Origin of the sequence: uncultured Thermosynechococcus sp., assembly GCF_938074695.1 — a bacterium.
In the GTDB taxonomy this organism is placed as follows: domain Bacteria; phylum Cyanobacteriota; class Cyanobacteriia; order Thermosynechococcales; family Thermosynechococcaceae; genus Thermosynechococcus.
Map to the genome: position 1 here is coordinate 1 of NZ_CALJEM010000021.1, position 52,836 is coordinate 52,836.

The 52,836-nt window shown below is 53.3% G+C and carries 53 protein-coding genes, 1 tRNA gene and 3 pseudogenes; 36 read left to right on the forward strand and 21 right to left on the reverse strand.

Annotated elements, in window-relative coordinates:
• The 9 genes and pseudogenes from Q0683_RS03410 to Q0683_RS03450 all read left to right on the forward strand — a co-directional run.
• Positions 1 to 1,570: bifunctional diguanylate cyclase/phosphodiesterase (locus Q0683_RS03410; protein ID WP_298976300.1), on the forward strand; the 1,570-nt coding region annotated here is incomplete at its 5' end.
• Between the two features lie 323 nt (positions 1,571 to 1,893).
• A pseudogene (locus tag Q0683_RS03415) lies at positions 1,894 to 3,233 on the forward strand (CmpA/NrtA family ABC transporter substrate-binding protein).
• 31 nt (positions 3,234 to 3,264) lie between these two features.
• On the forward strand, positions 3,265 to 4,101 hold the full coding sequence (ntrB, locus tag Q0683_RS03420) for a nitrate ABC transporter permease (protein WP_298614659.1): 837 nt from the start codon (positions 3,265 to 3,267) through the stop codon (positions 4,099 to 4,101).
• A 9-nt stretch (positions 4,102 to 4,110) separates the two neighbouring features.
• Positions 4,111 to 6,087: a nitrate ABC transporter ATP-binding protein gene (locus Q0683_RS03425; RefSeq protein ID WP_298976302.1), complete on the forward strand. Its 1,977-nt coding sequence runs from the start codon at positions 4,111 to 4,113 to the stop codon at positions 6,085 to 6,087.
• A 29-nt stretch (positions 6,088 to 6,116) separates the two neighbouring features.
• Positions 6,117 to 6,962: a nitrate ABC transporter ATP-binding protein gene (locus tag Q0683_RS03430; RefSeq protein WP_298614651.1), complete on the forward strand. Its 846-nt coding sequence runs from the start codon at positions 6,117 to 6,119 to the stop codon at positions 6,960 to 6,962.
• A gap of 227 nt (positions 6,963 to 7,189) precedes the next feature.
• Complete coding sequence (locus Q0683_RS03435) at positions 7,190 to 7,906, forward strand: ABC transporter ATP-binding protein (protein ID WP_298614649.1); 717 nt, start codon at positions 7,190 to 7,192, stop codon at positions 7,904 to 7,906.
• An 18-nt stretch (positions 7,907 to 7,924) separates the two neighbouring features.
• Positions 7,925 to 7,997, forward strand: a tRNA-Arg gene (locus tag Q0683_RS03440).
• A 25-nt stretch (positions 7,998 to 8,022) separates the two neighbouring features.
• Complete coding sequence (locus Q0683_RS03445; RefSeq protein ID WP_298614647.1) at positions 8,023 to 8,601, forward strand: hypothetical protein; 579 nt, start codon at positions 8,023 to 8,025, stop codon at positions 8,599 to 8,601.
• A gap of 62 nt (positions 8,602 to 8,663) precedes the next feature.
• Positions 8,664 to 9,380, forward strand: a complete 717-nt coding sequence (locus tag Q0683_RS03450) for a DUF4079 domain-containing protein (protein ID WP_298976306.1) — start codon at positions 8,664 to 8,666, stop codon at positions 9,378 to 9,380.
• Here Q0683_RS03450 and Q0683_RS03455 read toward each other — a convergent pair.
• The 3 genes from Q0683_RS03455 to Q0683_RS03465 are packed head-to-tail and all read right to left on the reverse strand — an operon-like array spanning position 9,377 to position 12,676.
• Positions 9,377 to 9,982 carry a heme-copper oxidase subunit III gene (locus tag Q0683_RS03455; protein ID WP_298614641.1) on the reverse strand — a complete coding sequence of 202 codons (606 nt, stop codon included), beginning with the start codon at positions 9,980 to 9,982 and terminating at the stop codon, positions 9,377 to 9,379. The two genes, Q0683_RS03450 and Q0683_RS03455, sit on opposite strands and share 4 nt — an antisense overlap.
• Positions 9,983 to 10,003: 21 nt before the next feature.
• A complete protein-coding gene (ctaD, locus tag Q0683_RS03460) occupies positions 10,004 to 11,656 on the reverse strand; it encodes a cytochrome c oxidase subunit I (RefSeq protein WP_298614639.1) in 1,653 nt (550 codons plus the stop codon).
• A 33-nt stretch (positions 11,657 to 11,689) separates the two neighbouring features.
• A complete protein-coding gene (locus tag Q0683_RS03465; RefSeq protein ID WP_366142723.1) occupies positions 11,690 to 12,676 on the reverse strand; it encodes a cytochrome c oxidase subunit II in 987 nt (328 codons plus the stop codon).
• A gap of 190 nt (positions 12,677 to 12,866) precedes the next feature.
• Between Q0683_RS03465 and Q0683_RS03470 the strand changes: the two genes are divergently transcribed.
• The 9 genes from Q0683_RS03470 (at position 12,867) to Q0683_RS03510 (ending at position 20,295) form a co-directional block, all read left to right on the forward strand.
• A complete protein-coding gene (locus Q0683_RS03470; RefSeq protein WP_298614634.1) occupies positions 12,867 to 13,880 on the forward strand; it encodes a phosphodiester glycosidase family protein in 1,014 nt (337 codons plus the stop codon).
• Between the two features lie 74 nt (positions 13,881 to 13,954).
• Positions 13,955 to 14,107 carry a photosystem II reaction center X protein gene (locus Q0683_RS03475; RefSeq protein WP_298614632.1) on the forward strand — a complete coding sequence of 51 codons (153 nt, stop codon included), beginning with the start codon at positions 13,955 to 13,957 and terminating at the stop codon, positions 14,105 to 14,107.
• 103 nt (positions 14,108 to 14,210) lie between these two features.
• Positions 14,211 to 15,068: a Ycf66 family protein gene (locus tag Q0683_RS03480; protein WP_298976311.1), complete on the forward strand. Its 858-nt coding sequence runs from the start codon at positions 14,211 to 14,213 to the stop codon at positions 15,066 to 15,068.
• 25 nt (positions 15,069 to 15,093) lie between these two features.
• Positions 15,094 to 15,879, forward strand: coding sequence for a nuclear transport factor 2 family protein (locus Q0683_RS03485; protein ID WP_298614628.1), 786 nt, complete (start codon positions 15,094 to 15,096; stop codon positions 15,877 to 15,879).
• A complete protein-coding gene (gene minC, locus Q0683_RS03490; RefSeq protein WP_298976313.1) occupies positions 15,876 to 16,667 on the forward strand; it encodes a septum site-determining protein MinC in 792 nt (263 codons plus the stop codon). The genes Q0683_RS03485 and minC overlap by 4 nt, the downstream gene beginning before the upstream one ends.
• Positions 16,668 to 16,705: 38 nt before the next feature.
• On the forward strand, positions 16,706 to 17,509 hold the full coding sequence (gene minD, locus Q0683_RS03495; RefSeq protein ID WP_298614623.1) for a septum site-determining protein MinD: 804 nt from the start codon (positions 16,706 to 16,708) through the stop codon (positions 17,507 to 17,509).
• Positions 17,506 to 17,826 (forward strand): cell division topological specificity factor MinE, encoded by a 321-nt coding sequence (gene minE / locus Q0683_RS03500; protein ID WP_298614621.1) that lies wholly within the window; start codon positions 17,506 to 17,508, stop codon positions 17,824 to 17,826. Before minD ends, minE begins: the two co-directional genes overlap by 4 nt.
• Positions 17,823 to 19,031 (forward strand): 2'-O-glycosyltransferase CruG, encoded by a 1,209-nt coding sequence (cruG, locus tag Q0683_RS03505; RefSeq protein ID WP_298976315.1) that lies wholly within the window; start codon positions 17,823 to 17,825, stop codon positions 19,029 to 19,031. Before minE ends, cruG begins: the two co-directional genes overlap by 4 nt.
• A 40-nt stretch (positions 19,032 to 19,071) precedes the next feature.
• Entirely contained in the window at positions 19,072 to 20,295 is a 1,224-nt protein-coding gene (locus tag Q0683_RS03510; protein ID WP_298976317.1) for a methionine gamma-lyase family protein, read from the forward strand.
• 245 nt (positions 20,296 to 20,540) lie between these two features.
• On the opposite strand, the gene Q0683_RS03515 is transcribed toward Q0683_RS03510, so the two are convergent.
• Positions 20,541 to 21,017 (reverse strand): hypothetical protein, encoded by a 477-nt coding sequence (locus tag Q0683_RS03515; protein WP_298976319.1) that lies wholly within the window; start codon positions 21,015 to 21,017, stop codon positions 20,541 to 20,543.
• 125 nt (positions 21,018 to 21,142) lie between these two features.
• Entirely contained in the window at positions 21,143 to 21,433 is a 291-nt protein-coding gene (locus tag Q0683_RS03520) for a hypothetical protein (RefSeq protein ID WP_298614611.1), read from the reverse strand.
• A 502-nt stretch (positions 21,434 to 21,935) separates the two neighbouring features.
• Here Q0683_RS03520 and Q0683_RS03525 point away from each other — a divergent pair.
• Entirely contained in the window at positions 21,936 to 22,235 is a 300-nt protein-coding gene (locus Q0683_RS03525) for a hypothetical protein (RefSeq protein ID WP_298614699.1), read from the forward strand.
• On the opposite strand, the gene Q0683_RS03530 is transcribed toward Q0683_RS03525, so the two are convergent.
• Both Q0683_RS03530 and Q0683_RS03535 read right to left on the reverse strand, forming a co-directional pair.
• On the reverse strand, positions 22,232 to 22,660 hold the full coding sequence (locus Q0683_RS03530; RefSeq protein ID WP_298614697.1) for a hypothetical protein: 429 nt from the start codon (positions 22,658 to 22,660) through the stop codon (positions 22,232 to 22,234). The genes Q0683_RS03525 and Q0683_RS03530 overlap by 4 nt on opposite strands.
• Before the next feature lie 39 nt (positions 22,661 to 22,699).
• The gene (locus tag Q0683_RS03535; RefSeq protein ID WP_298614695.1) at positions 22,700 to 23,032 is read right to left on the reverse strand and encodes a DUF760 domain-containing protein; all 333 of its coding nucleotides are present in this window, start codon (positions 23,030 to 23,032) and stop codon (positions 22,700 to 22,702) included.
• Between the two features lie 138 nt (positions 23,033 to 23,170).
• On the opposite strand from Q0683_RS03535, the gene ebsA reads away from it, so the two are divergent.
• Positions 23,171 to 23,545 (forward strand): type IV pilus biogenesis protein EbsA, encoded by a 375-nt coding sequence (gene ebsA, locus Q0683_RS03540; protein ID WP_298614693.1) that lies wholly within the window; start codon positions 23,171 to 23,173, stop codon positions 23,543 to 23,545.
• A gap of 45 nt (positions 23,546 to 23,590) precedes the next feature.
• Positions 23,591 to 24,658, forward strand: a complete 1,068-nt coding sequence (locus Q0683_RS03545) for a phosphotransacetylase family protein (protein ID WP_298614691.1) — start codon at positions 23,591 to 23,593, stop codon at positions 24,656 to 24,658.
• Here the strand turns inward: Q0683_RS03545 and Q0683_RS03550 are convergent.
• The 4 genes and pseudogenes from Q0683_RS03550 to Q0683_RS03565 form a co-directional block, all read right to left on the reverse strand.
• Positions 24,655 to 25,722: an esterase-like activity of phytase family protein gene (locus Q0683_RS03550; protein WP_298614689.1), complete on the reverse strand. Its 1,068-nt coding sequence runs from the start codon at positions 25,720 to 25,722 to the stop codon at positions 24,655 to 24,657. The genes Q0683_RS03545 and Q0683_RS03550 overlap by 4 nt on opposite strands.
• A gap of 9 nt (positions 25,723 to 25,731) precedes the next feature.
• Positions 25,732 to 26,646 carry a Tic22 family protein gene (locus Q0683_RS03555; RefSeq protein WP_298614687.1) on the reverse strand — a complete coding sequence of 305 codons (915 nt, stop codon included), beginning with the start codon at positions 26,644 to 26,646 and terminating at the stop codon, positions 25,732 to 25,734.
• Positions 26,647 to 26,969: 323 nt separating this feature from the next.
• Positions 26,970 to 27,248 (reverse strand): annotated as a pseudogene (locus tag Q0683_RS03560) (CorA family divalent cation transporter); the annotation flags it as partial.
• Complete coding sequence (locus Q0683_RS03565; RefSeq protein ID WP_298976323.1) at positions 27,221 to 27,409, reverse strand: hypothetical protein; 189 nt, start codon at positions 27,407 to 27,409, stop codon at positions 27,221 to 27,223. The pseudogene Q0683_RS03560 and the gene Q0683_RS03565, both read right to left, overlap by 28 nt.
• Positions 27,410 to 27,483: 74 nt before the next feature.
• Here Q0683_RS03565 and Q0683_RS03570 point away from each other — a divergent pair, with 74 nt between their 5' ends.
• Complete coding sequence (locus Q0683_RS03570) at positions 27,484 to 28,389, forward strand: 4-hydroxybenzoate solanesyltransferase (RefSeq protein ID WP_298614681.1); 906 nt, start codon at positions 27,484 to 27,486, stop codon at positions 28,387 to 28,389.
• Here Q0683_RS03570 and Q0683_RS03575 read toward each other — a convergent pair.
• The 3 genes from Q0683_RS03575 to ribBA all read right to left on the reverse strand — a co-directional run bounded on the left by Q0683_RS03575 (position 28,379) and on the right by ribBA (position 31,539).
• Positions 28,379 to 29,113 carry a 2-phosphosulfolactate phosphatase family protein gene (locus Q0683_RS03575; RefSeq protein WP_298614679.1) on the reverse strand — a complete coding sequence of 245 codons (735 nt, stop codon included), beginning with the start codon at positions 29,111 to 29,113 and terminating at the stop codon, positions 28,379 to 28,381. The two genes, Q0683_RS03570 and Q0683_RS03575, sit on opposite strands and share 11 nt — an antisense overlap.
• Before the next feature lie 19 nt (positions 29,114 to 29,132).
• A complete protein-coding gene (locus Q0683_RS03580) occupies positions 29,133 to 29,819 on the reverse strand; it encodes a photosystem II repair protein Psb32 (RefSeq protein ID WP_298976326.1) in 687 nt (228 codons plus the stop codon).
• Between the two features lie 76 nt (positions 29,820 to 29,895).
• Positions 29,896 to 31,539 (reverse strand): bifunctional 3,4-dihydroxy-2-butanone-4-phosphate synthase/GTP cyclohydrolase II, encoded by a 1,644-nt coding sequence (ribBA, locus tag Q0683_RS03585; RefSeq protein ID WP_298617559.1) that lies wholly within the window; start codon positions 31,537 to 31,539, stop codon positions 29,896 to 29,898.
• A gap of 232 nt (positions 31,540 to 31,771) precedes the next feature.
• Between ribBA and Q0683_RS03590 the strand changes: the two genes are divergently transcribed.
• On the forward strand, positions 31,772 to 32,746 hold the full coding sequence (locus Q0683_RS03590; protein ID WP_298976328.1) for a methyltransferase domain-containing protein: 975 nt from the start codon (positions 31,772 to 31,774) through the stop codon (positions 32,744 to 32,746).
• On the opposite strand, the gene Q0683_RS03595 is transcribed toward Q0683_RS03590, so the two are convergent.
• Positions 32,743 to 33,378 carry a YqiA/YcfP family alpha/beta fold hydrolase gene (locus tag Q0683_RS03595; protein WP_298976330.1) on the reverse strand — a complete coding sequence of 212 codons (636 nt, stop codon included), beginning with the start codon at positions 33,376 to 33,378 and terminating at the stop codon, positions 32,743 to 32,745. The genes Q0683_RS03590 and Q0683_RS03595 overlap by 4 nt on opposite strands.
• A 347-nt stretch (positions 33,379 to 33,725) precedes the next feature.
• Here Q0683_RS03595 and Q0683_RS03600 point away from each other — a divergent pair, with 347 nt between their 5' ends.
• Together Q0683_RS03600 and Q0683_RS03605 are read left to right on the forward strand one after the other, a co-directional pair.
• Complete coding sequence (locus Q0683_RS03600) at positions 33,726 to 34,145, forward strand: photosystem I reaction center subunit II PsaD (RefSeq protein WP_298976338.1); 420 nt, start codon at positions 33,726 to 33,728, stop codon at positions 34,143 to 34,145.
• A gap of 143 nt (positions 34,146 to 34,288) precedes the next feature.
• Positions 34,289 to 34,597 carry a DUF3181 family protein gene (locus Q0683_RS03605; protein ID WP_298613239.1) on the forward strand — a complete coding sequence of 103 codons (309 nt, stop codon included), beginning with the start codon at positions 34,289 to 34,291 and terminating at the stop codon, positions 34,595 to 34,597.
• Here the strand turns inward: Q0683_RS03605 and acsF are convergent.
• Complete coding sequence (gene acsF / locus Q0683_RS03610; protein ID WP_298613236.1) at positions 34,594 to 35,658, reverse strand: magnesium-protoporphyrin IX monomethyl ester (oxidative) cyclase; 1,065 nt, start codon at positions 35,656 to 35,658, stop codon at positions 34,594 to 34,596. The genes Q0683_RS03605 and acsF overlap by 4 nt on opposite strands.
• A gap of 283 nt (positions 35,659 to 35,941) precedes the next feature.
• On the opposite strand from acsF, the gene Q0683_RS03615 reads away from it, so the two are divergent.
• From Q0683_RS03615 to Q0683_RS03625, 3 genes are all read left to right on the forward strand, one after another.
• Positions 35,942 to 36,673 (forward strand): heme oxygenase (biliverdin-producing), encoded by a 732-nt coding sequence (locus Q0683_RS03615; RefSeq protein ID WP_298613234.1) that lies wholly within the window; start codon positions 35,942 to 35,944, stop codon positions 36,671 to 36,673.
• A 37-nt stretch (positions 36,674 to 36,710) separates the two neighbouring features.
• Positions 36,711 to 38,093, forward strand: a complete 1,383-nt coding sequence (gene hemN / locus Q0683_RS03620) for an oxygen-independent coproporphyrinogen III oxidase (RefSeq protein ID WP_298613231.1) — start codon at positions 36,711 to 36,713, stop codon at positions 38,091 to 38,093.
• An 89-nt stretch (positions 38,094 to 38,182) separates the two neighbouring features.
• Positions 38,183 to 39,022, forward strand: a complete 840-nt coding sequence (locus Q0683_RS03625; RefSeq protein ID WP_298613228.1) for a fatty acid desaturase — start codon at positions 38,183 to 38,185, stop codon at positions 39,020 to 39,022.
• On the opposite strand, the gene Q0683_RS03630 is transcribed toward Q0683_RS03625, so the two are convergent.
• On the reverse strand, positions 39,019 to 39,762 hold the full coding sequence (locus tag Q0683_RS03630) for a DUF928 domain-containing protein (RefSeq protein ID WP_298976341.1): 744 nt from the start codon (positions 39,760 to 39,762) through the stop codon (positions 39,019 to 39,021). The genes Q0683_RS03625 and Q0683_RS03630 overlap by 4 nt on opposite strands.
• Positions 39,763 to 40,547: 785 nt before the next feature.
• Positions 40,548 to 41,043: pseudogene (locus Q0683_RS03635) on the reverse strand (IS5 family transposase); the annotation flags it as partial.
• 232 nt (positions 41,044 to 41,275) lie between these two features.
• On the opposite strand from Q0683_RS03635, the gene Q0683_RS03640 reads away from it, so the two are divergent.
• The 7 genes from Q0683_RS03640 to Q0683_RS03670 all read left to right on the forward strand — a co-directional run bounded on the left by Q0683_RS03640 (position 41,276) and on the right by Q0683_RS03670 (position 49,348).
• Positions 41,276 to 42,955, forward strand: coding sequence for an alpha/beta hydrolase (locus tag Q0683_RS03640; RefSeq protein WP_298976343.1), 1,680 nt, complete (start codon positions 41,276 to 41,278; stop codon positions 42,953 to 42,955).
• Between the two features lie 226 nt (positions 42,956 to 43,181).
• Positions 43,182 to 44,663: a cobyric acid synthase gene (locus Q0683_RS03645; RefSeq protein WP_298615709.1), complete on the forward strand. Its 1,482-nt coding sequence runs from the start codon at positions 43,182 to 43,184 to the stop codon at positions 44,661 to 44,663.
• Positions 44,664 to 44,759: 96 nt separating this feature from the next.
• On the forward strand, positions 44,760 to 45,113 hold the full coding sequence (locus Q0683_RS03650; protein WP_298615712.1) for a hypothetical protein: 354 nt from the start codon (positions 44,760 to 44,762) through the stop codon (positions 45,111 to 45,113).
• A gap of 27 nt (positions 45,114 to 45,140) precedes the next feature.
• Entirely contained in the window at positions 45,141 to 46,160 is a 1,020-nt protein-coding gene (trpD, locus tag Q0683_RS03655) for an anthranilate phosphoribosyltransferase (RefSeq protein WP_298615714.1), read from the forward strand.
• Positions 46,150 to 47,016, forward strand: coding sequence for a carboxylating nicotinate-nucleotide diphosphorylase (gene nadC / locus Q0683_RS03660; RefSeq protein WP_298615716.1), 867 nt, complete (start codon positions 46,150 to 46,152; stop codon positions 47,014 to 47,016). The genes trpD and nadC overlap by 11 nt, the downstream gene beginning before the upstream one ends.
• 35 nt (positions 47,017 to 47,051) lie before the next feature.
• Positions 47,052 to 48,695, forward strand: a complete 1,644-nt coding sequence (locus tag Q0683_RS03665) for an iron ABC transporter permease (protein WP_298616937.1) — start codon at positions 47,052 to 47,054, stop codon at positions 48,693 to 48,695.
• 71 nt (positions 48,696 to 48,766) lie between these two features.
• A complete protein-coding gene (locus tag Q0683_RS03670) occupies positions 48,767 to 49,348 on the forward strand; it encodes a DUF1997 domain-containing protein (RefSeq protein WP_298615721.1) in 582 nt (193 codons plus the stop codon).
• Positions 49,349 to 49,362: 14 nt separating this feature from the next.
• On the opposite strand, the gene Q0683_RS03675 is transcribed toward Q0683_RS03670, so the two are convergent.
• The gene (locus tag Q0683_RS03675; protein WP_298615723.1) at positions 49,363 to 50,538 is read right to left on the reverse strand and encodes a hypothetical protein; all 1,176 of its coding nucleotides are present in this window, start codon (positions 50,536 to 50,538) and stop codon (positions 49,363 to 49,365) included.
• 13 nt (positions 50,539 to 50,551) lie between these two features.
• The gene (locus tag Q0683_RS03680) at positions 50,552 to 50,971 is read right to left on the reverse strand and encodes a hypothetical protein (protein ID WP_298615725.1); all 420 of its coding nucleotides are present in this window, start codon (positions 50,969 to 50,971) and stop codon (positions 50,552 to 50,554) included.
• 208 nt (positions 50,972 to 51,179) lie between these two features.
• Between Q0683_RS03680 and Q0683_RS03685 the strand changes: the two genes are divergently transcribed.
• Positions 51,180 to 52,082, forward strand: coding sequence for a polyphosphate kinase 2 family protein (locus tag Q0683_RS03685; RefSeq protein WP_366142454.1), 903 nt, complete (start codon positions 51,180 to 51,182; stop codon positions 52,080 to 52,082).
• On the opposite strand, the gene radC is transcribed toward Q0683_RS03685, so the two are convergent.
• Positions 52,079 to 52,828 carry a DNA repair protein RadC gene (gene radC / locus Q0683_RS03690; RefSeq protein ID WP_298615729.1) on the reverse strand — a complete coding sequence of 250 codons (750 nt, stop codon included), beginning with the start codon at positions 52,826 to 52,828 and terminating at the stop codon, positions 52,079 to 52,081. The two genes, Q0683_RS03685 and radC, sit on opposite strands and share 4 nt — an antisense overlap.
• Positions 52,829 to 52,836 lie beyond the last annotated feature (8 nt).

Below are 52,836 nucleotides of genomic sequence, written 5' to 3' on the forward strand. Positions count from 1 at the left end.
AGCGGCTGTTGACCCCTGCTATCGTGACCTGCTAGCGCACTATCAAATCAAGGCCAATTTAGTCGTCCCCATTGTGGTGGAAGCGCGGCTTTGGGGATTGCTGCTCTGTCACCAATGTGATCATCCCCGCGACTGGCAAGATAGCGAAATTGAATTGATTAAGCAAATTTCAACCCAGTTGGCGATCGCCATTTTGCAAGCAGAACTGTATCAAAAAGCGCAAGCGGAAATTCAAGAGCGCAAAGCAATGGAAGCTCAACTCCTCTACCAAGCCCGCCATGACCACCTGACGCATTTACCCAACCGTTGGCTTTTTGAGGAATACTTGCGCACAACCCTCCGCCATGCCGCAGCACATCCCGACTATTGCTACGCTGTTCTCTGTTTAGACTTGGATCGCTTCAAGACCCTCAACGACTGTCTAGGATACTCGATTGGCGATTTGTTCCTGCAAGCATTTGCCAAGCGGCTCAGCGGTTGCGTCAGTCCTCAAGATGTGGTGGCCCGTTTAGGGGGGGATGAATTTGCCGTATTGCTCAACGACATTCAGGGCGTAGAACAGGCTCAAGTCATTGCCCAAAGCCTGCGGGAGCGCCTCAGTCACCCCTTTGAAATTGATCACTACACCCTCTACAGCACCGTGAGTATTGGCCTGGTGATGGGAGATGCCCATTACACCAGCAGTGAAGAACTCCTACGCGATGCCAACATGGCTATGTACCATGCCAAAACAAAGGGACACAATCGCATCGGTACGTTTAACCCAGCCCTGCTACAACAGGTGCGCGATCGCCTGTATTTAGAAGTGGAACTGCGGCAAGCCCTTGAACGGGGTGACTTTTTCTTGCACTACCAGCCAATTGTCAATCTCCGCAGTCAATCGCTGCGGGGGTTTGAGGCCCTACTCCGCTGGCAAAAGGGGGATACCCTCATTTCCCCTACAGTCTTTATTCCTCTTGCCGAAGAAACGGGACTAATTTTTGAACTCTCCCGCTGGGTTTTGCACAATGCCTGTGAGCAGTTGCAGCAGTGGCAGCAAAAGTACCCCAAACTCCAGTCCATGGGCTTTACAATGAGTGTTAATCTTTCTGCCAATCAATTTTCTTTGCCCACCCTTGTGGCTGAAATTCAACAAACTCTTGAGCATCGTCACTTGAGGGGGCAGTTTCTCAAGATCGAAATCACTGAAAGTGTGCTGATGCAGCACCTAGACTCTGCTTGCGAAATCCTTGCTGAGCTGAAGGAGATGGGCGTGCGCATTAACATTGATGACTTTGGCACCGGGTATTCCTCCCTGAGCTATTTGCGCAATCTCCCTCTGGATGGCATTAAAATTGATCGCTCCTTCATTTCCCAAATGGATCGCAGCCAAGAAGACCTAGAGCTGGTACACACAATTTTGGTTCTGGCGCGCAACCTGCACCTTGATTGCATTGCTGAGGGCATTGAAAACAAGACTCAACTGCAACTGTTGCGATCGCTCCGTTGTCCCTATGGCCAAGGCTATCTTTTTGCCCCGCCGCTGACCCCCGACAAGGCCGAGCTTTACCTCCAAGAGCACATCCTCTAAAGTACTTCAAATCAAGTTCAAGTTTAAGAAAACAAATCAAATTGTCATTCTTCTCATGCTCTGCAATCAAGTGATCAATCAAGGGGGGAAATTGTACTAATAGAGGGGTCTAATAGTATTAGTCTAGATTATAGATTCCATAATAAAATTAACTCCAGTTTATAGTATAGGCCTATATCTTTTTGGCGAGCTGGAGTGATAGGTTATTTTCAATCCAAATTTCGGTCTTTCGCCACCGCTAATTGGAAAACCCATCCCGGCCTATGAGTCTGGGAATCTGATTTTTTTGTCAACTATTTACTGTTCTCGGTATAGGTCACGCTATGTCTCAATTATCGCGTCGTCATTTTTTAATGACTGCCACTGCTACCGCCATGGGGGCGATCGCCCTCAAGGGATGTGCTCCCGCAGAAACTCCCCAAGGACAACAGCAGGGAGGGGGGACTACCACTACGAGTGCAGTGGAAACGGACACGATTAAATTAGGTTTTATGCCCATTGTGGAATCAGCCCCCTGATTATTGCCAAAGAAAAAGGCTTCTTTGCCAAGCATGGTCTCACCAATGCTGAAGTCTCCAAGCAGGCCAACTGGGCCAGTGGTCGGGACAATGTGGTGATTGGCTCCGCTGCCGGCGGGATTGATGGTGGTCAGTGGCAGATGCCCATGCCCTACTTGATCAGTGAAGGCATTATCACCCTCAACAATCAAAAAGTGCCAATGTACGTTTTGGCACAGTTAAATACCCAAGGGAATGGAATTGCCATCTCCGGCGCCAACAAGGGCAAGGGCTTACACCTCAAAATCGCTGATCCCGACTACATCAAAGCCTTTGCTGCCAATAACGGCCGCAAGTTCAAAGCCGCCTATACCTTTCCCCATGCCAACCAAGACCTGTGGATTCGCTACTGGTTTGCGGCCAATGGTATTAACCCTGATTCCGACATTGAACTCTTAGCCGTTCCTCCCGCTGAAACGGTTGCCGGTATGCGCAATGGTACGATGGATGCCTTCAGTACCGGTGATCCTTGGCCCTTTCGTATTGTCAGTGATGATATTGGCTTTATGGCTACCCTAACGGCACAGATGTGGCCCTACCACCCCGAAGAGTATCTAGCCGTGCGGGCTGACTGGGTCGATAAACACCCCAACGCCACCAAAGCCCTCTTGAAAGCGGTGATGGAAGCTCAGCAGTGGTGCGATGACAAGGCCAACCGCTCTGAACTCATTCAAATTTGTAGCCGCCGCGAGTATTTCAACGTTCCCGGCAACATCCTCACTCCTCCCTACGAAGGCACCTACACCATGGGGGATGGTCAACCAAATTTCAACGACTTTAACATAGGACCCCTGTACTGGCGCGATCCCAATGGCAACAGTATTTCCTACCCCTACAAGAGTCACGACCTCTGGTTCTTGACTGAAAACCTGCGCTGGGGCTTCAACGCCGATAAACTCAAGGACTTTGACAATATCAAGCAAATGATTGGTCGGGTCAACCGCAGCGATCTCTGGCAAGAGGCCGCCAAAGAGTTAGGGGTGCCAGCAGCTGAAATTCCCACCACCGACTCACGGGGTGTTGAGACCTTCTTTGATGGCATCAAGTTTGATCCCGATAACCCTCAAGCCTATCTGGACAGCCTCAAAATCAAGGTCAAGTCCTAGTCATTTCGTTGCTACTCAATAGGAGACTTCTATGGCTGTTGCATCTGTTCGCCGTAATGGCAATGCCAATCCCCTCCTGAAGTTTCTGCGCCAGCAGGGGGCGGATTTTTACCTACCGATTATTGGTGTGATTGGGTTTCTGGTGGTTTGGCAGATTCTCTCTTCGATCAAAATTCTCTCCCTCCCCGGTCCGATTCAAGTGTTTGCTGATGAGCGCAGTCGCTATCTGATCTTTCATCCCTTTTACTACAACAGCCCCCTTGATCAGGGGTTGGCACGACAAACCCTAATTAGCTTGACCCGCGTTGCCCAAGGCTATGGGTTGGCAGCCATTGTCGGAATCACTCTGGGGATTTTGGTAGGTACCAGTAAGGCTCTGAATAAGTCCCTCGACCCCATCTTTCAATTTCTGCGCATGGTGGCACCCTTAGCGTGGGTACCCATCTCCCTTGCGGCGTTGCGCCAAAATGAACCCGCCGCGATCTTTGTAATTTTCATTACCTCCATTTGGCCGATTCTCATCAATACTGCCGTGGGTGTACGGGAAATTCCCCAGGATTACAAAAATGTGTCGCGGGTGCTGCGGCTGTCAAAGAAAACGTTCTTTTTGAAAATTCTCTTGCCCTCGGCACTGCCCTACATTTTCACAGGCTTGCGGATTGCCATTGGCTTGGCATGGCTGGCGATTATTGCTGCTGAAATCGTCATGTCGGGGGTGGCGGGCATTGGCTTCTTCATTTGGGATGCCTACCAGCAAAACTACGTCACGGAAATTATTGTGGCGGTGGTCTATATCGGTGCTATTGGCCTGATTTTGGATCGCTTGGTGGGCTTCCTGCAAAGCAAGATTGCACCAGCAAATCGCTAGGAGGAAATCATGGGCGCTTTTGTGGCTTTGGATCAAGTGGAGAAGGTCTTTGACCTGACGAATGGGGGGCAGTATCTCGCCCTCAAAGGAATTGACCTGACAATTCAAAAGGGGGAGTTTATCTCGCTGATTGGTCACTCCGGCTGTGGCAAGTCCACGTTACTAAATATGATTGCCGGCTTAGACCTGCCCACCTCAGGGGTGGTGACGTTGGAGGGACAGCGGGTGCGCCAACCGGGGCCCGATCGCATGGTGGTCTTTCAAAACTACTCGCTGCTGCCGTGGCTTTCGGTACGCGAGAACATTGCCCTAGCGGTGGATGAAGTGCTCGATCACCTGACTCCGGCTGAACGGCGGCAAATTGTCGAGTCTCATATTGACCTCGTGGGGTTGCGCCCCCATGCCCACAAGCCACCCACAATGCTCTCTGGCGGCCAAAAACAACGGGTGGCGATCGCCCGTGCCCTTGCAATTCAGCCGAAGCTGCTGCTGCTAGATGAACCCTTTGGTGCCCTAGATGCCCTAACACGGGGCAATTTGCAGGAACAATTGATGAAGATCTGCGAAGCCCAGCAGGTGACGACGGTGATGGTCACCCATGATGTGGATGAGGCGGTGCTGCTCTCGGATCGGATTGTGATGCTCACCAATGGCCCCGGCTCCAAAATTGGCGGCATTCTTGAGGTAGATATTCCCCGTCCCCGGCAGCGGATGGCCGTTGTCGAACACCCCAGTTACTACAGTCTGCGCAGTGAGATCATCTATTTCCTCAACCAGCAAAAACGGGTGAAACAGTTGCAGGCACGTCGCAAACCGGCCATTGCCCGCCACGGTCTCGAAAAAACGAATCTGGAAATTGGCTTTGTGCCCTTGACCGCCTGCGCTCCCATTGCCGTTGCCTACGAAAAGGGGTTCTTTACCCACCATGGTCTAGAGGAAGTGTCCCTTGTGCGCGAGAGCAGTTGGCGGGGCATTGTGGATGGGATTGCCGCAGGCTATCTCGATGCCGCTCAGATGCCGGCAGGGATGCCCGTGTGGTTTACCTGTGGTGGTCATGAAGACCAGCCGCTTCCTGTGGTCAGTGCTCTGACCCTAAGCCGTAATGGCAATGGCATCACGCTGAAAAAGGAATTTGCTGAGCAGGGGATTCGTACCCTTGGTGACTTTCACCGCTACTTGCTGCAAACGCGCGATCGCCCCCACCGTTTTGGGATAGTGCATCCCTCGTCCATGCATAATCTCCTATTGCGCTACTGGCTGGCGGCAGCGGGCATTCACCCCGATCACGATGTCTATCTACAAACGATTCCACCGGCACAAATGGTTGCGGCTCTGCGCTCTGGCAGTATTGATGGCTACTGCGTAGGTGATCCTTGGAATCTGCGGGCGGCCAAAGAGGGGGTGGGCTTTACTATTGCCAGCGACATTGACATTTGGGCAGGGCATCCGGGGAAAGTGCTGGGTGTGCGCGAAGATTGGGCGACGGCCTATCCCAATACCCACATTGCCCTAGTCAAAGCCCTACTGGATGCCTGTCGTTACTGTGCCGACCCCGCTCACAGCGAGGAAATTAAGCAAATCCTCAGCCGCAAGGCCTACGTGGCCACCACCCCTGAGTACATAGAACTGGGGGTAGATCAAAATGGCGGGCCAGTACATCATCTGTTCTTTGGCGACGGCGTGAATCGTCCCAGCCGCACTGAGCACCTGTGGATGATGACCCAGCTTGCCCGTTGGGGCACTCTCCCCTTCCCTCGCAACTGGGTGGAAATTCTCGAACGGGTGTGTCGAGTGAGTGTCTTTAGTACAGCGGCCCGGGAGTTGGGACTCTTGGATATTAAGTATCGCACTGGACCAATCCAACTCTTTGACGGCACCACGTTTAATGCCGATGACCCCATTAGCTACCTCAATAGCCTAGAAATCAAACACGAGGTCTATATGGCAGAAATTCCTTTGAATTTGCCCTTGCCCCGTGCTGCTTAAGCCCAGATGTCAGACGATTGGAGTTACCCATGATTAGCCAAGGAAACCAAGCCATGACTACCCCTGCTGCTGTAGTTTCCGCTGAATCCTTTTTGCGCCTAGAGCAGGTGAGCAAAGTCTATCCCACCAAGAAAGGCCCCTTTACCGTGCTGACGGATATTACCCTCGATATTCAAGCGGGAGAGTTTATCTGTGTCATTGGTCACTCTGGCTGCGGCAAAACCACCTTACTCAATATGGTCTCAGGCTTTGTGCGTCCCACCACGGGAGAAGTGCGCCTCAAGGGTCAGCCTATCAAGGAGCCGGGACCCGATCGCATGGTGGTGTTTCAGAACTATGCCCTCTTGCCGTGGTTAACTGCTGCTGAGAATGTTTATCTTGCCGTGGATGCCGTCTGGCCAAAGAAATCCCGCCCGCAAAAGATGGCGATTGTCCGCGAACATTTGGCAATGGTGGGTCTAGCGGAGGCCGCAAATAGATATCCGGCACAGTTGTCAGGAGGGATGAAACAACGGGTGGCGATCGCTCGTGCCCTTGCGATTCGGCCAGAAATCCTGATTCTCGATGAACCCTTTGGCGCCCTCGATGCCATCACCAAGGAGGAACTGCAAGAGGAACTGCTCAGCATTTGGCAGAAACATCGCTGCACCGTGCTAATGATTACCCACGACATTGACGAGGCACTCTTTTTAGCTGATCGCCTAGTGATGATGACCAATGGGCCTGCTGCCAAAATTGGTGAAATCATGACAATTCCTTTCCCACGTCCGCGTGATCGCGAGCGTATCCTTGAAGATCCCACCTACTACCAACTGCGCAACGATGCCCTTGACTTTCTCTATCGTCGTTATCATCTTGACGAAGAAGCAGAGTAGCTGGTTAATGCTCTTTTCTGCCTTCATTGCAGAAGGGGAAAAACCAAAGTCCACAGGGTGTGCCCATCGGATTTAGGAGAGTGGCAGTGCTCTTGGATGTTTCAGATGGTCCGCTTATTTAGCCAAAACTGCATTATACTAATCGCACCCGCGCCCTCTTCAAAGAACTGAAACGCAATCTCGATCCTACTCGTAACCCAGAGGAAGCCTAGCCCATGGTTTAGGGAATGAGTTCTCAAGTGTGCATTTTGGAAGTTGAGTCCCTCAGTGTCCACTACGGGGGTATTTGCGCTCTGCGAGACGTGAGTTTGTCCATTGAAGCCGGAGAGTGCATTACCCTTGTGGGTGCCAATGGTGCCGGCAAAACCACCCTCCTGCGTGCCATCTCTAAACTCGTTCCCAGTGACGGTATCATTCGCTTTGCCGGTCAATCCATCGCACGGCGATCGCCCCACGAATTAGTAAGGTTAGGCATTGCCCATTGTCCAGAGGGGCGTCAGGTTCTTGCACGCCAAACCGTTCGCGACAATCTCCTTCTTGGTGCCTACTGCCGTCGAGATAAAGCACAGATTAAACAAGACCTCGAAGAGCAACTCAAGCGTTTTCCCAGACTGCGGGAACGACAACACCAACTGGCAGGAACCCTCAGTGGTGGTGAGCAACAAATGCTGGCGATCGCCCGTGCTCTGATGAGCCGTCCTCGCTTACTGCTCCTTGATGAACCCAGTTTAGGCTTAGCGCCCAATCTAGTACGAGAAATTTTTGCTATTTTGGCGCAACTGCGGGAACAGGGGATGACAATGCTACTGGTGGAGCAAAATGCTCACCTTGCCCTACAATTGGGCGATCGCGGTTATGTCCTTGAAGCGGGTCAAATGACCCTGAGCGGTAGTGCTGTGGATCTCCTAAATGATCCACGGGTTCAGCAAGCCTACCTTGGTTAATGCTATGATGAGAGCACTGGACGTGTAGCTCAGTGGATAGAGCATCAGATTCCGGTTCTGAGGGTCGGGGGTTCAAATCCCTCCACGTCCGTTCCTCAAGCCTCAGAATGATCAGAATGATGACTGAATCCGTTAGCCGTTCCGAGTTGAGCCAAGTCTTGGATGCGATCCAAGGAATGCAAAGCCATTTGCAGACAATGCAAGCTGCCATCCAAGGCATGGAGAAAAAGCTCGATATTCACATCGCCACTAGTAACGAGAAATTCCAAAGGCTTGAAGACAAGATTGATAGCACAGAGGCCAAACTGGAGCAGCGCATCAATGCCGTCGAAGCCAAACTTGAACAACAGATTAGCGCTGTAGAGACCAAACTGGAGCAGCGCGTCAATGCTGTCGAAGCCAAGCTGGAACAGCAGATTAATGCCGTAGAGGCAAAGCTAGAGCAGCGCATCAATGCCGTCGAAGCCAAGCTAGAACAGCAGATTAATGCTGTAGAGACCAACCTTGATCAACGGCTCAATTCCGCAGAGGCACAGTTAGGGCAGCGGATTGATACTGTAGAGTCCACTTTACAGGATATTTCTAAGCGACAGGCAGGCACAGATGCACGGCTGTGGGGATTCCTGGTGACGCTGTTGGTGGCTACCGTTGGATTACTGACTAAACTGCTCTTCTTTGATTTACCGCGTCCCTAGGTGGCGATCGCCCCTCTAGGGGTTACGCTACCTTAAAATTGGCTTTGTCTTTCTTAGCCCCTATGTTTCTCAACCTCAAAGACATCATTTTGCTATTGCATCCCATCTTGGCCTGCACCTTTGTCTTTCCCGTACTGGGGATCACTGCCTTCTTTGCCCTGCAGACGCGGCAGCGGCGCCTCAAAGGAACCACCACGATTCCTGCTACCGTGGGCAGTCTGCACGTGAGATTGGGCAATCTTTTGGCTGCTGGTGTGGTTGGCATCACATTGGTGGCCTTGGCCTACTCAGTGGTGTTTGGGTTTCAGGGCTTCTTGATGCAGGCGGAGAACAACACGCTGCAACCGCTCTCTGTTGTCCTAGTGGCGCTGATGTTTGTGGTGACTATTGCAGCAACGGTGCTTCTGTATCGCGCTCAATCCAAGCGATGGCGTGCTGTCTTTGCTACGCTCTCAGGGATGGGGGTAATCATTCTGGCCTTTCAGCCGGGGGTCTTTCGTCGTGATGATGAGTGGTGGGTTTCCCACTTTTACTTTGGCTTGGCGGCTGTGATGCTGATGATTTTTTCTGTGGCCATTGTGCGGGAGATTTACCAAGATCGATCGCTCACGTGGCGGCGGATTCATATTGGCTTGAATTCCCTTGCCCTTGTTCTTTTCCTTTTGCAGGGAATTACGGGTACCCGTGACCTTTTGGAGATTCCCCTGAGTTGGCAAGCACCCGTGGTCTATCAGTGCAACTTTGACTCGCGATCGCCCCAATTCAAGACCTGTCCCTAAAAGCGAGTCAGGATATACAGCAGTGTGAAGAGAATAATCCAGATGACATCCACAAAGTGCCAGTAGATTTCTGCCATGGTCACTCCCGTATGCTTCTGGGCGCTGTAGTGCCCCGGACGGCGCGATCGCCAAATCACCCCCAAAATCAGCAAAATACCCACAAAAACATGGAGGCCGTGGAAGCCTGTCATTACATAGAAGCAGTTGGCAAAGACATTCGTGCGCAGGCCGTAGCCAAGGGTGAGATACTCATAGACTTGGCCCCCTAGAAACACCGCCCCCATGGCTGCCGTGATCCAGTACCACTTGCGCATACTGCGCACATCATCCCTCTTGATGGCAACATCGCCGTAGTGGATGACAAAGCTACTGGAGAGGAGAAGGAGCGTGTTAATGGTGGGCACAAGAAGTTCCACCTCGGTGCCTTCAGGTGGCCATTGTGCATGCATGCCCCGCAGGAGCAAATAGGCGGCAAAGAGGCCGCCAAACATCAGGGATTCAGAAATGAGAAAAACTAGCAACCCTAAAACCCGAAAATCAGGGTGCTCATGGCCATGATCAGCAGTTATGGCGGTGGTCTGAGAATCAATCGTCCCTTGCATGGCGATCGCTCCTAGAATGTCCTACTCTTCCTCATTTTCATTCGTACTTCCCTTGCGCTGCTCAATGCCGTAGTCATAGGGACCTTTGGTGACCACGGGCAGCACTTCCCAGTTTTCAATGGGCGGCGGTGAACTAGTTGTCCACTCTAGGCTGAGACCACCCCAGGGATTGTCGCCCGCAATTTTACCCTTGTTCCAACTCCAGAGGACGTTAATCAAGAAAGGAATAATTGAGAAAGCCAAGACAAAAGCACCAATTGTGCAAATGAAATTAATTGGCTCAAATTGCGGATCGTACATTGCTACCCGCCGTGGCATCCCTTTCAGTCCCAACTCGTGCATCGGCAAAAAGGTCAGGTTGGTGCCAATGAAGGTGAGGACAAAGTGAAGAATTCCCAATCGCTCATCTAAAAGCCGCCCCGTGATTTTCGGAAACCAGTGGTAAATCCCGGCATAGAGACCAAATACCGATCCCCCAAAAAGCACGTAGTGAAAGTGGGCCACCACATAGTAGGTGTCGTGGACGTGAATATCCACGGGGGCAGTCCCTAAGGTGACACCGCTGAGACCCCCCAAGACAAACATGGATAGGAGGCCAATGGCAAAGAGCATGGCACTGTTGAGGCGAATTTTGCCCCCCCAGAGGGTGGCCACCCAACTAAAGATTTTCACGCCTGTGGGCACAGCCACAATCAGCGTCGAAATGGTAAAGAACATCCGCATCCAAGGGGGAGTGCCGCTGGTGAACATGTGGTGCACCCAAACAAAAAGCCCCACACAGCAGATGGCCAAACTGGAGTAGGCGATCGCCTGATAACCAAAGATCGGCTTACGGGCATGAACTGGAATCACCTCAGACATGATGCCAAAAATTGGCAGAATCATCAGGTACACTGCCGGATGGGAGTAAAACCAAAACAGGTGTTGATAAATGATGACATTTCCTCCCGCATCGGGCCTATAAAACGAGGTGCCAAAGTTAATGTCAAACAGCAGCAAAATCAGACCCACCGCCAGCACAGGTGTTGACACCAGCGCTAGAAGGGAGGTAGCCAGCATTGCCCAGCAAAAGAGGGGCAGTTGATTCCAGCGCATACTGGGCACCTTCATTTTCCAGATGGTAACGATGAAGTTCACCGCCCCCAAAATCGAGGAGGTGCCCACCAGGACAATCGCCAGAATCCACATACTCTGGGCAGTTGTCGCTGTAATCGTACTCAAGGGGGGATAGGCCGTCCAACCCGCTTGGGCACCCCCAAAGAGAAAACTGGCCAAAAGGAGCGCCCCCGCTGGCGGATTGAGCCAAAAGGCCAGGGCATTAAGGCGAGGGAAGGCCATGTCCCGTGCCCCTATCATCAAGGGCACCAAGTAGTTGCCAAAGCCCCCAATGGCTGCTGGCACAACCCAAAAGAAAATCATGATTGTGCCGTGGTTGGTCATGAAGGCATTGTAGAGATTGGGATTCAAAAAATCGGAATCAGCCGTTGCCAGCTCCGTGCGCATAGCCACCGCCATTAGGCCACCAATCAGGTAAAAGATAAAGGCAGTGACCAAGTATTGAATGCCGATGACCTTGTGATCCACATTGAAGGTGAAATAGTCATACCACTTCCACGCCTTGGGATGCCCAGGGAGTGACAGGGGGGTCTCTAGCGGCAGTTGTGCTTGCGCCATAACTCTCTCAAGAATACGACAGTAGGTAGAATGCTAAAGCTTGTCAGGAGAATGGTGGTGGGTCATTGCTTCCACCTGCGCCACCAATTGTGGGGTAACTCCTATTTCCTCGATATGGCGATCGCTCAGAGAGGAGATCACAGGAGCCGTTGCCGTTACTTGGTTTTGAGTGCGCCACGCTTCAAAATCCTCTGGGGTATGCACAATCACCTGCGTGCGCATGGCACCATGGTAGCCACCACACAGCTCCGCACAGATGACCGGATATGTCCCCACTTTGGTTGCCTTAAATCGCAATTCGGTGGGTACACCGGGAATTGCATCCTGCTTTAAGCGAAACTGGGGCACCCAAAAGGAATGGATGACATCGCGGGCAGAAAGGTTTAACTGCACATCCTTGCCCACCGGAATATGCAACTCCCCAGAGACAATGCCACTGTCGGGGTAAGTAAAAATCCATGCATATTGCATACCCGTCACATCCACCACGACGTCCGGAGCTTTGCCTTGAACATCGGGACTAGCCCCAATGCCAATTTCTGGAGTTGGCGCCGCTGCCAAGAGGGCAGTTGCATCACTGGTGGTTTTGGAGGGAGCCTCAGCAACCACTGCAACCGCTTGCTCAGGGGTATGCATTGTGTGCAGGGTGTGATCCCCCGGATTCAGCCCCCCCATCCGTTGAAAAATATCCACACTGTAGATACCAAGGAAAATCACAATGAGGGCGGGAATGGCAGTCCAGAAGACTTCTAGGGGTAAGTTTTCCTCAATGGGCAGGCCATCCCCCTCATCACCGGGGCGGCGGCGATAGCGAATCACAAAAAGAAGAATGGCACCCTGCACAACCAAAAAGAGGGCAGTACCAATTGTGAGCATAATGTTGAAGAAGTTGTCCACCAGGGGAGCTTGCTCAGAAGCTTGTTCCGGCAGAAGACCATGGTGCTGTCCAACCCAGAAACTAATCAGGGTTACAACAATGCCGGCGGTCAGTGTCCAGATTGGGGCGGGTATTTGTTCCATGGTGCCAAAGCGTCCAGAAAATCCCATCCCGATCCTAGGCAGATTCCCTAAGGATGTGGGTTAAAAGAATCTAAAGATTTATGTTGATTTATTGCTTATGCTGGAAGCAGATTGGGGCAGAATCCTCTGGTTTTGCGTTCTAAGCTAGGGATAGTTCACCAAACCTGACGGCTTTGCTGGAGGAAGACAAATGCTGAGTGTGCTGCCGGGGCTAGGCGTTTCGTTGGCCACTCTCCAGTACGCAATCCACAGAATAGATCAAACGCAGGTGTACATGGTGGCAGCTCCAATGGCAGATTATCGGGTGGTGATGACCGAACCCACCCCCAGTGGTGAGGACACTTACTTAGAGACGACAGCGGCTTTTGCGCGGCGCACGGGAGCTGTGGTAGCCATGAATACGAATTTTTTCCGTTGGTTGAATGCTCAATCCCTGCGTTCTTTTCAGGACTATCAAAAATGGATCATGGGGGAATTGGCGCCCGCTGGCATTGGCTACGCGGCACTGCGGCAGACTTGCTTAACGGGCCGAGGGCAGATTCCTGCAGGCGTTCTCGGAGCTTACATTGTGAATGGCCGTGGGGTGCGCCCCTACGAGGGTGGCTATGCAGCAATGGTGCACTTTCCTGCCCAAGGGGGAGTCGAGTTTTATCGCGGCAAGTTGCCAGAGCAGCCGTTTAATTTGGTGAGTGGCTCGCAGCAGTTGTTAGAGGCAGGCAAGAAACTGCCCGTGGATGGGAGCGATCGCACGTCTCCCAAGGCGATTCTCGGCAAGCGCGGTAATGAGTATATTTTTGTGGTTAGCGATGGGCGGGGCAATGGTGGTTCAAAGGGGGTGTCCTTTCCGCAGCTTCAAACCTTTTTGCTAGAGCAGGGGGTGACGGATGCCACTGCTGTGGATGGGGGAGAATCGGCAACCTTGGTAGTGAAAGGGGAAGTGAAAAATCATCCCCGCGATCGCTATTGCGAACTGGCGCGTTGGATCCCTGCTCCCACCCTCACATTTCTAAATCCTGAAGAGGAAGCGCGTGAAGCGGCCATGGCCATGGGGCGATCGCTCAGACCCGTGGGTGCCAACCTTGGCTTAGTGCCCCGGCATTCTCCCCAAGCAGGCCTTCCATTTGCTTTCTGGCAGAATATCCGAGAACGGTTGATCGCGCGGCTACGGGCTTGGCGCGATGCAGTGTGGCGCCATTCAGTCTAGTCGTTGCCTTCCTTAGCAGCAAGGCCGAGTTTTGTTAAAATTCTAGTGTTCACTTTGACCTGCAAAAAACAGCCATGATTCACGCTGCATACCCTCTACTATTAACGATTACCCCTTCCCTCAAGGGCTTCTTTATTGGTTTGGTTTCAGGAGCCGTCGTTTTAGGTCTCACCTTTATTGCTCTCATTGCTATTAGCCAAATTGATAAAGTGCAGCGTTCTTCTTAGGCCCTAGGCCAACGAGTAGATTTGCCAATTGCCGTTAGAATAGGGTCATGGCCCCAGGGCTATGGCTTCTCCTTCTATGTTGCCCCTTCAGTCAATGGGTTAAATGACTTATCTTTTCTTTTCCCCTCTCCTTGGTCAAATTGTTAATGTCGGACTAGGACCTGCTGGCATCTTGGGGATTGCTCTAGCGGTAGCAGGTGCCCTCCTCTATTTTCTGCGCTCGATTCAGCCAGAGCTGGCGCGGGATCACGATATTTTCTTTGCGGCAGTGGCTCTCCTGTGCGGTGGGATTCTCTTTTTTCAAGGGTGGCGTCTGGATCCCATTCTTCTCTTTGGCCAGTTTCTGCTCACGGGCACGGCTGCATTTTTTGCTTACGAAAGTATTCGTTTGCGGCGCGTAGCCACAGAACAGGCGCGGCGGAATACCCCCATTGTGGATGAAGAGCGCCCCGTCAGCCGCAGCTACACCTATCGTGCAGAAATAGAGGAACTTGAACCCTACGAGGACGAGGAAGAAGAGGAGGAGGACTATCCACCGCTGCGGCGCATTCGGGGTAGCCGTGATGTCTCGCGATCGCGCTATGAAGACGAGGATGTGGGGGATACTCCCCCAGTAGGACGTTTACCCTCGCGGCGCAGTACGCCGCCCGGAACTGAACCTCCCAGCCGTCCCAGTGTCCGTCGTCCCCCCTCCCGTCGTCCTCGACCGACCACACCGGCCGCAGAGGAGATTGTGGATGAACCCTATCGCCCGCCGACACCAACGCCCCGCCCCACCCGCCGTCCCCCACCGCCTACGACAGAAACAGCAACAGTGAGCGATCGCCCGCTGCGTCGCCGCCCTCCCCGTCCGCGCCCGGAAAACACCACCGATGGCAGTGAATATGTGCCCTATCAACCGTTGGATCGTCCCCCCACTGACGAGCAGGATAACTCCGCCAACTTTGATGATCATGAATAGACCCTAACAGCAAAGGCAATTCACAATGCGGCGATACGTTCTGGTTTCGATTCTGGGTTTAGCAGTGACCTGTGGCGGCATCCCGCAGTGGACTTGGGCTGCGCCCCTAGGGCAGGCAACTTCTGTTCCGCTGCCGAAATCTGTACAAGCGGTAATCAGTGGTTTGGATGCGGCGGCCAGTCAAAAGGACTTAGAGGGGGTGTTGACCTTCTATGATCCTGACTTCAAAACTGCCGACGGCTTGACCCTTGAGATATTGCGCAAACGGTTGCCCATCTTTTGGCAGCCCTACCGCGATATTCGCTATCGGACGACGGTGAATCGTTGGCAACAGCAGGGCAATGACTGGATTTTAGAGATTAGCACCACGATTGAAGGGACGGGGGGCACCAGCGATCGCCCACAACGGATGCGCGGCAGCCTCCAAGCCACTCAAGTCGTCCGCAACGGCAAAATTGTCCGCCAAGACATTACCCAAGAAAAAACCACGATCACCATTGGTGCCACACCCCCCACCGTGGAATTCTCGCTTCCCCAAACGGTGCGCCCCGGTGAAGAGTTTAGTTTAGATGCGATTGTTCAAGAACCCATTGGCAACGCAATTCTCCTTGGTGCTGCCAGTGATCAACCCATCAATACTCAAACCTACGCCAATCCCAGCCCCGTGAAATTAGAACTTCTCTCTGCGGGTGGCATTTTTAAGGTGGGACGTGCCCCCCAACAGCCCGGTAACCGCTGGGTCTCGGTGGCCTTAATTCGGGATACCGGCATAGTCTTGATTACGCAGCGACTACGGGTGAAAAAAACATGAGTGAGGCACAGACACCCTCCCTAGAGGAATCTGTTACGGAAAGCACTGAAGAGGGGGATGAGGTTGAATCAGCCGAAATACCTATCAATGGTCTTGTTCTAGAACATTGTGAAGGACGCTGCCGATTCATATTGCCTGCTGACCTCGATTGGATTGACCTGTGGCCACAACTACAAGTGTATCTCGCAGGTCAAGAACATCTTTGGTCAGAAACCTTACCCGTGGACTGTGTCTGTGGGCAGCGGCTTTTAGATCAATCCCAGCTGCAACAGTTGGCAGACGCTCTTAGTGAGCATCAGTTGCGACTGGACAAAATTATTACTGAACGCCGCCAGACGGCGATCGCTGCTGCCACCCTTGGTTACAGTGTCCAACAAAGGGAACTGCCTCCGCTACTTGTAAAAGAAGCCGATAGGGAGGCCAACGCAGCAGCTAACCCCCTTTACTTGAAAACAACCCTGCGCTCTGGCATGGAAATTCGCCACGAGGCCAGTGTAGTCATTGTCGGCGATGTCAATGCGGGCGCCAGCGTTATTGCTGCAGGGGATATTATTGTTTGGGGCCGGTTGCGGGGTGTGGCTCACGCCGGCGCTAAGGGCAACTTAGGGGCCCGAATTATGACCCTAGAAATGGCGGCCACACAGTTGCGGATTGCTAATTTTGTCGCGCGTACTCCCGATCCCCCCAAGCCTCCCTATCCAGAGGTGGCCTATGCCACGCCGCAGGGCATTCAGATTGCCCCAGCCGATGCTTGGGCAGGTTCTCTCGCCGTATCCGAAGCACCTTAAGATAATCTATTTTAGTAAGCCAATTCCTAGGGAGTTCAATGGGGCGCACGATTGTCATTACCTCGGGTAAAGGGGGTGTGGGGAAAACAACCGCCAGTGCCAATATTGGTGTCGCTTTGGCAAAGTTGGGGCGATCGGTGGTGCTCATTGATGCGGACTTCGGCTTGCGCAACCTTGACCTATTGCTTGGCTTGGAAAATCGGGTTGTTTACACTGCGATTGATGTGCTGACCGGGCAGTGTCGCTTGGATCAGGCCCTTGTGCGCGATAAGCGTCTAAATAAATTGGTGTTACTACCAGCCGCCCAAAACCGCAATAAAGATGCCATCACGCCGGAGCAAATGCGGCAGTTGGCCTCAGCCCTAAGTAAACACTACGATTATGTGCTCATTGATTGTCCAGCGGGAATTGAGGCAGGGTTTCGCAACGCCATTGCCCCAGCTCAGGAGGCGTTGGTAGTGACAACGCCGGAAATCGCCGCAGTACGGGATGCCGATCGCGTGATTGGCCTTCTGGAGGCCTACCGCATTCGCAACAGCCATCTGATCTTAAATCGCCTACGCCCCGCAATGGTTGCAGCCAACGACATGATGTCTGTCGAGGATGTCCAAGAAATTCTTTCAATTCCGCTCATTGGGATTGTTCCTGAGGATGAGAAGGTGATTGTTTCCACCAACAAGGGGGAGCCGCTGGTTTTGGCCGAGTCTCCATCTTTGGCTGGGCGAGCCTTTATGAACATTGCCCGCCGCCTGGAGGGGGAAAAAGTTGAGTTTCTTGACTTAGAGGCGGCAAGCGGTGGGTTATTTAGTCGCATTCGACGCTTGTTTGGGGCAAAGGGATGATCAGTGAACTTCTGGAGCGGCTGTTTACCCGCACTCCCCCCAGTCGCACCACTGCCAAAGAGCGCTTGAAGCTTGTCTTGGCGCACGATCGCACAGCGCTGACACCTGAAATTTTAGATAATCTACGGCGCGATATTTTAGAGGTGGTCTCCCGCTATGTGGAGCTAGAAACGGAGGGACTAGCGGTTTCCCTAGAATCGGATCAGCGGACAACAGCCTTGATTGCCAATTTGCCGATTAAACGGCTCAAGCTGTCCCCGACGGAGGCGCCGCCACCAGAGAATTCCCCATCCAACAGCGAGGCAGGAGAAAGTTGAGTACCGTTGCCGTGGTATTGGCAGCGATCGCCAGCGCTGCAATTGTTGCCCAAGCCCCTTGGGCAGCTATTTTAGTGGCTCGCCTAGGGGCAGGTTGGCGACGTCCTGCTCCCTTGACCCCCCAGCCCTCTCGCCCGGAGAACTTAGCTAAAGTCTCCATCATTGTCCCCACCCTCAATGAGGCACGGCGGTTGCAACCCTGCCTAGAGGGGCTAATGCGCCAAGGCTACGAGGTGCGGGAAATTCTGGTTGTGGATAGTCACTCCCAAGATGGCACAGCCGAGATCGTGCGGGCAGCCCAGGATCGAGAACCTCGCCTTCGTCTTGAATTTGATCCCCCCTTGCCCCCTAGTTGGGTAGGGCGACCCTGGGCATTGCAGACGGGGTTTTGTCGCGCCCATCCGCAGAGTGAGTGGATTTTGGGGATTGATGCCGATACGCAACCGCAACCTGGCCTTGTGGCGAGTCTCCTGGAGACTGCCCAGCGGGAGGAATTGGATCTCATTTCCCTCTCACCCCGCTTTGTCCTCAAAACAGGGGGGGAATGGTGGCTGCAACCGGCGTTGCTTTTAACATTGATCTATCGTTTTGGTGCAGCTCGCAGCGTGGAAACTCAGCCGGAGCGGATCCTAGCCAATGGTCAGTGCCTGCTCATTCGGCGATCGCGCCTTGAGGCAATGGGGGGCTACCAAGTGGCTGCTTCCTCCTTTTGTGATGATGTGACATTGGTGCGGGCGGCAGCGGCGGCAGGTGCCCGGGTGGCTTTTCGCGATGGGTCAAAGGTGCTTAAGGTGCGAATGTATGAAGGGATAGCAGAAACCTGGCGAGAGTGGGGGCGATCGCTTGACCTCAAGGACGCCACCCCAGCGGCACAGGTTTGGGGCGATGTCTATTTTCTCTGGGCAGTGCAGGGACTCCCCTTGCCCCTCTTTGGTCTAGGGCTGATTGCCCTAGCAGTCACTTCTCCCACCCTCCCGCTAGAGATGGCAACATTCCTCAATGGCTTGCTGGTGCTAATTCGCTGGGGCATGACCCTAGCGATCGCCCCCGCCTACGATTGGCAAACAGGTCAAGGGCGCTGGCTCTTTTGGCTTTCCCCCCTTGCGGATCCTCTAGCGGCTCTGCGGATTACCCTCTCCTGTTGCCAGCGTCCTAAGCAGTGGCGGGGACGGACCTATCCTGCCAAAACTCAACCTTTGGTTTAGATAGAGATACTACAGCCTTTACTCAATCCTTGGTCTCAACGTGAAAACGCCACTTTTAACGGCTGCCCAAGCAGCCCTGACATCCACCTTTGCGGAAATTGATGGCCGTGTCAAAGAAAATTTAGATCGGGTGCTTAGCGCCTTCCGTCGGCAGCGGCTGGGGGTGCACCACTTTAGTAGCATGACCGGCTATGGCCACGGGGATCTGGGGCGCGAGGTGCTCGATTGCGTTTTTGCAGAGGTGATGGGGGCAGAGGCTGCCCTAGTGCGGGTGCAATTTGTCTCTGGTACCCACGCGATCGCCACGGCCCTCTTTGGCGTGCTTCGCCCCGGCGATGAATTGGTTTCCCTGACCGGTTCTCCCTACGACACCCTAGAAGAGGTGATTGGCCTGCGGGGTCACGGCCAAGGCTCCCTCAAGGAGTTTGGCATTCACTATCGCGAGATTCCCCTCCTAAAGAATGGCGAACCCGATTGGGGGGCGATCGCCACCTGTGTCGAGCCGCAGACTCGCATGGTGCTGATTCAACGCTCCTGTGGCTATACTTGGCGCCCCAGCCTTAGCCTTGAGGACATTGGCAAAATGGTCCAACTGATTAAGGGGCAGAACCCCAATGTGGTCTGTTTTGTGGATAATTGCTATGGCGAATTTGTCGAGACCCAAGAACCCCCCCATGTGGGCGCCGATTTAGTTGCAGGCTCCCTGATTAAAAATCCCGGCGGCACCATTGCCACGGCGGGGGGCTATTTAGCGGGACGCGCCGATCTCATTGAGCAAGCCAGTTACCGGCTGACGGCACCGGGAATTGGCCATGCAGGGGGAGCCACGTTTGATCAACACCGTCTGCTCTTTCAAGGACTGTTCTTAGCGCCGCAGATGGTCGGCGAAGCCCTCAAGTGTGCCCATCTTTTAGCCTATGTTTTCGATCAATTGGGCTATCCTGTCAACCCCGCCCCCCTCGCCCGCCGCCGCGATGTCATTCAGGCCATTCAATTGGGCAGTCCAGAGAAGCTCATTGCCTTTTGCCGCACGTTGCAGCGCTACTCGCCGGTAGGCTCTTACTTAGACCCAGTGCCCGCGCCAATGCCCGGCTATGCCGATAATCTGGTAATGGCTGGGGGCACATTTATTGATGGCAGTACGTCGGAACTGTCTGCCGATGGCCCCTTGCGTCCGCCCTATATTGTCTTTTGCCAGGGGGGGACTCACTGGACTCACATGGCCTTGATTTTAGAGGCTCTTTTAGAAGATCAGGCGTTTTGAGGCCAGCCATAGGCTTGGGCAACCACTTCCCCTTGGCACAAAATGCTCTGCTCAAAGGCTTCCTGCCCCGTGGGGCACGTCGCTTAAGTGGTCTGGGGTGGCTGTGCCCCCATCTGCTGGCGGTAGGGGGCATCTTCTAGAAGCGGGGTAATGGTGGCTGCCCAATCTTGGAGGTCGCGACTGTAAACCACGATCCCATCCTCCCCTGAAGCTTGCACAGAAGCTTGCACATATTTACGTCCGCCTCAAACCCAGAAATGACGACGGGTAACCCCGCTGCCCGTGTCTCCACCACCACATTGGGCCAGTTTCCAACTCTGAGGGAAAGGCAAACAGATCACTGCTGGCATAAATTGCCGCCAATGGTTCTTGATCCCCCTTCCCTGGGAGAGTGACGCGATCGCCCGAAAGTTTCTTGACAATTGCAGCCTGTTTAGGACATGGAACGCCTTCCCTGGGTTCACTAGCGCTTGAGCTGCCTGCGTCAACAGAAGCACATTTTTACTGGCATCCACCCGACCGACAAAAAGAATGACCGGCACTGCTGGTAGGCAATACTCTTCCCGCAGCCATTGGAGATTGCGAAGGCGAGGATGAAAGCGATCGCGACCAATCCCCCGCTGAAACCACACCACCCGCTCAGGAGGCAAAAACCTGAGGAGCCAATCCGCGATCGCTCGCCCGCATAAGGTCTGCCAATTTGCGTTCGGCGCGGCAACCAAGCCACTGATCCCCTTGTTATTTCTCCAGCTATAGCCAGCGCCAAAAGTCTCGCCCCCAACTGCGGCCACTCATGGGCCAAAGAATTTCCCGTGAATAGGTGCGGGTCAGCAACGGCAAATCAGTGTCAATAGTGCTGCAATGCGCAATGCAAGGGAGCCACGTCGGTCATGCCCGCCCCTTGGCACATCATTTCCAGTGAATGCGTGCTGAACTGCGGTGGTAGCAATTGGTAGCGAACATTGGCCGCCACCTCTAGGGTTTGCCGTTTTTCACCAAGGAAATAAATTGTTAAGTCAACGCGGTCTGGGTAGTGGCTAGCGGCTTCCGCAAAGCGTTCCCACCATTTGACCTCTCGCCCAGCAGTGGGTTGCCGTTCAAGGCAAATAAAGACAGCAACAGATAGCGGCTGGGGCAAACCAAACTCGTAAAGGCTCCGCTGATAAGCGGCTTCCCAATCCTGTTACCAGAGAGGGAGGCGGCATTCTCGCCTACTGCCGGGAACTTTTGCCTTTGCAGCAACCCAGGTCATTTCTGCCTGGGGGTTTTGGGTTGAAGTGGTTCATGCCAACTTCTCGCCTGTTCCCTACGTTTATAAATCGGGTAATGTCAGGACTTACAGGTTCAGTTGTACCTTGCCAAGCAGGCCTTATATCTGCCCGGATCCCCAGAAGTCTTTCCGGCGGGCAATAGTGCCATACTTGGCTAGAAAAACCATATCATATTCGCCGCTAACTAGGGAATGACGCTTCCCCTTCATTCGTAGGATGCGCGGCGGCATTGCTCAAGCTTGCATTCTGATAAATTTAAAAATAAAGATTACCTAAAATTTTTAATAAATAAACTAAAATTTTTAATAAATAAAAATAAATAAAGATTACCTAAAAAATATCCCATTGTAGGGTCATTTGCCGCTGTCAATGATGAGCTACCGTCATCGTGCGATCGCTATCCTTTTAGCCTTGGCCGGTATCTTTCTCCCCGGTCTCCATAAGTTTTATTTGCGTCAACCTCTGTGGGGTGGCGTTTATCTCCTGCTGGGGCTACTCTTTTCAACGGTGCCCTATGGTTCTCTGGGTAGTATTGCTCGCATTGCCTGTGTAATTGAGGCAGTATGGTATTTGTTCCAGGGAGCCGATGCCTTTGATGGCACTTTTAACCCTGAGATTAGTGCCGTTGTTCCGAAGCTCTCCGCGTCTCCTTTTGAAGAATCAACCTAATACCGCCAATAGCGACGACCTTGCCAGAAAATCCCCACGGCTGTGCCAATCAAGAACACATCGGTCAAGGGAAAAAAGAGGGGTTGTAGTCCCAAAGTGCCGCCAAAAAAGCTGAAGAATACACTGCCCATTAGGACGCACAGAAATAACGCCCAGAGGGTACCGCTGGAGATAGGCGCTGGGTTAAACCACACCTCCAGACAAATTACTGCCACCATACCCAGGCCAATACTCAGACCAAGGCGGACTAATAAAACCAAGGGAGACCGAAGCAGGAGGATTAGTGCCTCGCGCACTGCCGTAATGGTGGCGGCAATATAGTAAAGACCAGTATCAAATAGCGCTGCAATCAAGGCAATCAACAGACCTGTGGGCACCAGCGATCGCCAAGGCAGTGCCTTAAACTGTTGCCAAGGATTAGACACAAGCAACACTCGCATTAAATTAATTTATCTTGGCAGAACTTAGGGAGTGGGTAGATCGCCAAGGCTCATTTCCAGTTCCATGCGCTGTTCCATCTGGCGCAGGAAATATCCCGTCATCATTGCTGAGGCCAATAACCCCGCAAGATTGTCGCGATCGGTAGCAATTTGCACATTAAACTCCTCCGAGGGAAGGCCCCCCACGAGACCTTGGACATTTTGGCTGATAATTTGGCGAATTTCTGGACTGACGGAACGGGCAATGCGGCTTAAAACTTCTGGCGATTGACTTTGCAGGTACTTTAGGAGCAGATTGGGCTGTCCATCATCTGTAGAAGACTGGTAGAAATTAGCGTTTCCGGGATCAAAAACCATAGGCAGTGCTCGTTAGGTATGTTAACTATATGTTACCAAAACAAAATGCGCTACTAAAACCAAGGCAACTGTGCTGCCTGCTCTAACTGTAGAATAGACCTTAGCACTCGGTGAGACTGAATACCCAAGGATTCCTGCATGACCGCCCTCGATCAGCTTCAGCCTGCCAACCCCCGCGAAGTGAATATCTTTGCCCCCTATATGCGTGCTGAGAAACGTCCTCTGCTGCCCTTGGGCATTGCCCTCTACCGTTTGGGGAAGTTGGAGGGACAACGGGGGATTGAAGGCGGTAACAATGTTGATTTTGTTGCCACATGGACAATTGCCAATTTGCCGGCGGATTTATCCCGCTGTACGGTAACCTTTGATAACTCTCCTGATCTACAGTACGAAATGTCGATCACTACATTTGAACTCGTGGACTATCTCATTGACGTGATCATTAACTACAAAAAGCATCGTATTGCTGATTTTTCTAAACCGTTTTATCGTAAGCTGTTACGGCTGGAGTAACACTCGCGTGTTTAGGGCTGGGGTCATGGGAGGAGTAACTCAACGGTGGCAAAGCATTTATTGATTGGTTCAATGGTGCCCTATAGCGGCAAGTCTGCAACGGTTTTAGGTTTGGCCAAGCTCTGTCGCGATCGCCACCTCCGCATTGCCTACGGCAAGCCCTTAGGTACATACCAGCCCGCCGCCGACAGCGAAGAAACCGAAGCCGACGTCAGTTTTATCCAGGAAACCCTCAATCTCGAGAATGTGCGACCCACATTGCTCACTCTCACTCCAGAAGCCATCAAGGCAAGGCTCACAGGCACAGATCAGCAGGATTATCGCCAAGCCCTAGCAGCCTATCACCATATCAACCGCGAAGACTTGGTGCTCCTCGAAGGGCCAGCCACATTAGCAGAGGGGAGGCTGTTTGATTTGGGGTTAGCCCAGATGGCAGCGGTGTTGGATGCACCGATTTTAATGGTAGTGCGCTATGAGTCCCCCTTGGTGGTGGAATCGCTACTCCTAGCCAAGTCGGAATTGAGCGATCGCCTGCTGGGGGTCATCATCAACGATATTCCCCAACCCGAGACTCAACCTTTATCCGCCGTTCGCCAATATCTGGAGGCACACCAAATTCCAGTTTTTGGCATGTTGCCCCGCAGTCAGTTGCTGCGCAGTGTCAGTGTCAAGGAATTAGTACGCCAGTTAAATGCCGAAGTTCTGTGCCGTCCCGATCGCTTGGATTTGCTGGTGGAAGAACTCACCATTGGAGCCATGAATGTCAGTGCCGCCCTGAAGTATTTCCGTAAAGCAAACAATATGGCGGTGATTACGGGGGGCGATCGCACCGATATTCAGTGGGCGGCTCTGGAGACCTCTACCCATTGCCTGATTCTCACGGGGCATTTGCCCCCTTCCCCGGCTATTCTTGCCCGCGCCGAGGAGTTAGAAATTCCGGTCCTCTCGGTGGACTTAGACACCCTGACCGCTGTGGAAATTGTGGATCGGGCTTTCGGGCAGGTGCGGCTCCATGAAGTCGCCAAGGTCAAATGTGTCGAGCAACTGATGCAGGAGCACGTGGATGGCGATCGCTTGCTGGCTCAGTTGGGACTCTTGACCGTTGAAGCCTAGCGTTTAGTACTCAAGGCAAAAATCAGTACTTGGGTCGGCGTTTTGCCATCAAAGTTGTTATCGCCGATGAGATAGAGCGATCGCGCCCCATCCGCCAAAGGAGGACCAAAACTCATCCCCTCCAAGTTAGTGAGGGGAATCCCCAGGGTGTTCAAATCTAGGACTAAGCGTTTTTGCACAGGGCGGATGGCGCGTAAATCAACTGGTAAGGTGGCCATGCCCAAGGTATCCGTTGCCCCGCCAAGGGAAACCTCAAAGAGCTTAATGCCATACCCCTCCCTTGGGCTATAGCTGCGCTCTAGGCTCAGAAAATGGCCGCCGTTATCGAGGGCGAGCAGCTCCACAAGGCCATTAAACATGGCTCCTGCGTTCTCTAGGGGATAGAGATGCTCCGCCAACAACACAGGGGCAACCTCCCCCCGCAGGTAGTGGAGCAGACGACAGTAAAGGGGGATATTGGGGCGGACATCCTGGGCAAGGGCAGATTCCACGCCCACAAATAGGCGATCGCCCGCCGGGGAAAGCGTCAGAGCCTCAAAACCAAGATTATTGCGAATGCCCTGCTGCCCCTCAGGGAGATAGTACTGGGGAAGGGGTAGAGCTTCAATGGTTCGCCCATTCTCGCGCTCAAAGGTCTTAATCCAAGGGGGACTAGCTGTGGCTGTTACCCCTTCACTGCTAATTACAAGGTGTCCCTCCGGCGTTAGGGCAATCCCCTCAGGGTCAGCAGTGTTGGCGGGATACCCCTCCCCATTGGGCTGCCGAAGAAAAGTCACGCCCTTGGGGACAATGGTTTCGGGCGTGATTTCGAGGGTGTAAAACCGAGGCTGCTGGCGATCGTCACTAATGGCATAGAAGTGCCGTTGGCGCGGATCGTACGTCAAACCCGACAGCCCCCCCACCTCCGTACCCTGCCACTGACTGCCAACGGGCAGTTGGACTTCGCCGCGAAATTCCACCCCCACATTCAGAAATAGGCGCTCCTCAGCTCGCACTTCGGGCAGGGTACATCCCCACAGTAAACCAAGGAGAAGTATTCCCGTCAGGAAGCGTGGCCAGTGCATGGGGGTATCTTAGCGCTTGCGATTGGTGCCTTGATTGCTCCCTGTACCCCCCCCTTGTTGATTTGGGCGTTGGGGAGCAGCGGGTTGATTGGCCGGACTAGGTCGCTGGGCATTGTTGCCACCGCTTTGTTGCAGCGCGAACTGAATGGCCTCAGGGGTTTGGACTAGTTGAATTTGACCCGCCACAGGATCGTTGGTGCTCAACATGGTTGTCACCAGATTATCCAGCATAACAACGCGAATACCGGTGTCTTTAGCGAGTTCAGGACGCTGTTGGCGGGCTTGATCCACCTCCCGTTGAAGTTGCGCCTTGTCAAAGTAAAAAGGAATAAACCGCTGGGTTCGAGTTTGGCCGTTTTCGCGCATTTGTGCTTCTATGGCGATGGGGTTGCCTGTTTTGCTATCCGCCAGGAAGAACAGGGGGGTGCCGCCCATGAAAGGTTGACCATCTTTGGTTAGAATTTTGCCATCCCGTTCTACGAGATCGCCACTTTGCTTGAGTAGGTTCACGGCTGCTTCCAGCTGCGGTTTTGAGGGGACAATGTCCACACCGATGGCAGGATTTTTCTGACTTTCGAGGGCAATTTTCACGGCACCACTGAGGGCGGCGGCGGAGACCCGAGCGACGCGACCCACCTCCGGCTGCTGCGTTTTAATCCCGTTCAGTGCAGTTTGAGCATCCTGCTGATTGACAAAGAAGGTAAAGACCTGAATTTTCTTGTTGCGATCTTTAGGGTTGGGTATCTCAACGGTCAGCGGTTCCCCTTTATCATTGGTGATCATAAAAATGGGTACATTGCTGAGAATCCGCAGCACTTGTTCTTCGGGCAAGGCGGTGGCAATATCATGGCGACTGAGGGCGGGTGCTAGCCACAGGCTACTCACTAACCCTGCCAAAACACCCAAGTGTGCCAATCGTTTCATATAGTCTCCTAAATGAATGCTCTATTGCAGTAGGTGAACTCTCCAAAGTTAGTCCCTTGATTGTGGAGAGGGGTGGCGATCGCAATTTATTACCTAACTCACACCAAAACTTATGCACCACGTGCAGCCCTTTTCTTAAGTATGGAATGCATAAGGGAGATGGGATCTTTTTCCATACTGGCTTTCACGGTTTTAAGTGTGTGCCATTCTTGGGAAAAAGGCTGCAAATGAGTATTCTACACATAAAGTACTTCCTTTGCTTTCCCAGCCTAAGCCAATTTGACGCAATGTACGAGGGGCAAGTTTCCATACCCTTCCAGGAACTAGTGTTGAGTGTCCAGAGATTCCAAGCGGGTGGTGCTCTTGAACCAACCTTTGCACCAGAAAAAGAAAAACAAACTGACCGCGACGGCGAGCATGATTGCCCAGTAGGCCGAATAGCCCCAATACCGGTTCAGTTCTGGCATGTCCCAAGGGGAGGCCTCAGGATCAAAGTTCATACCATAGATACCCACAATAAACGTTAGTGGAATGAAAATCGTCCAGATAATTGTTAGAGGCTTCGCAATCTCGTTCATTTTGTTGCCGATAGCAGAAAGATAGTGCTGAGGTAGGAGCCACATTCTTCAGGAGTTTCTAAGATGCGACGGCTGGCCTGATCTGGCTGATAGTTAATGAGAATGAGTGTTGGTGGCGGAGCATTAGCCTTGATGCTGAGGAATAGACAGAGTACAGACCAGCGACCGGAGGCGTAGGCCAACATGAGCCGCCCTGCTCCAAACCCCTCTGAAAAGTTAAGATTGTCAAGTGTAGTGGCATTCGCGGTGGGATCGTGTGGTGAATCCTCAAGTCTCAACAACCTCAGTGCCCACTTGGGTCGCGATCGCCCAACTCCTGCGCTGGCACAAACCGGCGGGGCGTTTGATTCTCCTGATTCCGGCGCTGTGGTCATTGACATTGGCTAGCGGGGGCTTTCCCTCGTTGAAGCTGCTCCTGATTATCACCGTGGGGGCGATCGCCACCAGTGCAGCGGGCTGCATTGTGAATGACTGTTGGGATCGGAACATTGACCCTTATGTGCAGCGGACGCAAAACCGCCCCCTTGCCAGCCGGCGACTCTCCTTGGGTGTGGCCTTGGGTCTAATGATAATTGCTCTGCTCTGTGCTTGGGGATTGACCTTTTACCTCACTCCCTTGGGATATTGGCTAGCGGTGGCTGCTGTGCCGGTGATTCTCCTCTATCCTTTGGCGAAGCGGGTCTTTCCCGTTCCGCAGCTTGTGTTGGCAATAGCTTGGGGGTTTGCTGTGCTGATTCCTTGGGCAGCGGTACAGGGGCGCTTAACCTTGACTACCGCGTGGTTGTGGGCGGCAGTGGTGGTGTGGACACTGGCCTTTGATACGGTCTATGCCATGCCCGATCGCCCCGATGATCGCCGACTGGGGGTCAATTCTAGTGCCTTATTTTTTGGTGCCTATGCGCCCTTGGCGATCGCCCTATTTTATGGGCTGACGGTGGTGTTTCTAATCATTGTTGGTTTCAGGGCGGGACTCACTTGGCGATTTTGGCTGGCTTTGACAGTCACCACCTACTTTTGGCTGCGCCAATCCCTGCAAATCTATACCCACGAACGCCGTGCGCCGCAAACCACAACGCTTTCCCTTCAGACCTATGCGCGTTACTTCAATGAAAATGTCTGGTTGGGCTTTTTGCTCTGGGTGGGGATGTGGTCTCCTACGCCTTAGTCAAGAGCTTGGGGGAAACCTGCCACGGCACAATTGCCAGAATATCCACTTGGGCACAGTATTTGAGATCGGCTTCATTGCCGAGGTGGAGGAGGCGCTGCCCGTGGCTGGAATGGTGAAAGAGGGTCAATAGATCATCTTGATAGTAGCGGTACAGCGCGGTGGCGGCGATGGTTTCATCATTGCCGGCAAGGGTTTCCAAGGGAGCCTCCTGCCGACCCCACAGGTAGTGAATCAGTGCTCCAGCACAAACGGTATCTTCGAGGGAATAACTCCCTTCCCAACCAGAACCCACAATCCAAACAGTTTCTGGTTGATGTTTTTGCACAAACTCGGCAACCGCCGCACGATTCACCAAGGCGGCGGCCAGAACGAGGGGACTGGCCTGAATGCGCTCCAAAGAACGGGTGCCATTCGTCGTACTCATAAAGAGACGACACCCTTTAACGCGCTCGGGAACACACTCCGCGGGGGAGTTGCCCATGTCAAAACCAGCAACTTTTTTCCCTCCCCGCTCACCAACGCGAATTCGTTTGGCTGCCGGCCACTGCTGACTGACTTGCTCTAATTCTGCCAGATCACTAAAGACTTGAACTGCCTCCGCACCCGCAGCAAGAGCCGTGGCGATCGTCGTGGTTGCTCGCAGAACATCAACAGCAATAGCACAGTCAGGCTGCCAGTCGGCTGGTACACGCTCTGGTGTGTGGTAAGTATAGATTTTCATAAATAGAAGAAGGGTTTGGCTACGATGATCCTTGATACATAAAGTATGTCACCATTGGGATCACCGTAGCGGCGATTAACAGGGCAACGACAATAATTGTGGCGGAGCGATCGTCGGTTTCCTCTTTGCTCTTGTAGGTTTTCTCGACAACAGCTTCTCGCACCAGCGGTGGCCCCGGATCGGGTTCACCTTTGAGGACTTTGGCAAGGCGATCGACGGTGTCAAGCACCGATTGATTGTAGTTGCCGTCCCGCAGGGGCACCCGCATCGTTTCTTGGACAATACTTTCAGCCGTCTCAGGATTCAAGCGTTCAGCCACAGCCTCACCATAATGAATTGCTGTGCCATTGGTAACAGTATCGAGGGCAATGATCACCTGATTGGCTTGGGACTCCGCATCGGGAAACCACTGCCTAAAGAGGTTGTCCACAAAGCTCTGGGGGGTTTCACCATAGTCAAGGCGGTGCAGTGTAACAATATGAACATTGATGCCCGTTGCCTCGGCGAGATCTTGGAGCGATCGCCCGACACTGCCTTCGGTGACTGCACTGAGAACATTGCCTTCATCAATGACACCAGTTGCTGTTCCCGGAAAGGGAATATCGATCGCGCTGGTTGCCCAAAGGGGGGTGACCCACAACGTACTAGCGAGTAGTGCCAGCAAAAGAGAGCGAATGGTGTTCTTCCAAGCCACTTGCCAATGCATCTGTGCTTAACCCTGTGTGTTTCTCTGCAATTTTCTCAGATGTTGATCGCAAAAATAAATTTTCTTTTCATAAATCTTAATTTTCCACTGCTGACCATGAATAAATGAGATGAGGCTGCCACTCCCTAGGCGGCTGTTGCGTATAGGCTTGGCGATCCAGATGCATAGGTAGGTTAAGCATCGGATCACCGCCTGTAGCCACAAGAAATTCAAACCCCTTCAGCCTTGGCCATTGACAAAATTGCCGCAGCAGGGTTTGCACCGCAAGCACATAGGGATGTTCTGGCTGCTGGTACCAGTGGCGGTCAGCTAAATGGGGTTGATCAAAGCCAAAGTGAACAATCAGGTTAGGATGCCCAAAGATGGCCTGAGCCACAGGTCGAGCTTCTTCCCGCACTAGCAAATGGACGCCTGCAGCCAAATGACGCAGTTTTTCCAGCCGCTCATAGCGATCGCCCGGATTGAGTTGCGACTCTTGCCAGCGAAAGGCCACGGTAATTAGGTAAGTTTGTAGCAGCAGATGCCCCAGTTTCTGGGCCTTGGTGGTTAAGTAGGGGGTGTTGTAGGGGGTCGCTTCAATCAACAACGGCACCCGATCCACCACTTCAAGGCCATAGCCCTTAAGGCCAGCAATTTTGCGGGGGTTATTGGTAATCAGGCGAATTTGCTTCACCCCTAGGTCATTTAGGATTTGTGCCCCAACCCCATAGTCACGTAAATCTGCTGGAAATCCAAGTTTTTCATTTGCTTCCACCGTGTCAAAGCCCAAGTCTTGGAGGGAATAGGCGCGCAGTTTATTCACTAGGCCAATCCCCCGTCCCTCCTGACGTAGATAAACCACCACGCCGCGACCGGCAGTGTTAATCATCTTCAGTGCCGCTTGCAGTTGCATCCGACAATCGCAGCGCAGGGAACCAAGGGCATCGCCGGTCAGGCACTCGGAATGAACCCGCACCAGCACGGGTTGTTCGCTAAACGTGGCGGGATCCCCTTTGACAATGGCGACATGCTCCGATTGATCGAGGGAGTTGCGATAGCCATAGATTTGGAATTCACCGAACTCCGTCGGTAGCTTGGCCACAGCCTCGCGACGGACAAAACGCTCATGCTGGAGACGATAGCTAATCAAATCAGCAATGCTTATGATTTTGAGCTGGTGGGTACGGGCATATTCCAAGAGTTGGGGCAGCCGTGACATGGTGCCGTCGGGATTTTGAATTTCGCAAATGACACCCGCCGGGTAGAGTCCCGCCAAGCGGGTTAGATCGACGGCTGCCTCTGTGTGGCCAGCACGCTTGAGAACGCCGCCAGGACGCGATCGCAGGGGAAAGACATGGCCGGGGCGACGCAAATCTTGAGGCTGGGTAGTGGGGTCAATGAGCGCTTGAATGGTGCGGGCACGGTCTTCGGCGGAAATGCCGGTGGTGACCCCCCACCGCGGACCGGCATCCACACTCACCGTAAAGGCCGTTTGATTGCTGTCGGTATTTGTTGTCACCATTAAGGGCAGATCTAATTCATCGAGGCGATCGCCCTCCATGGCAAGGCAAATTAGTCCCCGTGCATGAACCGCCATAAAGTTAATCATCGCGGGGGTTACCCGCTCGGCGGCACCAATGAGATCCCCTTCATTTTCGCGATTCTCATCATCCACCACCACAATGACTTCGCCCCGCCGCAGGGCATCCAACGCAGATTCAATCGAGTCAAACACAGGCACGTCCGCCAAGGCAGTTACTTCCAAAACTCTTAAGGGTTCTTAATTACTAAGTTACAGCGTTTTTCACGGGGAGTGGGTGCCTGCAACACTGGTAAGCAGGATTGTACCAATTTTTTAGGATAAATCGTGTTCATGGTGTTCCTGCAGGAAACCCCATCTACGGCTCTGTGCCTTGTGAAAATGCTGAAAATCTCGTCATCATAGTGAAAGGTTTAGCCAACCAATCCGCTGCATGTCTCATCTATTACTCATACTCGTTATCGCTGTTAGCGCCTTAGTCGTCGTGGGGTTAGCGCTTTACCTATTGTTTCCCCGCAAGTACGAGTCTGCCCGCTCTGTTGCCAAGTCCTATGACGAGTGGACTAATGATGGCATTCTTGAGTTTTACTGGGGTGAGCATATTCACCTTGGCCACTATGGTTCGCCCCCCCGTCCCAAAGACTTTCGCCAAGCGAAGGTAGATTTTGTCCATGAAATGGTGCGCTGGGCCGGTCTTGATCGCCTGCCGGCCGGCACCACTGTTTTGGATGTGGGCTGTGGCATTGGCGGCAGCAGCCGCATCTTGGCGCGCGATTACGGTTTCCATGTAACAGGGATTACAATTAGCCCCGAACAGGTGCGGCGGGCGCGGGAACTGACGCCTCCTGATCTGAATGTGCAGTTTCAAGTGGATGACGCCTTAGCCCTGTCATTTCCAGACGCAAGTTTTGACGTGGTTTGGTCAATTGAAGCAGGCCCCCACATGCCTGATAAGCAGCAATTTGCCAAAGAGTTACTCCGTGTCCTGAAGCCGGGGGGGATTCTTGTGGTTGCTGATTGGAACCAGCGAGACGATCGCCAGCGCCCCTTAAGCTTCTGGGAGCGGCTAATTATGCGCCAACTCCTAGATCAATGGGCACACCCTGCCTTTGCCAGTATTGAAGGCTTTACCGAAGCCCTGAAAGCAACCGGTTTAGTGGCAGGAGAGGTAATCACCGCCGACTGGACCCAAGAAACGCTCCCCTCGTGGTTAGATTCAATTTGGCAGGGCATTGTGCGACCCGAAGGGCTGATTCGCTTTGGCCTACCGGGACTGGTAAAATCCTTGCGGGAAGTGCCCACTTTCCTGCTGATGCGGATTGCCTTTGGCATGGGACTGTGCCGCTTTGGCATGTTTCGCGCCGTGCGTGCAGAAGTTCCTGCCCTCTCCCTGAGCCAAACAACTTAGGCCAGTTGCTCGCGAATAAGGGGCAACATCATGCCCCAGATGGCCGGCTGTACCTCCTTGAGGGCGTGATCGCTGTCCAATTCCACCCGACTCACCCAAGGGCGGCCTTCACAGTAGCGACGACTGGCTTCGATGGGAATCACCTCATCCTGAAGGCCATGGAAAATGAGGGTCGGCACAGGCCGCTGTAGCTGGCGATCGTCATAGGCCAGTAAATCCTTAGCAAAGTCGTAGCTCAAGGGCAGCAGGCGTTCTGCGGTGTGGTGATAGACTTCCAAAACCCCTGTTTCTTGCCAGCGATGGTATTGATTGCCTAAACGGGGCAGCCAATGGCTGGCGAACTCAAAGGCAGGGGCAAGGAGAAAGAGTTGCACCACTTGGGGATGTTTTTCTGCTAGCCAGGCGGCAGTTAATCCGCCAAAACTTGAGCCAATTATCGTCACGGGTTCCTCAGGAGAAAGCAGCGCCGCTACCTGGGCAATTTGGCGACTCAGCGTTAAGTGAAAAAAATCTCCTTGATTCAGATCAGGAATGAGGAGTGACTGACCGAGTTCCTCAAAGCGATCGCGAAAATACTGAGCTTTACCCGAGCGTGGGGACGAGGCAAATCCATGGAGGTAGAGATATTGCATTGATCAATCATCCCCTGTGAGGAGCGGACATATTTTTGTTGTACTTTATCAATAATCTTAACAAATTTGCCCTTTAGCTATAGGTTTTTTAAGGGTGATCATTGCCAATAGTTCAGAATCAGGATCAAGTAGCCCAATAACGACGAGTCATCGTGAACGAACTGTTACAGTTTCTCACAACTTGCCGCAAGATAGCGGTTTCAGTGCTACGATGCCGTTGAATCTGGCTACAGCCCTTTTCGCAAGATGGAGAGAATTACCTCCTCTTTGTGTATCCCATATGCAAGAAAAGGGTTGTATCTAGCCGATCTTAAGGATAAAAACGTGAGCGATTGAGGATCGAACGCATGACAACACTCACTGGGCAACCCCCGCTCTACGGTGGCAGCACCGGCGGCCTCCTCAGCAAAGCGGATACCGAAGAGAAATACGCCATCACGTGGACAAGCCCCAAAGAGCAAGTTTTTGAAATGCCGACGGCTGGGGCTGCGGTGATGCGTGAAGGCGAAAATCTCGTTTACCTTGCCCGCAAGGAGCAGTGCCTTGCCCTCGCTACCCAACAACTGCGTCCCCGCAAAATTAACGACTATAAAATCTATCGCATTTTCCCCGATGGGGAAACGGTGTTGATCCATCCTAAGGATGGGGTTTTCCCTGAGAAAGTGAACCAAGGGCGTGAAGCCGTCAACAGTGTGCCGCGCTCCATTGGCCAAAATCCCAACCCCTCTCAACTCAAGTTCACGGGCAAAAAGCCCTACGATCCATAGATTGGCCCTGAACAGCCTCTTGAGTGCCCCCTGTGGACCAGCCACGGGGGGGATTTGTTTTAGCTATGGTTGAGCAGGCCTTCCAGACTATCCTATTTGACCGCTGTGCCTGATGATAAGGAAGACAGAGTCAGGTGACGCCCATGAGTCGTACCCCCCTAATCGAACGCCTAGCGGCTGAAATTGGCCGTGATATTTACATTGATGTGGCCAAATGGCATCTCTACCTTGGGGATGCAAAACTGGCAACCCCCCTTGCTGAGGCCTTTTTGCCCCTCTTGGAACAGGGGGAGATCAATGCGGCGCAGGTCACCAGCATCTTGCAGGAGGTTTCAGTTCCCCTTGGCGGGGGTCAGCACTCCCTTTCCCTCGATCGCCTGATTCCCAAGGCCAACCAAGCGTTGCTGGTAGAACTGCTCAACCGCTTCCGCCAAGAGGAGCTGGAGTTCTAGTGCACCGTGCCCCACTCCTGTTGGGCATTGACCGGGGGCAAAAGATAAATGCGCAGAAGATGACCTGCGATCGCCAGTTGATGGGGAAGCTTCCGCAAGGCCTTCAGCCACTGCGGTTGATTGCTGGCTTCTATGGCTTGGAGTTTTTCGTTAATCTCAACACAGCGTTGCAGACGCGGATAAAACTCAGGGTGGTCAACATTGAGCACCACAGAGAAGGTGCGCGCCGCTGTTTCATTCGTTTTGGCAATCACTTCGCGATCAAATTCCGTGGCATTGAGGCCAAGGGCTTCATAGAATTTGGCACGCTCATGCACCGTCAGGGTATGGGTGGCAAACACCGCTAGCAGGAAGAAACGCATCCAGAGTTTAGCGCCCCAGCCTTGAATCAATTGCGGCTGGGAGTGGATTAGAGCCTTAAAAATATCGCCGTGGCGATTCTCATCCTGGCACCAACTTTCAAAGTAATTAAACAGAGGATAGAAGGAATGTTCAGGGTGCTTTTCAAGGTGACGGTAGATAATGATGTAGCGCCAGTAACCGATTTTCTCCGATAGATAGACAGTGTAGAGCACCCAGGGCAGGGGGAAAAAGGTGTACTTGCGCGCCTTGGACAGATAGCCCAAGTCCATGGCATGGCCAAAATCCATCATTGCCTTGTTGAGAAACCCTGCGTGCCGCGCCTCATCCCGTGCCATGAGGTGAAAGATTTCCGCCAAAAGGGGGTTGCGATTCTTGAGCTTGCGCGAGAGTTCCTTAAAGAGCAAAAACCCTGAAAACTCAGAGACACAGGAACGCTCAAGATAGTCAATAAAGGCTTTGCGGGTCTCTGCATCCAAGGTGTCCCATGTGCCTTTGAAGGAGTCGTCGCGGACAAAGTGATGGCGGTTGTAGTCTGCCCGCATTTCCGCCAACATTGCTTCGAGTTGTTCCCGCTGGCGACTGAGGTCAAGTTTTGCTGCCTGTTCAAAATCTGTTGTGTAAAAGCGGGGCGTTAAAAGGTTTTCACGAATGGTTTTAACAGTCTGGCCTGAATCAGGGTGGGGGGCGATCGCCACCATAAGCCTTTCACTCCTATAGAACTAAGCCTATGTTTGTCATACCGTTTTACTATACTATATCCCTTAGAATGGTCAAGAATTGTCTTGACGTTTTTGCAAAAGTAAGCAGTTTTGTAATGTTTTTTGAAGTTTCGCTTGACAGCCATATGGTCAAAAAGTAATACTCACCTGTAGCTTGCCGTTCTGCCCCTATCTAGCCCACGGCCATTCCCCGTTGGCAGGCCAACCTTTGCCTCAAAAAAATGTTGAAAATAAATTTCAGGAGCTTTCAGGAGCCACCGCTATGACTGTGCTCTCCCTTGCGCTGCGTGAAGGAACTGCCGAGGCTCACACCTTGGCCGAACGCACTGCCTTCATGAAGTGTTTTGTCCAGGGATTCATTACTCCCAGCCTCTTTCGCCAGTTTCTGGCCAATCTCTATTTCGTTTACACTGCGCTTGAATCGGCTTTGGCCAATACCAAGGGGGCTTCCCTGCGGGCAATGTACTTCCCTGAACTCAACCGCAGCGGTCAATTGGCTGAAGATTTGGCCTTCTACTATGGCGACAATTGGCGGGATCAGATTACGCCCCTCACGGCTACGCGGGTTTACCTCAGTCGCATTCATGATGTGGCTCAGAATGATCCTCTGCTGCTCATTGCCCATTCCTACACCCGCTATATGGGGGATCTCTCTGGGGGACAGGCTCTCGGTAAAATTGTTCGCTCCCACTTGGCGCTGCCCGAAGGTAAAGGCACGGCCTTTTACGAGTTTCCAGCGCTGCCGACCCCAGAGGACAAGAAAGCCTTTAAGCAGCGGTATCGAGAAACCTTAGATGGCCTTGGCCTCGATGAAGGGGCGATCGCCCGCATTGTCAAGGAAGCCAACTTTGCTTTTGCCCTCAACTGCAATCTCATGCACGCCCTTGAGCCTGAGTTAAAAGCCAGCGTTGGCGATCGGGTGTGGCAGTCGGTTGTCATCGAGAACCAGCCCAGTCGGCGAGAGCACCGCCGTCCTGAAGCTGTTGCCGTCTAAGACCCCCTGTTATCTTGTGAGGAGCTTGCAAAAACCCATGAGTGTGGTTCAGCCAATTCAATTTGAGGGGGCACTGCTGCAAAAATACGATCGCCCCCTGCCCCGCTATACGAGTTACCCTACAGCAGCCGAATTTACTGCCGATTTTGATCGCCATTGTTTCCAGCGGGAACTGCTGCGGAGCAACGCAGCGCACTTGCCCCTCTCCTTGTACGTGCATATTCCCTTTTGCCAGAGTGCCTGCTATTTTTGCGGCTGCAACGTGATTATCACCCAAAGCCAAACCATTGCCAAAACCTACTTGGACGCTTTGGCTGAGGAAATTGCCCTAGTTGCTGCACGGCTGGATCGCACTCGTCCAGTAATTCAAATGCACTGGGGCGGCGGTACCCCTAACTACCTCACTATTGACCAGGTGGAATCCCTGTGGCGCACCCTCACCCACCACTTTGAATTTGCCAAGGACGCCGAAATTTCAATTGAGGTGAATCCCCGCTATGTCAACCGCGAGTACCTCTTTCGTCTGCGGGAGCTGGGTTTCAATCGCATCAGCTTTGGCCTGCAGGACTTTGACCCTCAGGTGCAGCTGGCGGTAAATCGCATCCAGCCTGAAGCCTGGCTGTTCCAGGTAATGGAGTGGATTCGCGCTGCTGAGTTTACAAGTGTCAACATTGACCTCATTTATGGCTTGCCCTACCAAACCGTTCAATCCTTTGAAACCACCATTGCCAAGACGCTCCGCCTAAATCCAGATCGCATTGCTGTCTTTAACTTTGCCTATCTGCCCAATCTCAAACCAATTCAAAAGCGTATTGATCCAGCGACGCTACCCGATGGCTCGACCAAGTTGGCCATTTTGCAGCGGGTGATTGAACTGCTGACGAGCCACGGCTATCGGTACATTGGCATGGATCACTTTGCTAAGCCCACGGATGAGCTGGCGATCGCCCAAGAGGCGGGGACGCTCAAGCGCAACTTTCAGGGCTATACAACGCTGCCCCCGGCCGACCTCATTGGCTTTGGTCTGACCTCGATTAGCATGTTGCAGGAGGCCTATGCTCAAAATCAAAAACATTTGGCCACCTACTTCAGTGAGATTGCAGCAGGTCAACTGGCCACAGAGCGCGGTATTCAACTGCGGGATGAGGATTTGCTGCGCCGCGCCATTATCATGGAATTGATGTGCCAGTTTAGCCTCGACAAGGGGGCGATCGCCCGCCAGTTTAATCTCGATTTTGATACCCACTTTGCCCCAGAGTTAGCCGCACTGGAGGAATTGGCCGCCGATGGACTCCTCAAGTTGGGGCGCGATCGCCTAGAGGTCACCCCCGTGGGACGGCTCCTCATCCGCAATATTGCTGCCGCCTTTGATACCTACCTGCAACAAAAATCTGGTAGGACATTTTCCAGGGCCATTTAGTCCCAGATTGGCTTTAGGATTCTCTTGTGGTGCAAGTTCTCGCCATCTAAACTCGCGTCTAAACTTGTAAACGGTGTTGAGGAGTGCCTATGTCATCATCCTTGGAATTGCAACCCCAGACCACCCGCTTCAATTGGGGGTTTGTCCTCTTTTTGGGAGTTATTCATCTTTTAGCAGGAGTTGCCTTTTTCTTTTTCTCTTGGTCTGCGCTGGCAGTCACCCTCTTTCTCCACTGGCTCTTTGGGAGTATCGGCATCTGCTTGGGATACCATCGCCTCTTGAGCCACCGCAGTTTCCAAGTCCCGCAGTGGCTAGAGTATGGCATTGCCCTTTTGGGTGCTTTAGCCATGCAGGGAGGTCCTATTTTTTGGGTCGCTGGCCACCGCTTGCACCATGCCCATACGGAGGATGAAGTGAAAGACCCCTACTCAGCGCGGCGGGGTTTTTGGTGGAGCCACATGCTCTGGCTTGTCTATCCCCAGCCTCAATTCTTTAATGCAGAGGAGTATGCCCGCTTTGCGCCGGACTTGACGCGGCAGGCTTTCTACCGCTGGCTTGATCGCTACTTCTTGCTACTGCAAGTGCCCCTTGCGTTGCTGCTCTATAGCCTCGGCGGTTGGTCTTGGCTACTGTGGGGAGTGTTTGTGCGGGCGGTCTTCCTGTGGCATAGCACTTGGCTAATCAACTCTGCGACTCACAAGTGGGGCTACCGCCGTTTCGACACAGCGGACAACTCCCGTAACCTTTGGTGGGCGGCGCTCCTCACCTACGGCGAAGGTTGGCACAACAACCACCATGCCTATCCCCACGTGGCCAAGGCTGGCTGGTATTGGTGGGAAGTGGATCCCACATGGTGGGTAATTCGCATCCTCCAGGGACTGGGTCTGGCTTCCAAGGTACAGTTGCCTCCGCCCACAGCGTTGTCCTAATTGCCTCGACTATCTTGGGCGATCGCTAGTTTACTCAGCCGATGGAGATCAACCCCCTCGGCGGTCATTAGCTCTCTCCAGAGAGTATTAATTTTAGGGTTATTGGGCTGCGCCTGTCGCAGTTTCACCAAAGCATCGAGGGCATCATACCAAAGGCCATTGATAGCCAACAACTCATACCGTTGTAGAGGATTGGCTTGGCGGAGTTGTTGTTCCAGGGTCTTCGGTAGAGCGATCCGTTGCACCCAGCCTTCCACAAAGCGAATCTGGGAGGGATCGGGGTCACTAGGGTTACAAATAAGGCTGACAGTCCAGCGGTAATCTACACCCTCCTGCAGGGGCGGCACGTCATCCGCCAACATAATACTGTCTAGGCGCGGCCGATTGGCCGTGGGAAACTGTTGTTTGTAAATTGGCACCTGTGTCCCGTCGGCAAGGGTCTGAAAGAGCGCAAACTCCAGAGCTTGGTAATTGTTGGCGGGTAAATACCAATAAAACGTCGGGCGAGTTGCTGCCGTCAAACCAATGTTACTCGCCGGTACCAATGTGGTTAAATCAGGTTCATTCGCTAGGGTTTGCACTTTACAGATGCCACGGGTGGCCGCCCCCTCACGATTTCCTGGACGGGATAGGTTTTTGGGGGGAATAAATCCAGCCCAACTAAGACCTGCATTGAGGATGAGTACGGTCAAGCTCCAAGGAATGAAATATCGCAGTGACTTGAAAATAGAGCGTTTCATAGGTCAAGATCCTCAGTGAAAAGCGGTCGTGGGGAGTGTTAAGGGATTTTAGGCTTCAGTTTTTGGTCGTTTCCCTATCTGCCACACTCTCAGCATAGGAGTTAGTTGTGGGCTGTGGGGTGATAACTCCAACGTAATTGTGATGATTTCCAGCACGTACCTGTATTGTCTTGGCTCACAACTGAGGTAACTCTCAAGACGAGGGCAGTAGGCTAGCAGTTCCAAGGTGGTGCTGGCATCCTTTGAGCAATGCCGCCGCGCATCCTACGAATGAACGGGAAGCGTCATTCGCTAGTTAGCAGCGGATGTGATATGATTCTCCTCCTCAAGTATGTCAAGTATGTCAAGCATGGCACTATTGCCCGCCAGAAAAGACTTCTGGGGACTCGGGCAGATATAAGACCTGCTTGGCAAGGTACAACTGAACCTGTAAGTCCTGGCATCACCCGATTTATAAACGTAGGGAACAGGCCAGAAGTTGGCATGAACAACTTCAACCCAAAACCCACAGTCGGAAATGATCTGGGGTGCTGCAAAGGCAAAAGTTCTCGGCAGTAGGCGAGAATGCCGCCTCCCTCTCTGGTAACAGGATTGGGAAGTCGCTTATCAGCGGAGCATTCACCAATGGGTCTAAGGCATATTTTTAGGGAAACGCTGAACAATTCCTTGTAAGTCCGTCTCGAAGCCCGCATGAGGGAGTTGGACGCGACTCCGAGACAGCATTCTTCCACAAAGATGCCCCAGTGGGCCGTTTTTTCCGCGTTTTACCGAAATTTTCCTCTTTTTTACGGTACTACGGGCGCAATACCCCCATCAGATACCCCCAACCACCTGCGCGCCAGCACCAGATTCGCCAAGCCAAACAGGGTCAACAACTGCTTGCCGTTCTTCTGCAACCCACGGTAGCGTGTCTTCTTATGGCCAAACAGGTTCTTCACCACATGGAAAGCATGCTCGGCTTTGGCACGAATGCTTGCCTTGGTCTGCTCCACTCTCTCCATCAGCTCACCCAAGGCGTGGCAGGCAAGGCACGACGCTTGCCAGGTCTCATCGCCACATGCCAATTCACATTGGGGTGACGCTGCTGGACTTCGTCGCGTTTGTCCACCCCCTGGTAGCCGGCATCGGCAAAGACGTGGGTCTCTTGCCCGCAAGCTGCGCCTGCGCTTGGGTGACATCGGCCACATTGGCCGGGGTGGCCACAACGGTGTGGATCTGCCCAGAGCCTGCGTCCACCCCGATGTAAGCCTTCATCCCTAAGCGCCACTGACTACCCTTCTTGGCAGCGTATTCCAGGTCGGAAAAGCTTACTTGGGTCTGCATAGGGTACTCGTGTCCTCAAAATTATCCTAGGGCAGGGGGAGGGCGGCAATTAAATCAGTGTTTCTCTAGAAAAGGCCGTATCTATACTGGAAAGTGCTTATCGTGTTGTTGAACTGAGCACCGTTGCCGCGACTTTATTTAACACTTTATTTAACTTTTTTGATTGAGTTGTACTGCATAACTCTTCACTGTGACTCACTCCTCACTTAAGTGGCTGGTATTACTGCCCCTCAGTCTCATTGTGGCGGTGAGTATTTTGGGGGGTGGCTCAAGGGAACTATGGGCAGCGGAGAGAATTATTTTGCGCTATGGCCTCTTGGAGCGATCGCTCTCCATTGCCGATTTAGAACGATTTGCCGCCACTGGCCAACCTTCCCTGGAACTGGCTAGCTACCTACGATTATTGCCACCTGCCCACCGGCAGCAATTGCGATCGGCATTGCAGGAACGACTGCAACTCTCCCCTGTTGCTGTTGCTCAACTCCTGTACTCTCCCCTTGGTCAAGAATTAATGGTGCAGGCAAGTCGGCTTCTTCAGACCCAAAGTCGCCAAGAAAATGCCCGTGCCCTGCGAGGAGCCCTGATTCTTGCCGCTGCCGATCCCAAGGGCCTCACTGTGTTGAGTGTGATGCGCCACTACCCCTCCCCCAGTATCCGCTTTGACCTCAAGAAAGGACTCGCCATTCTCAAAAACTTCCAGCACACGATCCGCGTAACAGAGACCATTTTGGATGTTGTCCGTCGGCAGGCGATTGAAAATCAGACAAAATTGATCCCTACCAGTGTGCAATCACTGCTCCAACCGGGATCTGGGCAGTGGCTAGAGATGCCTTGGGCAGCAGTGGATGAATCGCCTTGGCGATTGCAGTTGACAGGACATTCCCGCCCCATTGAAGCGGATTTTTATCTACCGATTGTTCCCGCGGGACAGCAGGTTCCGGTGGTCATTGTTTCCCATGGCTTGGGGGCAAGTCGCTACAGCTATCGCTATTTGTGTCAACATTTGGCCTCCCACGGTTTTGCGGTTATTGCCCTTGAGCACGTGGGTAGCTCAACTCGGCAGCTACTCTCGTTTCCCATAGGCTATGCCAGTTCGAGGACGGCGGCTCAGGAATTTCTGGATCGTCCCCTTGATGTGACGTTTGTCCTTGATCGTTTAGGGGCATTTCCTGAGCAACTCTACCCTTGGCGAGGGCGGTTGAACTTGGAGCGGGTGGCCATCATTGGTCAGTCCTTTGGGGGCTACACGGCTCTGACCCTCGCAGGGGCACCCTTGGATTTTCAACAACTGCGGCGACATTGCACCAGAAGTGTCCTAGAGTCGTTTAATGTATCACTGCTGCTTCAATGCCAAGCCCAAGCCTTACCACCAAGGGTCTATTCTCTAAAGGATCCCCGTGTGCAAGCGGTAATTGCTGTTAACCCAATCACCAGTGCTGTCTTTAGTCCTGAGTCCCTGAGTCAGTTAAAAATTCCCGTGATGTTTGTGGCTGCAAGTGAGGATACGATCGCCCCTGCTGTCGAGGAACAGATTTATCCCTTTACGTGGCTGACGACGCCCGATCGCTACCTCGTCTTGATGGACGATGCAACCCATTTCTCAACGATTGGTGAGGCCGGTCAAAGGGAACCCGTACTGCCAGTCCCCCGGTTCCTAGTCGGTGCTGCTCCCCCGCGATCGCGTGCCTATCTGCAGGGATTGAGCTTGGCCTTTTTACGCTTGCATCTTCTAGGGGATGAGCAGGCGCGGCAATGGCTGACCCCAGCAGCAGCAAGGGCTTTGAGTTCACCCACTCATGGTCTGAGTCTAACCCAATCTCTCTCGCCAGAACTATTGCAAAGAGTACCGCGGGCGGTGAAGTATCCCTAAGCTAACCGTGAATGCTCCCCCGATGACCCTTTGCGTGCATCAGCGGCTTCCCAATCCTGTTAGCAGAGAGGGAGGCGGCTGTACCTTTATCTGTCCGGGTCTCCAGAAGTCTTTTCTGGCGGGCAATAGTGCCATACTTGATTAGAAGAATCACATCACATCCGCCGCTAACTAGGGAATGACGCTTCCCGTCCATTCGTAGGATGCGCCGCGGCGTTGCTCAACCATGGGTGCTAAAGCTCTAATGGTGGTGGGAACCACATCCCATGCGGGGAAATCGCTTCTCACAGCGGTGATTTGTCGTTGGCTGGCTCAGCAGGGCTACCGGGTCACCCCCTTTAAGGGACAGAATATGGCCTTGAATGCCTACGTCACCCGTGAGGGCGGCGAAATCGGCTATGCCCAAGCAATGCAGGCCTGGGCGGCAGGGGTGGAACCGGAAGTGGCGATGAACCCCATTCTCCTCAAGCCCCAAGGGAATATGACTTCGCAGGTGATTCTGAAGGGGCAGGTGGCGGGGGTCACCCAAGCAGCAGACTACTATCGGGATTACTTTGAGCGGGGTTGGCAGGCAATTACAGAGGCCTTGGCAAATCTCCAGCAACGCTTTGACTGGATTGTGTGTGAAGGCGCCGGCTCACCGGCGGAAATCAATCTCAAGCACCGCGACCTCACCAATATGCGGGTGGCCAAACACCTAGGGGCACCGACCATTCTCATCGCCGATATAGATCGCGGCGGTGTGTTTGCCCATATTGTAGGCACGTTGATGCTGCTAGATGCCGAGGAGCGGGCGTTGATCCAAGGAATTGTCATCAATAAATTTCGCGGCCAGCGATCGCTCCTCGACAGCGGTCTGCAATGGCTAGAGGAGACGACGGGGGTACCAGTCTTGGGCGTGATTCCATGGCTCGATCGCCACTATGCTGCCGAAGATTCCCTTGATCTATGGGATCCGCGCCCCCAACGCCAAGGGGCAGACTTAAAAATTACCGTCATTCGCCTGCCGCGGATTGCCAACTTTAGCGATGTTGATCCTTTGCTGGCAGAACCCAGCGTCTCCCTTGAGTTTTTGCCGCCCCAGCGTCCCCTAGGTCAGCCCGATGCCGTCATTTTGCCGGGCACTAAAACCACGATTGCCGATCTCCACGTCCTGCGCGAAACGGGAATGGCAGCGCAACTAAAAGCCTATGCTGCCCAAGGGGGAACCATTCTCGGCATTTGCGGTGGCTGGCAGATGTTGGGCGTCACCATCAGCGATCCTCTGGGTTTAGAGGGATACTGCGGCACCTATGAAGGACTGGGACTCATGCCCCTGCACACCCAACTGGGAGAAACCAAATGCACCCGACAACAACAAACCCAGTCCCTTTATTTCCCCTGTGCTGAGCCGATCTTGGGCTACGAAATTCACCAAGGCCAAAGTAATTACACAGGGGATCTCAAGGGTTGGCAGCCCCTTTTTGCCGCCTCAGAACTGGGTCTGGTTAACGGAGCGGGCACCCTTTGGGGGACTTATCTACATGGGCTATTGGAAAACGGCGCTTGGCGTCGCCATTGGCTGAATGTGTTGCGCTCCCGCCGCCAATTGCCACTCCTACCCACAGCAATTCCCCACTATGCCGAGCAACGGGCTGTTGCCCTAGATGAACTCACAGAAGCCGTCATGGCTCATCTGAACTTAGAGGGTATTTGTAAATTATGTTGACGTAAAAATTTCAAATTGTTAGCAAGTGTCATCACGGGCAAACGACTGCCCTAGACTGAGGAACAATGTGCTGATGACAAGGAGTTCAAAAGAATAATGGCAGTGGCTGCTTCTTGGTCAGTGGGAATCTTGATTGCCTCGGCGATCGCCGCTTTAGGTGGCTTAAGCTGGCTATTGTACACGGCTCATCAAGAGGAAAAACACTTTCCCCTGCGGGAGTGTTCCCCCCAAGAGGCCTATGGCGAAACTCTTTGGCGTATGATCTTTGTCTATTGGCTGGTCTATTGTGGTGCGCGGGGGCTACAGATCGCTGTACCATTGGAGGGCACAGAGTTGGGTCAAATGTGCAAGATCACCGCACTCCTGGCCCTTTTGCTCACCGCCTCCTCGCTGCTTTGCTTACCCCTGCACTATTGGCAAGCACGCCAAGGCCAGCAACAACTCAATTAAAGCCTAATTCTTTCCCTGCTCCTGTCAATGTGGTCTGAGCTGCTCCAACAACTCCTCGATCGCCAAGCCCTGACGCAAGAGCAGGCCGCCCAGCTCATGCAGGGATGGTTGACAGGCGAAATTCCCGATGCTCTCTCCGGAGCTATTCTCACGGCACTACAGTTCAAGGGGCTGACGGTGGAGGAACTGGCGGGGATGGCCAAGGTGTTGCTGGCTCAGTCCCCAGGGGTGTCATTGAATTTGGCCGAACCCCTCATTGATACCTGCGGCACAGGGGGCGATCGCGCCGGTACGTTTAATATTTCCACAGCAGTTGCCTTTGTGGTGGCGGCAGCAGGGGTCAAAGTCGCCAAGCATGGCAATCGTTCCGTCTCTAGCCGCGTTGGTTCAGCGGATGTTCTTGAGCACCTGGGGGTCAACCTTGCCCACGACGATCCCGCCTTTTTGCTCAAGGAAGTGGGGATCACGTTCCTCTTTGCCCCCGGTTGGCATCCCGCCATGAAAGCCGTGGCTTCCCTACGCCGTATCCTAAAAATTCGCACGGTCTTTAACTTGTTAGGTCCTTTGGTCAATCCACTTCATCCCACGGGGCAGGTGATTGGGGTTTACAGCGATCGCTATCTGGAAGCGATGGCCGGTGCCCTGCAACGTCTGGGTCGTCAACGGGGGATTGTCCTCTATGGTCGCGAAGGAGTGGATGAAGCCACCCTTGGCAATATGACTGATTTGGTGATGTTTAGCAGTCCTGAGGAGCCGCTACGCCAAGCAGTCCTCGATCCCCAAGCCTTGGGTCTAGCCAGTGCTCCCCTCAGTGAGTTGGCAGGGGGGGATGTTCAGACGAATGCCGAGATTCTGACCCAAGTTCTTCAGGGAAAAGGGACAACGGCTCAACAGGAGGTGGTGGCGCTCAATGCCGCCCTCGCCCTCTACGTGGCCGCCGCAGTTCAGGATTGGTGGGAAGGGGTAGATCGGGCAAAGGCAATTCTGGCCAGCGGTGCGGCATGGGACAAGTTGCAGGCATTGGTGGCGCTCTCCAATGAAGCCTAGGGTATCTGCCTATTTGCCGCCCTGGTGTGTCTTGGATCCTCTCCTAGATCGGTGGTTACAGGAGGACATCGGTCGGGGCGATCGCACCACCCAGGCCCTGCACCTCCACGAGCACCGAGGAAAAGCCCACATTCGGCTCAAAAGTCAGGGAGTGATTGCCGGCCTGCCCATTGTGGAGCGGGTTTTTCAACGCCTCACATCAAGCGTTGTATTTACCTATGAGCAGGCCGAAGGCGCGATTTGTGATCAGCCGACGATTGTTGCGCGGCTTGAAGCGCCTCTAGAAGCATTACTCCTTGGCGAACGGCTGGCGCTCAATTGCCTCATGCGCCTCAGTGGCATTGCCACCCTCACCCATACCTATGCCCAGCAGATTGCCGATCTGCCCACCCAATTGGTGGATACCCGTAAAACGACACCGGGACTGCGCCTGCTGGAAAAATATGCAGTTGCTGTCGGGGGCGGGGTCAACCATCGCTTTGGCCTTGACGATGCAATCCTGATTAAAGACAACCATATTGTGGCAGCGGGGGGGATCACGGCTGCGGTTGAGAAAGTGCGCCAAGCCAGTCCCTTTCCCTTGGTTATTGAAGTGGAAACCGAGACCCTCGATCAGGTGCGCGAAGCCCTCTCCCTTGGGGTGGCGGTGATTATGCTCGACAATATGCCGCTTCCAGACATGACCAAGGCAGTGGCGATGATCCGCGCCGAAGCTCCCCACATTAAAATTGAGGCCTCTGGCAATATCACTTTGGAAACCTTGCGATCCGTGGCCTTGACCGGCGTAGATTACATTTCTACGAGTGCGATGATCACGCGATCGCCTTGGCTAGATTTTAGTTTGACCATTCTTTAAGTCTTTTTTGAGTGCCTGTTTTTGGAGGTCGTGCCGTGTCTAAGTCCCTGAGCCTCCCTCGGTGGCTTCGCCTGACACCTTGGGAGTTACTGGTGTGGCTGATTGCCCTAGGGATTGCCTTGCCGATTTTTGTCATTCTCAGCCAAATTTTTGTAAATACAGGTAACACTTGGCAGCATTTGGCCGCAACGGTTTTACCTGAGTACCTATTGAACTCCCTTTGGTTGATGTTGGGTGTAGGCATTGGGGTGATTGTCATTGGTGTGAGTACGGCATGGCTGGTCACGAACTGTGAATTTTGGGGGGTGCGCTGGTGGCAGTGGCTGCTGTTGACTCCTTTAGCCGCACCGGCCTATGTGTTGGCCTACACCTATACAGAGTTTTTTGCCTTTGAGGGGCCTGTTCAGGCATGGCTGCGGCAACTGACAGGCTGGGGCTACGGTGACTACTGGTTTCCCAATATCCGTTCCCTTGGCGGGGCGATCGCCATGCTCACCCTTGTCCTTTACCCCTATGTCTATTTGTTGGCGCGGGTAGCCTTTTTGGAGCAGGGGATCTGTAGTTTGGAAGCCAGTCGCTCCCTTGGCTGCGGCCCTTGGCGGAGTTTTTGGACTGTGGCATTGCCCCTGGCGCGGCCGGCGATCGCTGCCGGTACCAGTCTTGCCCTCATGGAAACCCTGAATGATTTTGGCACTGTGCAGTACTTTGGCGTGGATACCTTCACCGTCGGCATTTACCGCACTTGGTTTGGCATGGGTGACAAGATGGCGGCGGCGCAGTTGGCTTCTGTGCTGGTGGTGATTGTTTTTGCTCTGCTGCTTGTCGAGAAATGGTTCCGGGGCAAGGCGCGCTATTACAATCGAGGGGGCGATCGCCCAGTGCCCTATCGCCTCAGGGGATGGCGAGCGGTTGCGGCTTGGTTCGTGTGTGCCCTGCCCGTCGTTTTAGGTTTATTACTGCCGGCGGGGTTGCTCCTCTATTTGGCCATTAGCTACCAACAGCTTCAGCTCAGTCGCGAATTTCTGGAACACGCCAGCCACAGCCTGATTTTGGCGACCCTTTCTGCGGTTCTAGCGGTTGGGATTGCTCTGCTGTTGGCCTATGGCCATCGTTTGCTGCCAACGGTTTGGGTTCGTTGGGGAACCCAAGTGTGTATTACCGGCTATGCAGTTCCAGGGACAGTGATTGCCGTTGGCATCCTCATGCCCTTGGGGTGGCTAGATAACGTCATTAACGATGTCAGTGAGCATCTGTGGGGGGTGGAAGTGGGCTTAATTCTCAGTGGCACAATAGTCGCATTGCTCTATGCCTACTTGGTGCGCTTTTTGGCCGTCTCCTTTAGCAGCGTTGAAGCCAGCTTAGTGAAAATTCGTCCATCCCTCGATGAGGTGGCGCGGACCCTGGGGCGATCCCCTTGGAATATTCTGCGCACGGTTCACTTGCCCCTGATGGTGCCCGGCCTTTTTACCGCAGCCCTGATGATCTTTGTGGATGTCATGAAGGAATTGCCTGCGACATTGGTCATTCGGCCCTTTAACTTTGATACCCTAGCGATACAGGTTTACCGCTTTGCCTCCGATGAGCGGCTTCCCGAAGCGGCCTTAAGTGCCTTGGCCTTGGTGGTCGTGGGTCTCATTCCGGTGATTTGGCTGGGACGGCAAACCCACTGGGCAGATTAGGAAGTTCGGTTTCCCGTTCACGGGCTTCTTAATAATTCGTTACATTAGAAACAACGTTCGCTAGGTGTGCTATGTACTTAGAATTCAAGGCCAGCCAATCTGTTTGCCTCAGTATTGAAACACCCACGGCTCCCTTGCAGCACTACCTGCGTCAGCCCCGGCGGCTTGTTTATGCTTTGACGGATCCAACCCGCGTGGAATTTCTAGGGAGCGATCGCTTTCGTCTGAAGATGCGCCCCCTCAATTTTCTCATGGTCAGCTTGCAACCCACCGTTGATCTGGCCGTTCATGCCAATAGTGATGGCTCTTTACAATTACGCTCCCTTGGCTGTGAAATTCGCGGGGTGGACTACATCAATCGCCGCTTTCACCTCGCCCTCGAAGGTTACCTGTCTCCCCAAGCTACGCCGAACGGTACGGATTTGGTTGGTCGAGCTGATTTGCAAGTGGGCGTGGATATTCCGCCGCCTTTAGATCTCACGCCGCGTCCCCTTCTCGAAGCCACCGGCAATGGGTTACTCAAGAGCGTTCTTTTAACGATTAAACAGCGCCTTAGTCAGCACCTTGTGGCCGATTATCAACGCTGGCTCACGGAGGTGGAAAGCCATGGCAGTAGCGATTGGCTCACACCTATTCCTGTGAGTTCCACCTAGAGCTGCAAGCTCCCCTACAAATAAACCTGCTTGGTACTGAGTAACTGAGCAAGGCCAAAGAGACCCCGTTGGCACCCCTGGGCAACAGCGCCAATGGCCAGTGCATCCAAGCGCTCTAGGTGGGGAGGACGATTGACAAAAACCAAGGGGGTCTGCACCTGCTGATAAAAAACACGGCAATCTCTGTAGCTGCTGGCAACAATCCCACTGGCGGCGCTGCCATACCGGTGAATCCAAGTGATTGCTGTGGTGAGATCCTCTTCGTAGTGCCACGCTAAGCGTTGATCTAGATAGGGGAGTGGCCACTCACCGGCATCTACAAGGGGAATGTGGGGATAGTTGCGGTGCAGGTACTCGTCCACCCCCTGTTTGTAGCCGGCTTGGGTGAGTTCATTGATCACAAAGGTCAAATGGGAGGGATTGACATTGCTGAGTACAATGACCTTTTCAATTGCCAGGGCGCGATCAGGGTTTGCTTGGTGGCTGTGCTGAATACAATTGAGGACACTCTCTGGCGACACAGAGCCATCCCAAACAAGGTAAGTATTACCAAGGGAAAGCGAGACTAGGGGACAGCGGGCAGCAGCGCGTTGCTCGGCCACAAAGCGGAAACGGCCATAAACAAGAGCGAGATCAACCGCAGTGGCATCCGCAAGCCAACTGGCGGGCGGGAGAGAAAGGGTCTGAATGGCCGTTTTTGGCAGACTGCTTTTGCTCAATGCAGCTTCGATGAGGCTGGCGATCGCCCCCGCCGTGTAGCGACTACTTTCAGCACTCCAGAGCACAAGGGCATTTCCCGTTTTCAGTGCCATGCCCGCCAGCATCAAACTTAAGGTGGGTAGTCCTTCATAAACCAATGCCACCACCCCTAGGGGAACTGCATACTGAAACCGCTCTGGCTGTGTAGGGCAGGGTTGCTGCCACGGATCCGCTGCATGGTAGAGGCGCTCTAGCCACTGCTGAATGCGGTGCAGGCGCTCATGGGTCAACCGCAACCAGCCAACCACAATCTGAGATACTGCCAGATCGCGGCTGGATTCGAGATCAAGAGTATTTTGTTCCAACAGCAGAGACTCTGCTGTTGCTAACTCCTCAATCAAATGCCTGAGAGCTTCCTGGCGCAGAGCATAGCCGGCTTGGCTGAGGTGTGTACTGGCGACCCGCGCCACCCTTAGGGGCTCAGGCAACATAGCCGCAGATCGCTCAACGACGGGAGAGGGCAATCCACACCAGAAATGCTGGTGTCAGGGCAATCAGCAGGGAGGCAATAATCCATAGCAGCCCTTCAGGTTTTAAGGACAATTGTAGAAGTAAGGGCAGCCACAACAGAATAGGCATCAATAAAAAGAAACTCAGGCCAATTGCGAAATACCAGTAACTTTCTGAGAACCCCCGCTGCAACTGACTCCACTGCAACCCTGTCCAATACCACGCTCGCTTGTAGGGATAGGTGGTAGCCAATTGCTCAATGGAAAAGCCATCGGGACGAACGACAAAGATTTGTTGACAGCGCCGACATCCAAAGGCTTCTGTGAGGGCAATAGGCACCAGCTCCCCCTGACGGCGACAAGGGCAGGGGTAACTTGCATCCAGATCCAGTTTCTGGGGTTTAATTGGAGCCACGGTGGCTGTCCAGAACGCAAACAATAGGTTAGGTAATGATGCGATTAAGGGCGATCGCTCGCCTACTGATACAGCATACAAAGAGAATTCTGTTTTGCCCGTAACTTATACAATTTGTTAAAGATAGACCGAAAAGCAGCACATTTTGAATTTTCTGTAATGGGGGAATGTAGGCTAGGATACAGTTCTGCCGCAACCCCTCTTGATGATGATTCCCCAGGATTTTCTCGACCAAATTAACCCCGATCGCTATATCGTCCCCGCTGGCGAGAAATTTCACTGGAAGGACTATGATCCTGCCGATACTGCTGGCCTCAAAAGCAAAGTCGAAGCCCAAGAACTCCTCGCCGCTGGTATTAAGAAGCTAGCGGCCTACCAAGATGTCCTCTATGCCCAGAATATCTATGCGCTGCTGATTATCTTCCAAGCGATGGACGCAGCGGGCAAAGACAGCACAATCAAACACGTGATGAGTGGTCTCAACCCCCAAGGCTGTCAGGTGTATAGCTTTAAGGCACCCAGTGCTGAGGAGTTGGATCACGACTTTTTGTGGCGATTTAACCGGGCATTGCCAGAGCGGGGTTGCATTGGTATTTTTAATCGCTCCTATTACGAAGAAGTCCTTGTGGTGCGGGTACACCCCGATTTACTCAATCGCCAGCAACTTCCTGCGGAAACCAAGACCAAGCACATCTGGAAAGAGCGCTTTGAGGACATTAATCACTACGAACGTTACTTGACACGTAATGGCATTCTCATCCTCAAGTTTTTCTTGAATATCTCCAAATCAGAGCAAAAAAAACGCTTTTTGGAGCGCATTAGTCGTCCAGACAAGAACTGGAAATTTTCGATTGAGGATGTGCGCGATCGCGCCCACTGGAATGACTATCGAGAAGCCTATGCCGAGGTCTTTCGCCACACCAGTACCGAATGGGCACCGTGGCACATTATTCCCGCCGATCGCAAGTGGTTTGCACGGCTGATGGTGGCTCACTTCATTTATCAAAAACTGGCAAGCCTTAACCTACACTACCCCCTTGTCACTGAAACCCACAGGCAACAACTCCTAGAGGCAAAAGCACTGCTGGAAAACGAACCCGATGAGGATTAGGCACTGCCCTCTCCTTGAGGGACTTCCTGCCAGAGGGACGTTATCTCCCGCAGGCTTCGGTAATCCCCATTTCCGAGAATCAAATGGTCAAGCACGGGAATTCCCATCACTTGTCCTGCTTGCAGAACTTGTTTTGTCAAGTCCAGATCCGCTTGACTGGGAGAGAGATTCCCTGAGGGATGGTTGTGGGCAATAATCAGGCGGCTGGCATTGCGGCGCACCGCTTCCCGGAAAATTTCGCGGGGATGGGCAAGGGTTTCGGTTGCCGTTCCCACCGTAATCACATGAGACCCCAATAGGCGATTGCGCACATCTAGCAGGAGAACGGCAAAGCGTTCCGTCGGTTGCCACATCAGATCGGCACTAAGCACAGCAGCAGCAAGGGCAGGATTGTCAATGATCGTTTGCTCCCCCGGCCGCGACTGAAAGACCCGCTTCCCCAATTCCACAGCAGCCAGAATTGTTGTGGCTTTGGCAGGGCCAACACCGGGAATCGCCATTAATTCCTCTGGGGTAATGTCGCGCAAAACACTCACCGCATCGGTACTGTCACCACTGCGCTCCCCCAACTGTTTGAGGATGAATTGTCCTAAACCTACCGCTGAGAGTTTGCCAGCCCCTTGACCGGTGCCCAATAAAATCGCCAGCAGTTCTGCGGAACTGAGGTAGCGGGCACCTTGGCTGAGCAGCTTTTCACGGGGGCGATCGCCAATGGGCAAATCAGCAACACGGAGCGAGTAGGACATGACAGCAG

Excerpts from the sequence above, each read along its gene's own strand:
- ntrB (WP_298614659.1), top strand. The coding sequence starts at position 3,265 with ATGGCTGTTGCATCTGTTCGCCGTAATGGCAATGCCAATCCCCTCCTG.
- Q0683_RS03425 (WP_298976302.1), top strand. The coding sequence starts at position 4,111 with ATGGGCGCTTTTGTGGCTTTGGATCAAGTGGAGAAGGTCTTTGACCTG.
- Q0683_RS03430 (WP_298614651.1), top strand. The coding sequence starts at position 6,117 with ATGATTAGCCAAGGAAACCAAGCCATGACTACCCCTGCTGCTGTAGTT.
- Q0683_RS03435 (WP_298614649.1), top strand. The coding sequence starts at position 7,190 with ATGAGTTCTCAAGTGTGCATTTTGGAAGTTGAGTCCCTCAGTGTCCAC.
- Q0683_RS03445 (WP_298614647.1), top strand. The coding sequence starts at position 8,023 with ATGATGACTGAATCCGTTAGCCGTTCCGAGTTGAGCCAAGTCTTGGAT.
- Q0683_RS03450 (WP_298976306.1), top strand. The coding sequence starts at position 8,664 with ATGTTTCTCAACCTCAAAGACATCATTTTGCTATTGCATCCCATCTTG.
- Q0683_RS03455 (WP_298614641.1), bottom strand. The coding sequence starts at position 9,982 with ATGCAAGGGACGATTGATTCTCAGACCACCGCCATAACTGCTGATCAT.
- ctaD (WP_298614639.1), bottom strand. The coding sequence starts at position 11,656 with ATGGCGCAAGCACAACTGCCGCTAGAGACCCCCCTGTCACTCCCTGGG.
- Q0683_RS03465 (WP_366142723.1), bottom strand. The coding sequence starts at position 12,676 with ATGGAACAAATACCCGCCCCAATCTGGACACTGACCGCCGGCATTGTT.
- Q0683_RS03470 (WP_298614634.1), top strand. The coding sequence starts at position 12,867 with ATGCTGAGTGTGCTGCCGGGGCTAGGCGTTTCGTTGGCCACTCTCCAG.
- Q0683_RS03475 (WP_298614632.1), top strand. The coding sequence starts at position 13,955 with ATGATTCACGCTGCATACCCTCTACTATTAACGATTACCCCTTCCCTC.
- Q0683_RS03480 (WP_298976311.1), top strand. The coding sequence starts at position 14,211 with ATGACTTATCTTTTCTTTTCCCCTCTCCTTGGTCAAATTGTTAATGTC.
- Q0683_RS03485 (WP_298614628.1), top strand. The coding sequence starts at position 15,094 with ATGCGGCGATACGTTCTGGTTTCGATTCTGGGTTTAGCAGTGACCTGT.
- minC (WP_298976313.1), top strand. The coding sequence starts at position 15,876 with ATGAGTGAGGCACAGACACCCTCCCTAGAGGAATCTGTTACGGAAAGC.
- minD (WP_298614623.1), top strand. The coding sequence starts at position 16,706 with ATGGGGCGCACGATTGTCATTACCTCGGGTAAAGGGGGTGTGGGGAAA.
- minE (WP_298614621.1), top strand. The coding sequence starts at position 17,506 with ATGATCAGTGAACTTCTGGAGCGGCTGTTTACCCGCACTCCCCCCAGT.
- Q0683_RS03525 (WP_298614699.1), top strand. The coding sequence starts at position 21,936 with ATGATGAGCTACCGTCATCGTGCGATCGCTATCCTTTTAGCCTTGGCC.
- Q0683_RS03535 (WP_298614695.1), bottom strand. The coding sequence starts at position 23,032 with ATGGTTTTTGATCCCGGAAACGCTAATTTCTACCAGTCTTCTACAGAT.
- ebsA (WP_298614693.1), top strand. The coding sequence starts at position 23,171 with ATGACCGCCCTCGATCAGCTTCAGCCTGCCAACCCCCGCGAAGTGAAT.
- Q0683_RS03550 (WP_298614689.1), bottom strand. The coding sequence starts at position 25,722 with ATGCACTGGCCACGCTTCCTGACGGGAATACTTCTCCTTGGTTTACTG.
- Q0683_RS03555 (WP_298614687.1), bottom strand. The coding sequence starts at position 26,646 with ATGAAACGATTGGCACACTTGGGTGTTTTGGCAGGGTTAGTGAGTAGC.
- Q0683_RS03565 (WP_298976323.1), bottom strand. The coding sequence starts at position 27,409 with ATGTTGGCCTACGCCTCCGGTCGCTGGTCTGTACTCTGTCTATTCCTC.
- Q0683_RS03575 (WP_298614679.1), bottom strand. The coding sequence starts at position 29,113 with ATGAAAATCTATACTTACCACACACCAGAGCGTGTACCAGCCGACTGG.
- Q0683_RS03580 (WP_298976326.1), bottom strand. The coding sequence starts at position 29,819 with ATGCATTGGCAAGTGGCTTGGAAGAACACCATTCGCTCTCTTTTGCTG.
- Q0683_RS03590 (WP_298976328.1), top strand. The coding sequence starts at position 31,772 with ATGTCTCATCTATTACTCATACTCGTTATCGCTGTTAGCGCCTTAGTC.
- Q0683_RS03595 (WP_298976330.1), bottom strand. The coding sequence starts at position 33,378 with ATGCAATATCTCTACCTCCATGGATTTGCCTCGTCCCCACGCTCGGGT.
- Q0683_RS03600 (WP_298976338.1), top strand. The coding sequence starts at position 33,726 with ATGACAACACTCACTGGGCAACCCCCGCTCTACGGTGGCAGCACCGGC.
- Q0683_RS03605 (WP_298613239.1), top strand. The coding sequence starts at position 34,289 with ATGAGTCGTACCCCCCTAATCGAACGCCTAGCGGCTGAAATTGGCCGT.
- acsF (WP_298613236.1), bottom strand. The coding sequence starts at position 35,658 with ATGGTGGCGATCGCCCCCCACCCTGATTCAGGCCAGACTGTTAAAACC.
- Q0683_RS03615 (WP_298613234.1), top strand. The coding sequence starts at position 35,942 with ATGACTGTGCTCTCCCTTGCGCTGCGTGAAGGAACTGCCGAGGCTCAC.
- hemN (WP_298613231.1), top strand. The coding sequence starts at position 36,711 with ATGAGTGTGGTTCAGCCAATTCAATTTGAGGGGGCACTGCTGCAAAAA.
- Q0683_RS03625 (WP_298613228.1), top strand. The coding sequence starts at position 38,183 with ATGTCATCATCCTTGGAATTGCAACCCCAGACCACCCGCTTCAATTGG.
- Q0683_RS03630 (WP_298976341.1), bottom strand. The coding sequence starts at position 39,762 with ATGAAACGCTCTATTTTCAAGTCACTGCGATATTTCATTCCTTGGAGC.
- Q0683_RS03645 (WP_298615709.1), top strand. The coding sequence starts at position 43,182 with ATGGGTGCTAAAGCTCTAATGGTGGTGGGAACCACATCCCATGCGGGG.
- Q0683_RS03650 (WP_298615712.1), top strand. The coding sequence starts at position 44,760 with ATGGCAGTGGCTGCTTCTTGGTCAGTGGGAATCTTGATTGCCTCGGCG.
- trpD (WP_298615714.1), top strand. The coding sequence starts at position 45,141 with ATGTGGTCTGAGCTGCTCCAACAACTCCTCGATCGCCAAGCCCTGACG.
- nadC (WP_298615716.1), top strand. The coding sequence starts at position 46,150 with ATGAAGCCTAGGGTATCTGCCTATTTGCCGCCCTGGTGTGTCTTGGAT.
- Q0683_RS03670 (WP_298615721.1), top strand. The coding sequence starts at position 48,767 with ATGTACTTAGAATTCAAGGCCAGCCAATCTGTTTGCCTCAGTATTGAA.
- Q0683_RS03675 (WP_298615723.1), bottom strand. The coding sequence starts at position 50,538 with ATGTTGCCTGAGCCCCTAAGGGTGGCGCGGGTCGCCAGTACACACCTC.
- Q0683_RS03685 (WP_366142454.1), top strand. The coding sequence starts at position 51,180 with ATGATTCCCCAGGATTTTCTCGACCAAATTAACCCCGATCGCTATATC.
- radC (WP_298615729.1), bottom strand. The coding sequence starts at position 52,828 with ATGTCCTACTCGCTCCGTGTTGCTGATTTGCCCATTGGCGATCGCCCC.